The 55,262-nt window shown below is 69.1% G+C and carries 56 protein-coding genes and 5 pseudogenes (1 of these 61 running past the window's edge); 28 read left to right on the forward strand and 33 right to left on the reverse strand.

The annotated features are described in order from the left end of the window. On the reverse strand, window positions 1–516 hold a 516-nt coding region (locus tag O3W51_RS11595), incomplete at its 3' end, for an alpha/beta hydrolase family protein (RefSeq protein ID WP_443048272.1). 179 nt (window positions 517–695) lie between these two features. Between O3W51_RS11595 and O3W51_RS11600 the strand changes: the two genes are divergently transcribed. The 4 genes from O3W51_RS11600 (at window position 696) to O3W51_RS11615 (ending at window position 2,286) form a co-directional block, all read left to right on the forward strand. Next, on the forward strand, window positions 696–1,142 hold the full coding sequence (locus O3W51_RS11600; protein WP_138351713.1) for a MerR family transcriptional regulator: 447 nt from the start codon (window positions 696–698) through the stop codon (window positions 1,140–1,142). Beyond that, the gene (locus O3W51_RS11605; RefSeq protein WP_244808937.1) at window positions 1,139–1,351 is read left to right on the forward strand and encodes a hypothetical protein; all 213 of its coding nucleotides are present in this window, start codon (window positions 1,139–1,141) and stop codon (window positions 1,349–1,351) included. The genes O3W51_RS11600 and O3W51_RS11605 overlap by 4 nt, the downstream gene beginning before the upstream one ends. A gap of 110 nt (window positions 1,352–1,461) precedes the next feature. Further along, complete coding sequence (locus O3W51_RS11610) at window positions 1,462–1,794, forward strand: transposase (RefSeq protein ID WP_198358006.1); 333 nt, start codon at window positions 1,462–1,464, stop codon at window positions 1,792–1,794. A gap of 264 nt (window positions 1,795–2,058) precedes the next feature. Beyond that, window positions 2,059–2,286 carry a hypothetical protein gene (locus O3W51_RS11615; protein WP_138351715.1) on the forward strand — a complete coding sequence of 76 codons (228 nt, stop codon included), beginning with the start codon at window positions 2,059–2,061 and terminating at the stop codon, window positions 2,284–2,286. 185 nt (window positions 2,287–2,471) lie between these two features. Here O3W51_RS11615 and O3W51_RS11620 read toward each other — a convergent pair whose 3' ends face one another. From O3W51_RS11620 to O3W51_RS11640, 5 genes and pseudogenes are all read right to left on the reverse strand, one after another. Continuing rightward, window positions 2,472–3,350 carry an aldo/keto reductase gene (locus tag O3W51_RS11620; RefSeq protein WP_138351716.1) on the reverse strand — a complete coding sequence of 293 codons (879 nt, stop codon included), beginning with the start codon at window positions 3,348–3,350 and terminating at the stop codon, window positions 2,472–2,474. Between the two features lie 46 nt (window positions 3,351–3,396). Next, a complete protein-coding gene (locus O3W51_RS11625; RefSeq protein WP_187144686.1) occupies window positions 3,397–3,537 on the reverse strand; it encodes a hypothetical protein in 141 nt (46 codons plus the stop codon). Between the two features lie 48 nt (window positions 3,538–3,585). Further along, window positions 3,586–4,557, reverse strand: coding sequence for an aldo/keto reductase (locus tag O3W51_RS11630; RefSeq protein ID WP_269285593.1), 972 nt, complete (start codon window positions 4,555–4,557; stop codon window positions 3,586–3,588). Between the two features lie 241 nt (window positions 4,558–4,798). Further along, window positions 4,799–4,966, reverse strand: a pseudogene (locus tag O3W51_RS11635) (IMP dehydrogenase); the annotation flags it as partial. Window positions 4,967–4,969: 3 nt separating this feature from the next. Continuing rightward, window positions 4,970–5,203, reverse strand: a pseudogene (locus O3W51_RS11640) (DUF2255 family protein); the annotation flags it as partial. Window positions 5,204–5,472: 269 nt separating this feature from the next. On the opposite strand from O3W51_RS11640, the gene O3W51_RS11645 reads away from it, so the two are divergent. The 3 genes from O3W51_RS11645 (at window position 5,473) to O3W51_RS11655 (ending at window position 9,817) form a co-directional block, all read left to right on the forward strand. Next, the gene (locus O3W51_RS11645) at window positions 5,473–6,372 is read left to right on the forward strand and encodes a helix-turn-helix transcriptional regulator (protein WP_138351719.1); all 900 of its coding nucleotides are present in this window, start codon (window positions 5,473–5,475) and stop codon (window positions 6,370–6,372) included. Window positions 6,373–6,814: 442 nt separating this feature from the next. Then, complete coding sequence (locus O3W51_RS11650; protein WP_138351720.1) at window positions 6,815–7,861, forward strand: glucose 1-dehydrogenase; 1,047 nt, start codon at window positions 6,815–6,817, stop codon at window positions 7,859–7,861. A 72-nt stretch (window positions 7,862–7,933) separates the two neighbouring features. Beyond that, window positions 7,934–9,817: a glycoside hydrolase family 15 protein gene (locus O3W51_RS11655; protein ID WP_138351721.1), complete on the forward strand. Its 1,884-nt coding sequence runs from the start codon at window positions 7,934–7,936 to the stop codon at window positions 9,815–9,817. A 26-nt stretch (window positions 9,818–9,843) separates the two neighbouring features. Here O3W51_RS11655 and O3W51_RS11660 read toward each other — a convergent pair whose 3' ends face one another. Then, entirely contained in the window at window positions 9,844–10,515 is a 672-nt protein-coding gene (locus O3W51_RS11660) for a GAP family protein (RefSeq protein WP_138351722.1), read from the reverse strand. A 167-nt stretch (window positions 10,516–10,682) separates the two neighbouring features. Between O3W51_RS11660 and O3W51_RS11665 the strand changes: the two genes are divergently transcribed. Further along, window positions 10,683–11,729: a DUF2254 family protein gene (locus tag O3W51_RS11665; protein WP_269285636.1), complete on the forward strand. Its 1,047-nt coding sequence runs from the start codon at window positions 10,683–10,685 to the stop codon at window positions 11,727–11,729. Between the two features lie 30 nt (window positions 11,730–11,759). On the opposite strand, the gene O3W51_RS11670 is transcribed toward O3W51_RS11665, so the two are convergent. Beyond that, on the reverse strand, window positions 11,760–13,100 hold the full coding sequence (locus tag O3W51_RS11670) for a diacylglycerol/lipid kinase family protein (protein ID WP_138351869.1): 1,341 nt from the start codon (window positions 13,098–13,100) through the stop codon (window positions 11,760–11,762). Window positions 13,101–13,429: 329 nt separating this feature from the next. Between O3W51_RS11670 and O3W51_RS11675 the strand changes: the two genes are divergently transcribed. Then, a complete protein-coding gene (locus O3W51_RS11675; RefSeq protein ID WP_138351724.1) occupies window positions 13,430–14,098 on the forward strand; it encodes a carbonic anhydrase in 669 nt (222 codons plus the stop codon). 64 nt (window positions 14,099–14,162) lie between these two features. Here the strand turns inward: O3W51_RS11675 and O3W51_RS11680 are convergent, their stop codons facing one another. The 3 genes from O3W51_RS11680 to O3W51_RS11690 form a co-directional block, all read right to left on the reverse strand. Beyond that, window positions 14,163–15,035 (reverse strand): hypothetical protein, encoded by an 873-nt coding sequence (locus O3W51_RS11680; protein WP_232485484.1) that lies wholly within the window; start codon window positions 15,033–15,035, stop codon window positions 14,163–14,165. Between the two features lie 194 nt (window positions 15,036–15,229). Beyond that, window positions 15,230–15,796 (reverse strand): TetR/AcrR family transcriptional regulator, encoded by a 567-nt coding sequence (locus O3W51_RS11685; protein WP_138351725.1) that lies wholly within the window; start codon window positions 15,794–15,796, stop codon window positions 15,230–15,232. Next, window positions 15,793–16,155 (reverse strand): DUF1304 domain-containing protein, encoded by a 363-nt coding sequence (locus O3W51_RS11690; RefSeq protein ID WP_138351871.1) that lies wholly within the window; start codon window positions 16,153–16,155, stop codon window positions 15,793–15,795. The genes O3W51_RS11685 and O3W51_RS11690 overlap by 4 nt, the downstream gene beginning before the upstream one ends. Window positions 16,156–16,497: 342 nt before the next feature. Here O3W51_RS11690 and O3W51_RS11695 point away from each other — a divergent pair, with 342 nt between their 5' ends. Continuing rightward, complete coding sequence (locus O3W51_RS11695) at window positions 16,498–17,232, forward strand: dienelactone hydrolase family protein (RefSeq protein WP_138351726.1); 735 nt, start codon at window positions 16,498–16,500, stop codon at window positions 17,230–17,232. Between the two features lie 414 nt (window positions 17,233–17,646). Here the strand turns inward: O3W51_RS11695 and O3W51_RS11700 are convergent, their stop codons facing one another. After that, window positions 17,647–20,316 carry an NACHT domain-containing protein gene (locus O3W51_RS11700; RefSeq protein WP_138351727.1) on the reverse strand — a complete coding sequence of 890 codons (2,670 nt, stop codon included), beginning with the start codon at window positions 20,314–20,316 and terminating at the stop codon, window positions 17,647–17,649. A gap of 400 nt (window positions 20,317–20,716) precedes the next feature. On the opposite strand from O3W51_RS11700, the gene O3W51_RS11705 reads away from it, so the two are divergent. Then, window positions 20,717–21,682: a GNAT family N-acetyltransferase gene (locus tag O3W51_RS11705; protein ID WP_138351728.1), complete on the forward strand. Its 966-nt coding sequence runs from the start codon at window positions 20,717–20,719 to the stop codon at window positions 21,680–21,682. Window positions 21,683–21,737: 55 nt separating this feature from the next. Here the strand turns inward: O3W51_RS11705 and O3W51_RS11710 are convergent, their stop codons facing one another. The 3 genes from O3W51_RS11710 to O3W51_RS11720 all read right to left on the reverse strand — a co-directional run bounded on the left by O3W51_RS11710 (window position 21,738) and on the right by O3W51_RS11720 (window position 24,017). Next, on the reverse strand, window positions 21,738–22,091 hold the full coding sequence (locus tag O3W51_RS11710) for a UBP-type zinc finger domain-containing protein (RefSeq protein ID WP_138351729.1): 354 nt from the start codon (window positions 22,089–22,091) through the stop codon (window positions 21,738–21,740). 35 nt (window positions 22,092–22,126) lie between these two features. After that, window positions 22,127–22,600, reverse strand: a complete 474-nt coding sequence (locus O3W51_RS11715; protein WP_138351730.1) for a VOC family protein — start codon at window positions 22,598–22,600, stop codon at window positions 22,127–22,129. 226 nt (window positions 22,601–22,826) lie between these two features. Beyond that, window positions 22,827–24,017, reverse strand: coding sequence for an enoyl-[acyl-carrier-protein] reductase FabV (locus O3W51_RS11720; RefSeq protein WP_138351731.1), 1,191 nt, complete (start codon window positions 24,015–24,017; stop codon window positions 22,827–22,829). Between the two features lie 339 nt (window positions 24,018–24,356). On the opposite strand from O3W51_RS11720, the pseudogene O3W51_RS11725 reads away from it, so the two are divergent. Further along, window positions 24,357–24,641: pseudogene (locus O3W51_RS11725) on the forward strand (DUF2000 domain-containing protein); the annotation flags it as partial. A gap of 34 nt (window positions 24,642–24,675) precedes the next feature. On the opposite strand, the gene O3W51_RS11730 reads toward O3W51_RS11725, so the two are convergent. The 7 genes from O3W51_RS11730 to O3W51_RS11760 form a co-directional block, all read right to left on the reverse strand. After that, window positions 24,676–25,167, reverse strand: a complete 492-nt coding sequence (locus O3W51_RS11730) for a hypothetical protein (RefSeq protein WP_187144688.1) — start codon at window positions 25,165–25,167, stop codon at window positions 24,676–24,678. Further along, entirely contained in the window at window positions 25,164–25,523 is a 360-nt protein-coding gene (locus O3W51_RS11735; protein WP_138351733.1) for an Ada metal-binding domain-containing protein, read from the reverse strand. Before O3W51_RS11735 ends, O3W51_RS11730 begins: the two co-directional genes overlap by 4 nt. Before the next feature lies 1 nt (window position 25,524). Next, window positions 25,525–26,253, reverse strand: coding sequence for a 2OG-Fe(II) oxygenase (locus O3W51_RS11740; protein ID WP_138351734.1), 729 nt, complete (start codon window positions 26,251–26,253; stop codon window positions 25,525–25,527). Window positions 26,254–26,376: 123 nt separating this feature from the next. After that, window positions 26,377–26,889: a methylated-DNA--[protein]-cysteine S-methyltransferase gene (locus O3W51_RS11745; protein WP_138351735.1), complete on the reverse strand. Its 513-nt coding sequence runs from the start codon at window positions 26,887–26,889 to the stop codon at window positions 26,377–26,379. A 383-nt stretch (window positions 26,890–27,272) separates the two neighbouring features. Further along, window positions 27,273–28,001 (reverse strand): hypothetical protein, encoded by a 729-nt coding sequence (locus tag O3W51_RS11750; RefSeq protein WP_232485483.1) that lies wholly within the window; start codon window positions 27,999–28,001, stop codon window positions 27,273–27,275. 276 nt (window positions 28,002–28,277) lie between these two features. Next, the gene (locus tag O3W51_RS11755; RefSeq protein ID WP_244808938.1) at window positions 28,278–28,847 is read right to left on the reverse strand and encodes a hypothetical protein; all 570 of its coding nucleotides are present in this window, start codon (window positions 28,845–28,847) and stop codon (window positions 28,278–28,280) included. Between the two features lie 106 nt (window positions 28,848–28,953). Further along, the gene (locus tag O3W51_RS11760; RefSeq protein WP_138351737.1) at window positions 28,954–29,475 is read right to left on the reverse strand and encodes a hypothetical protein; all 522 of its coding nucleotides are present in this window, start codon (window positions 29,473–29,475) and stop codon (window positions 28,954–28,956) included. Between the two features lie 432 nt (window positions 29,476–29,907). Between O3W51_RS11760 and O3W51_RS11765 the strand changes: the two genes are divergently transcribed. After that, complete coding sequence (locus tag O3W51_RS11765; protein WP_138351738.1) at window positions 29,908–30,420, forward strand: nuclear transport factor 2 family protein; 513 nt, start codon at window positions 29,908–29,910, stop codon at window positions 30,418–30,420. 215 nt (window positions 30,421–30,635) lie between these two features. Here the strand turns inward: O3W51_RS11765 and O3W51_RS11770 are convergent, their stop codons facing one another. Continuing rightward, on the reverse strand, window positions 30,636–32,030 hold the full coding sequence (locus tag O3W51_RS11770; RefSeq protein WP_269285609.1) for a pyridoxal phosphate-dependent decarboxylase family protein: 1,395 nt from the start codon (window positions 32,028–32,030) through the stop codon (window positions 30,636–30,638). Between the two features lie 194 nt (window positions 32,031–32,224). After that, window positions 32,225–34,177 carry an SMI1/KNR4 family protein gene (locus O3W51_RS11775; RefSeq protein WP_138351739.1) on the reverse strand — a complete coding sequence of 651 codons (1,953 nt, stop codon included), beginning with the start codon at window positions 34,175–34,177 and terminating at the stop codon, window positions 32,225–32,227. Window positions 34,178–34,276: 99 nt separating this feature from the next. Between O3W51_RS11775 and O3W51_RS11780 the strand changes: the two genes are divergently transcribed. Then, window positions 34,277–35,245 (forward strand): MFS transporter, encoded by a 969-nt coding sequence (locus tag O3W51_RS11780; protein WP_269285611.1) that lies wholly within the window; start codon window positions 34,277–34,279, stop codon window positions 35,243–35,245. 103 nt (window positions 35,246–35,348) lie between these two features. Beyond that, a complete protein-coding gene (locus O3W51_RS11785; RefSeq protein ID WP_138351740.1) occupies window positions 35,349–35,885 on the forward strand; it encodes a GNAT family N-acetyltransferase in 537 nt (178 codons plus the stop codon). Between the two features lie 118 nt (window positions 35,886–36,003). Here the strand turns inward: O3W51_RS11785 and O3W51_RS11790 are convergent, their stop codons facing one another. Then, window positions 36,004–36,363, reverse strand: a complete 360-nt coding sequence (locus O3W51_RS11790) for an excisionase (protein WP_138351741.1) — start codon at window positions 36,361–36,363, stop codon at window positions 36,004–36,006. A gap of 68 nt (window positions 36,364–36,431) precedes the next feature. Here O3W51_RS11790 and O3W51_RS11795 point away from each other — a divergent pair, with 68 nt between their 5' ends. The 4 genes and pseudogenes from O3W51_RS11795 to O3W51_RS11810 all read left to right on the forward strand — a co-directional run bounded on the left by O3W51_RS11795 (window position 36,432) and on the right by O3W51_RS11810 (window position 39,302). Next, window positions 36,432–37,400, forward strand: coding sequence for a Clp protease N-terminal domain-containing protein (locus tag O3W51_RS11795; protein ID WP_138351742.1), 969 nt, complete (start codon window positions 36,432–36,434; stop codon window positions 37,398–37,400). A 77-nt stretch (window positions 37,401–37,477) separates the two neighbouring features. Then, window positions 37,478–37,771 (forward strand): annotated as a pseudogene (locus O3W51_RS11800) (FAD-dependent monooxygenase); the annotation flags it as partial. A gap of 193 nt (window positions 37,772–37,964) precedes the next feature. Continuing rightward, window positions 37,965–38,708 (forward strand): SDR family NAD(P)-dependent oxidoreductase, encoded by a 744-nt coding sequence (locus O3W51_RS11805; RefSeq protein WP_269285616.1) that lies wholly within the window; start codon window positions 37,965–37,967, stop codon window positions 38,706–38,708. 327 nt (window positions 38,709–39,035) lie between these two features. Further along, window positions 39,036–39,302 carry a hypothetical protein gene (locus O3W51_RS11810; protein ID WP_138351744.1) on the forward strand — a complete coding sequence of 89 codons (267 nt, stop codon included), beginning with the start codon at window positions 39,036–39,038 and terminating at the stop codon, window positions 39,300–39,302. 152 nt (window positions 39,303–39,454) lie between these two features. Here O3W51_RS11810 and O3W51_RS11815 read toward each other — a convergent pair whose 3' ends face one another. The 3 genes from O3W51_RS11815 to O3W51_RS11825 all read right to left on the reverse strand — a co-directional run bounded on the left by O3W51_RS11815 (window position 39,455) and on the right by O3W51_RS11825 (window position 42,632). Further along, the gene (locus O3W51_RS11815) at window positions 39,455–40,006 is read right to left on the reverse strand and encodes a GNAT family N-acetyltransferase (RefSeq protein WP_138351745.1); all 552 of its coding nucleotides are present in this window, start codon (window positions 40,004–40,006) and stop codon (window positions 39,455–39,457) included. 93 nt (window positions 40,007–40,099) lie between these two features. Further along, the gene (locus O3W51_RS11820) at window positions 40,100–41,902 is read right to left on the reverse strand and encodes a serine/threonine-protein kinase (protein ID WP_138351746.1); all 1,803 of its coding nucleotides are present in this window, start codon (window positions 41,900–41,902) and stop codon (window positions 40,100–40,102) included. 262 nt (window positions 41,903–42,164) lie between these two features. Beyond that, window positions 42,165–42,632, reverse strand: coding sequence for a GNAT family N-acetyltransferase (locus tag O3W51_RS11825; protein WP_269285619.1), 468 nt, complete (start codon window positions 42,630–42,632; stop codon window positions 42,165–42,167). A 226-nt stretch (window positions 42,633–42,858) separates the two neighbouring features. Between O3W51_RS11825 and O3W51_RS11830 the strand changes: the two genes are divergently transcribed. The 5 genes from O3W51_RS11830 (at window position 42,859) to O3W51_RS11850 (ending at window position 48,532) form a co-directional block, all read left to right on the forward strand. Continuing rightward, complete coding sequence (locus O3W51_RS11830; protein ID WP_187144689.1) at window positions 42,859–44,043, forward strand: low temperature requirement protein A; 1,185 nt, start codon at window positions 42,859–42,861, stop codon at window positions 44,041–44,043. A 172-nt stretch (window positions 44,044–44,215) separates the two neighbouring features. Further along, window positions 44,216–44,413, forward strand: coding sequence for a hypothetical protein (locus O3W51_RS11835; RefSeq protein WP_138351749.1), 198 nt, complete (start codon window positions 44,216–44,218; stop codon window positions 44,411–44,413). 129 nt (window positions 44,414–44,542) lie between these two features. After that, the gene (locus tag O3W51_RS11840; RefSeq protein WP_138351750.1) at window positions 44,543–44,728 is read left to right on the forward strand and encodes a hypothetical protein; all 186 of its coding nucleotides are present in this window, start codon (window positions 44,543–44,545) and stop codon (window positions 44,726–44,728) included. A gap of 492 nt (window positions 44,729–45,220) precedes the next feature. Beyond that, on the forward strand, window positions 45,221–46,447 hold the full coding sequence (locus O3W51_RS11845) for a hypothetical protein (protein WP_138351751.1): 1,227 nt from the start codon (window positions 45,221–45,223) through the stop codon (window positions 46,445–46,447). A gap of 6 nt (window positions 46,448–46,453) precedes the next feature. Further along, the gene (locus tag O3W51_RS11850; RefSeq protein WP_138351752.1) at window positions 46,454–48,532 is read left to right on the forward strand and encodes a tetratricopeptide repeat protein; all 2,079 of its coding nucleotides are present in this window, start codon (window positions 46,454–46,456) and stop codon (window positions 48,530–48,532) included. Window positions 48,533–48,619: 87 nt separating this feature from the next. On the opposite strand, the pseudogene O3W51_RS48795 reads toward O3W51_RS11850, so the two are convergent. Together O3W51_RS48795 and O3W51_RS11855 are read right to left on the reverse strand one after the other, a co-directional pair. Next, a pseudogene (locus O3W51_RS48795) lies at window positions 48,620–48,835 on the reverse strand (DUF4232 domain-containing protein); the annotation flags it as partial. A gap of 338 nt (window positions 48,836–49,173) precedes the next feature. Continuing rightward, a complete protein-coding gene (locus O3W51_RS11855; protein ID WP_138351753.1) occupies window positions 49,174–49,602 on the reverse strand; it encodes a VOC family protein in 429 nt (142 codons plus the stop codon). A 334-nt stretch (window positions 49,603–49,936) separates the two neighbouring features. Here O3W51_RS11855 and O3W51_RS11860 point away from each other — a divergent pair, with 334 nt between their 5' ends. Further along, window positions 49,937–51,061 carry an NADH:flavin oxidoreductase gene (locus tag O3W51_RS11860; RefSeq protein ID WP_244808940.1) on the forward strand — a complete coding sequence of 375 codons (1,125 nt, stop codon included), beginning with the start codon at window positions 49,937–49,939 and terminating at the stop codon, window positions 51,059–51,061. Between the two features lie 129 nt (window positions 51,062–51,190). Here the strand turns inward: O3W51_RS11860 and O3W51_RS11865 are convergent, their stop codons facing one another. Continuing rightward, window positions 51,191–51,925 (reverse strand): hypothetical protein, encoded by a 735-nt coding sequence (locus tag O3W51_RS11865; protein ID WP_269285627.1) that lies wholly within the window; start codon window positions 51,923–51,925, stop codon window positions 51,191–51,193. Between the two features lie 261 nt (window positions 51,926–52,186). Next, window positions 52,187–53,191 (reverse strand): GlxA family transcriptional regulator, encoded by a 1,005-nt coding sequence (locus O3W51_RS11870; protein ID WP_138351756.1) that lies wholly within the window; start codon window positions 53,189–53,191, stop codon window positions 52,187–52,189. Between the two features lie 97 nt (window positions 53,192–53,288). Between O3W51_RS11870 and O3W51_RS11875 the strand changes: the two genes are divergently transcribed. The 3 genes from O3W51_RS11875 (at window position 53,289) to O3W51_RS48425 (ending at window position 55,009) form a co-directional block, all read left to right on the forward strand. Continuing rightward, entirely contained in the window at window positions 53,289–54,113 is an 825-nt protein-coding gene (locus O3W51_RS11875) for a dienelactone hydrolase family protein (RefSeq protein ID WP_232485481.1), read from the forward strand. Window positions 54,114–54,264: 151 nt separating this feature from the next. After that, window positions 54,265–54,543, forward strand: coding sequence for an Atu4866 domain-containing protein (locus O3W51_RS11880; RefSeq protein ID WP_138351757.1), 279 nt, complete (start codon window positions 54,265–54,267; stop codon window positions 54,541–54,543). Between the two features lie 85 nt (window positions 54,544–54,628). Further along, a complete protein-coding gene (locus O3W51_RS48425; protein ID WP_306665001.1) occupies window positions 54,629–55,009 on the forward strand; it encodes a hypothetical protein in 381 nt (126 codons plus the stop codon). A gap of 72 nt (window positions 55,010–55,081) precedes the next feature. On the opposite strand, the gene O3W51_RS48430 is transcribed toward O3W51_RS48425, so the two are convergent. Next, window positions 55,082–55,262: the final stretch of a hypothetical protein gene (locus tag O3W51_RS48430; RefSeq protein WP_331284060.1), read on the reverse strand. Its footprint extends 182 nt past the window's final position; the window shows 181 of its 363 coding nt (coding positions 183–363); its start codon lies beyond the right edge, outside the window — the gene reads right to left on this strand; it ends in the stop codon at window positions 55,082–55,084.

The raw sequence follows: 55,262 nt of genomic DNA on the forward strand, positions 1-55,262 counted from the left end.
GGCCATGACCCGGTAGTCGGACAGGTCGTCGGCGGTGCCGGTCTGGGGGTCGGTGACGCGCAGACCTACCAGAATGCCCGCGGTCTGGCCTCCGAAGGAGTGACCCGCTGCGACGATGCGGCTGTGGTCGACCCGGCCGGGGAGGCCGGGCACGGATGCCTCCAGCAGCTTGAGCTCATCCAGGATGCGCTTCATGTCCTGCACGCGGTAGCGCCACAGGTGCGGCCTGCGGGAGTCGTCTGCGGCGATGGCGACCCGCTTGGAGTCGAGATGCGTGGCTTGGATCACCACGAAGCCATGAGAGGCCCAGTGGTCGACCAGCGGTGCGTAGCCGTCCAGGTCGGAGCCGAATCCGTGTGCGAAGAGCACGATCGGCAGGCGTGTGCCAGTGAGCGGTGCGGAAACGCGTACGTGCAGGTCCTGGCCGCGCTGGGGGGCGGGCAGCACGATCGGCTTGACCGTCACGGTCGGGGTCGGAGCGGGGCCGGTGAGGCCGGTCGTCTGGTGGGGGGTCATGTGCGTGCTTCTTTCCAGTGTGGTGCGGGTGGCGGGTCAGGTGGTCTTGACGTTGAGGATGCGTGCGGCGTTGATCCGTGACGTATCCAGCGAAAACCCCGGGGTCATGTCAGCTACGCTAAAACTTGACGTTGACGTCAAAGGCAAGTTGTTATGGCGTAGATCACATGGAGCTCGGAATGCGTATTGGGGAACTCGCACGCCGCACAGGCGTCAGCACCCGGGCCCTGCGGTACTACGAGGAGCAGAACCTGCTCACCGCCGAGCGAAGCAATTCCGGCCAGCGCCACTACCCGGAAACCGCGGTCGCCCGGATCCTCCTGGTCCGGGAGCTGTTCACCGCCGGTCTGTCGAGCAAGATCATCGCCGAGCTCACGCCCTGCGTCATCGACGGCAAGGCCACACCCGAACTCCTCGACCGCCTGGCTGTGGAGCGCGGTCACATCGACCAGCACATCGTCGATCTCACGCACACCCGAGGCAGGCTCGATTCGGTCATCGCCAGCGCCTCCGCATCCATGGACACCGGGACTTCCTGCCAACCCGGCCCGGCATCGACCGCTCCAGCGCAGGTCAGCAGCGTTACCCTTCGTGGCGATCAAGAAGCTCGGGAAGGTGAGGGATGACGTCGTCCAGTCCGTTCGCGGTGCTCTGGAACAGTGACCAGCTCGCGTTATTACGAGAACTGGCGAGCCCGCGAACGGCGCCGCTGCGGCGGGTGCAGCGAGCGCATGTCGACCTGGCCGGCGCACATGGCACCGCGAACGCCGTCATCGCCCGCACGCTCCGGCTGTACCTGGACACCGTGCGCCGCTGGCGGGCTCACCCGCCCTGAGGACTCGGCTTCTACGCGAAAGCCGCCGAGGTCTGCGCTCTCTACCTCCATCGCCCACCGGGCTCGGTAGTCCGGTCGAGGACATCACGCGCAACGACTCGGTCACCTTCATCGCCTTCCTGCGATGGCTGGAGCACGCTGTCCCAGCGGATTCGACGATCCACCTGATCCTGGACAACGGCTCCTCGCACACCTCGAACGCGACCCGGTCCTGGCTGGCCAAGCACCCGCGCCTCGTCGTCCACCACACCCCCAAGCGCGCCTCCTGGCTGAACCAGGTGGAGATGTTCTTCTCGATCCTGGCCCGCCGACTCCTGCGCCGAGGCGAGTTCAACTCCCGCCAGGACCTCGTCGAGCAGATCCGCGAATTCACCCTCGCCTACGACGACCAGGCGCGACCATTCCGCTGGTACTACGACAGCACCCCGCTCAAGGCAGCCTGACCCCCGCAGGATCAGCGCGGCGAAGCACGAGCACGTCGCCAGTGCCGCCCCGGGTGTACGCGCGATCAGCGGCCCCGGCCCGAGCAGGGCCAGGACCTCGGGCAGGGCCACGACCCCGGGCAGGCGGCCCGAGCGCTCTGACCTGCGGTGACAGTGAGGACGCCAGCACAGCCGCTGCCGAGCTGAGGCACGGCGCCACCCAGTGGATTCGGCCGACTGTGAACTGTGCCGTGACCGGCACACGTGGTTGCCGGTTGAGTAGGCATGAAGAAACGAATGATGCTTGCGGTTGCTTCCCTTGCCACGGGAGTGGTGGCTGCCCTGATCACCCCCAGTGCACATGCCGGTGTTGCCGATGGCACCCTGAACAACTTGCATCCGTTGACGGGCGTCGATCTGCTGAACGCATCGGTCAACAGCGAACCTCACAGCGTGGAGAACCACAACGCCAACACCCGGGCCGAGAGTCACCAGAACAGCCGCGAAGGGTAGCGGCGCTGACACCAGGAGCCACCCGACCATGAGGTGAGCGCGCACGGCTCGTTCACTCTCCGCAGACTTAAGTTCTCGCTGGTCAGCCGGCTCGATTGCGGACCCCGTCCGACAGTTGAGCCGGTGGAGCGATCGCATTCCAGAGGGGCGTGTTCCAGGGTGATGTCCGGAGATGCTGCTGCTGTTCAGGCTTCGGGGATGTTCCGGCCGAAGGTCTCCAGGGTGATGTCCTTGGGTTCGGGTCCGCCGCGTACGCCGGTGTCGAGCGCGTCGAGGGTCGCAAGCTCGTCGGCCGTGAGTTCGAAGTCGAAGACGCCGAAGTTCTCGGCGATTCGCTCGGGCCGTACGGACTTCGGAATGGCGGAGCGCCCTTCCTGGAGGTGCCAGCGGATCATGACCTGGGCAGGGGTCCTGCCGTGGGTGGTGGCGACGGCGGCGATGGTGGGGTCGTCGAAGGTGCTGGTGCTGGTTGCGCTGCCGCGGTAGCTGGTGATGCCACCGATCGGCGACCATGCCTGTGTCAGGATGCCGTGAGCAGCGTTCGCGGCCTGGACATCGGGCTGGGTGAAGTAGGGGTGGGCCTCGATCTGGTTCACCGCGGGGACCACGGTGGCGTGCTGCAGCAGGGCGTCGAGGTGGTCGGGCATGAAGTTGCTGACCCCGATCGCGCGGACCCGTCCATCGGCCAGGAGGGTCTCCAGTGCCCGATAGGCGTCCTTGGTGAGGTCGAACCGGCCAGGCAGGGCCTGGTGGAGGATGAGGAGGTCGATCCGGTCGACACCGAGCTTGCCGGCGCTCTTGTCAAAGGCGTGCAGTGTCTGGTCGTAGCCGAAGTCGCTGATCCACACCTTGGTCTCGATGAACACCTCGTCGCGGTCCAGGCCGGAGCGGCGGATGGCTTCGCCGACTTCGCGTTCGTTGCCGTAGGCGGCGGCGGTGTCGATGAGCCGGTACCCGGTCTTGAGCGCCGCGTCCACGGAGTCCGTGGTGACGTCCTGGGGCGTCTGGAACACCCCGAAGCCGAGGGCCGGCATCCGGATGCCATTGTTCAGGGTCAGGTCCATGGTGCTGTGCCTCCTGGCATCAGTGATGGTCGGGTGCGTTCGGCGGTCAGTGGCTGCGGGTGCGTTCGGCCTTGTACCGCTGGTCGGTGATGTGCTCCAGCCAGGTGGTCCCGGGGCCGTCGGCGTCGGGCGCGGTGCCGTCGCGGGTGCCGATCAGCGCGGTCGGCTGCGCCTTGACGAACGCCACGGGGTGCTCCTCGCTCTCAGACGGAGGGCACGTGTGACTGCGGCAGGCTCAGCGCTCCATCATGCGCATCTGGGCCGCGTTGTGGGTGTCGCCGGCCGCTGGGGGCAGGCTGGTCAGCCTGGCGAGCTGCTCCTCGGTCAGCCGGACTGCGTCGGCTGCGGCGTTCTCCTCCAGCCGGGCCACGCGCCGGGTTCCGGGGATGGGGGCGATGTTCTCGCCCTGGGCCAGCAGCCAGGCCAGGGCGACCTGGGCAGGGGTTGCCCCTGTCTGGGCGGCGACGGCGGCGACCTCGTCGGCCAGGCGCAGGTTGTGCTGGAAGTTCTCGCCGCTGAACCGCGGGTTGTCGGCGCGGAAGTCGGTGGGATCGAACTGCTCGGTGGAGCGGATCGTGCCGGTCAGGAACCCGCGTCCCAGGGGCGAGAACGGGACGAAGCCGATGCCCAGTTCGCGCAGCACCGGCAGCACCCGGGCCGCGGGATCACGGGTGAACAGCGAGTACTCGGATTGGACCGCGGTCACCGGATGCACCGCATGCGCGCGGCGGATGGTGTCGGGCCCGGCCTCGGACAGGCCGATGTGCCCGATCTTGCCCTCCGCGACCAGCTCGGCCAGCGCGCCGACGGTCTCCTTGATCGACGTGCCGGGGTCCACCCGGTGTTGGTAGTACAGGTCGATGTGGTCGGTGCCCAGGCGCTTGAGCGAGCCCTCCACCGCGGTGCGAATGCTGTCCGGGCTGCTGTCCGCGCCCTGCCGACCTGTGTAAGAGATCAGTCCGAACTTCGTGGCCAGCACCACCTGGTCCCGGCGCCCCTTGAGAGCGCGGCCGATCAGTTCCTCGTTGGTGTAGGGACCGTACACCTCGGCAGTGTCGATGAAGGTGACACCCAGCTCCAGGGCACGGTGGATGGTACGGATCGACTGCTCATCGTCGGTTCCGGCACCGGTGTAACCGTGGGACATCCCCATCGCACCGAGTCCGATCCGGGCGACGTCCAGGTCTCCGAGGCTGACGTGCTGCATCGTTGCTCTCCTGTTCAGGTGGCGGGCTGCTGTAGTGCGGATGGTCATTCCCCGACAGGGAAGTCGGTGGCAGCAGCAAGGTCGCGTCCACGGCCTGGCCGCCGACGATCTGCTTCTGCACCGCCAGGCCCTGCGCCATCCGGGTGACGGGAGTGGTGGTGGACCGGCCTTCCAGTGGATACGTGGCCGGGCAATAGCCGCTCGTGGGTGGCGGCGGCCTGGTCGTTGGATCCGGGGGCGGTCACGGGCGGATCGCCACCTTGAGGCTGGTGCGATCGTTCATCGCCTGGTAGCCCTCGGCGATGTCTTCCAGGGGCAGGGTGCGGTCGAAGACGCGTCCGGGGCGGATCGAGCCGTCCAGGATGTGCGGCATCAGTTCGTCGATGTAGGCGCGGGCGGGGGCGACGCCGAAGGCGACGTCTCGCTCCACCCCGCCGACCTGGATGCGGCCCTGGCGGCGGGACTGCACACCCCGGTACCAGGGCCCCGCGGTGCCCTTGACCGAGCGCACATACAGGTGATCGCCCGCGCGGACCACCCACATCGTCACCGGTGCCCGCAGCGAGCCGTCCGCCCGCCGCGACGACAGGTCCAGTTCCTCGGCCGCACCGACCCTCTTCAGGTCAGAACCGTCCCAGTCCGCCATGCTCGCTCCTCTCGGGTCCGTCAGCGAGACCGTGCCCAGAGGGGCGGCCCCGGTTCACCGTCACCTGAGCGCGGCTGGTCCGCCAGCCGTGCGCGATGCGCTGCCGGGAGCGGGCCGCCGTGTGGCGACGGTCATCGCTGCGCACCTTCGAGCCTGCCCCAGCGCCGCCCTGCCAGGCAGACCGGGATCTGCCAGGGAACGGCGAGCGGGGGCATGACAGGGCCCCCTGGACCCGCGTGTCGCGGTGGCGGCCGAGGGAAAATGGGGCCATGGCACCCGAGCAGCACAGCAGCGGCGAGGAACTGGGACGCTTCCTGCGCGCCCGCCGCACCCAGACCAGCCCCCAGTCCGCCGGCCTGACCCCCGGACCCGGCGTACGCCGCACCCCCGGGCTGCGACGCGAGGAACTGGCCACGCTCGCCGGAGTCAGCATCGACTACTACACCCGCCTGGAACGCGGCAAGGAAACCCGCCCCAGCCCCGCCGTCGTCGACGCCCTCGCCCGCGCACTCCAACTCGACGACGCCGAACACCAGCACCTACGCGACCTGGCCGTGCGCGCCGCACGCTACGGCGGACAGCCCGCCGCCGCACCCAGCCGCACCGTGCGCCCCCACCTGAGACTGCTGCTCGAAGCCGTCCGCCCGAATCCCGCCTACGTCGTCAGCCGCAGCATGGACCTCCTCGCCCACAACCCCGGCGGCCTTGCCCTGTACGCCGGGATGGAGGACTGGCCCGCCACCCAGCGCAACCTCGCCCGCTACCTGTTCCTGCACCCCGCCGCCCACCAGGTCTTCCCCAACTGGGACAACCAGATCCGCGGCTGCGTCGCCCGCCTACGCGCCCTCGCCGGCACCGACCCCGATGCCCCCGACCTCACCCACCTCGTCGGCGAACTACTCCTCAAGAGCCCCGACTTCGCCGGACTATGGGAACGCTACGAGGTCACCGGCCGCAAGAACACCACCAAGACGTTCCGACACCCCACCGTAGGCACCCTCACCCTCGCCTTCCAGGGCATGGCCCTCGAAGGCACCCCCGGCCACCGCCTCGGCGTTTACACCGCCGAACCCGGAACCCCCGACCACGACGCCGTCCTCCTGCTCGACATGACCGCCCCACAAGGCGCCGCCCAGCACCAAGCCCACACAGGAGACCAAACCAGCTGAGCATGTCGCCCGCAGACAACTCGGGGCGCGCGTGCGGGGCGCCGTTCCTCCTCGCGCACCACAAAGGTCGGTGACCGTGGGTGCCCGCCTGGCGACCAGGGGTACGGGCCCGATAGCGCGACGACGGACGTGTTGAGGCGTAGCGTGAATCGTGGAGGCGTGGGAACGGCGATCCAGGTGATGCCGCAGTCACACCTCGTTGTCTGTCGTGCCCGCCAGGCCGGGCCACGTCCAGAAATCCTCACTCCGGAGATTTCACGGACCCTGCGACTACGGCGCACCCGGCCAAGCGAACGCGAAGCTCCGTCGGAAGCGTGGGGCCAGCGGGCCGCTGTCATCTGCGGCCACCAGCTGCGGAGTCGGCCGGTTCCGCGAAGCGGTTGAGTCAGGTTCCTGAGGAATTCGGCGAGTCGGCGAATTGGTAGGCGAATCGAGGCGGCCCATGCACGCGGTGACGGTGATACCCGGAAAGAGCGGATCGGTGGAGCTGTCGGACATCGCGGAGCCGGGGGCCGAGCTGGGGTCGGTCGTGGTGGAGTCGCTCGCGGTCGGGGTGTGCGGCACGGACGCCGAGATCGCGCGGGGCGAGTACGGGTTCGCCCCGCCGGGCAAGGACCGGCTGATCCTGGGGCACGAGTCACTGGGCCGCGTGGCCCACGCCGCAGCGGGTGGCCCGACCGTGGGTGACCTCGTGGTGGGCATCGTGCGACGGCCGGATCCGCTGCCGTGCCCGAACTGCGCGGTCGGTGAGTGGGACATGTGCTCCAACGGCCTGTACACCGAGCATGGAATCAAGGAGCGTGACGGTTTCATGGCCGAACGCTGGCGCAGCGATCCCGACTACCTGGTCAAGGTGGACCCGGAGCTGGGCGTGCTGGGGGTTCTGCTGGAGCCGGCCTCGGTGGTGGCCAAGGCGTGGGAGCACATCTACGCCATCGGCCACCGGACGTTCTGGGACCCGCGCACCGTGCTGGTGGTGGGGGCCGGCCCGATCGGGCTGCTGGCTGCCCTGCTGGCTCGGCAGCGGGGGCTCGAGGTTCACGTGATGGACCGGGTCACGGGTGGCCCCAAACCCGTGCTCGTCGAGGCACTCGGGGCTCGCTATCACAACGGGGCGGTGGCGGACCTGGGGCTGAGTCCGGACATCGTCGTGGAGTGCACCGGGGTGCCCGCGCTGATCCGGCAGTCCGCCGAGGCGGCGGCGCCCGGCGGCATCGTGTGCCTGACCGGCGTCGGGTCGCTGACCGACCGCTCCGCCGGCGGCATCGAGAGCGGGCTCGCCACCACCGCCGTCCTGCGCAACCTCGCGCTCTTCGGCTCCGTCAACGCCAACCGCCGCCACTACTACCTGGCCGCCAGAGCACTCAGCCGGGCGGACCGGGGCTGGCTTGAGGGACTGGTGACACGGCGCTTCGCTCCCCACGACATCGTCCGAGCACTGCAACGGGACCCGGACGACATCAAGGTGATCCTCGACTTCACCGCTTGACCATCGCTCGCCCCGTGAATCCACTCCCCCGAGAAATGTCCTTCCGCCGGACCATCGCGCAAAGGAATCGACATGACCGAGACAGGCTTCCCCCCGATCTCCGACTACGCGTTCCTCAGCGACTGCCACTCGGTGGCTCTGGTCGGCCGCGACGCGTCCGTGGAGTGGGCGTGCTTCCACCGCTTCGACCAGCGCTCGGTCTTCGCCCGGATCCTGGACCGCGAACGAGGCGGTTACTTTCGCATCGCCCCGGTCGCGGAGTACACCACCACGCGGCGCTACCTGCCGGACACCAACGTCCTGGAAACCCGCTTCGAGACCGCCACCGGCGCTGTGACGGTCACCGACTGTCTGCCAGTACGCGAGGACCTCACCCGCCCGGGCCGCGTCGAGCGCCGACCGCCGGACGGGCTGCTCCTGCGCACCGTGCGCGGCGAGACAGGCACCGTGGAACTGCTGCTGGAGTTCGCCCCCAGATTCGAGTACGGGCTCACCACTCCCTTCATCGAACTCCCGGGCGAGGACCTGGCCGTGGTCACCGGTGGCCCCGACTCCCTGCTCCTGCAGAGCGAACTGGGGGCGCTGTCCACCGACGGGACCGGCATGTGCACGTCCCGTGCGAACGTGGCCCAGGGGCAGGTGGCCTACGTCGCCCTCACCTACGCGGCGGCCGGGGCGCTGACCGTTCGCAGGCTCTCCCCCACGGACCTGAGCGGCCGATTGGCGGAGACCGTCGCCTTCTGGACCAACTGGGCCGCCCGGTGCACCTACCAAGGCCCGCACCGCGACGCCTTGGTGCGCAGCGCCCTGGTCCTCAAGGGGCTCATCTACGACGAGACCGGTGCCCTCGCCGCGGCGCCCACCACCTCGCTGCCCGAGGAGATCGGCGGCGAGCGCAACTGGGACTACCGCTACACCTGGCTGCGTGACTCGGCAGCGATGCTCGCGGCTCTTGGCGCCATCGGTTACTTGGAAGAGGCCCAGCACTTCGCGGACTGGCTGCTGCGCACCACCGCCGGCCGGGCCGAGGACCTGCAGATCATGTACGGCATCGGCGGGGAGCGGCTGCTCCATGAGGTCGACCTCGGCCATCTGAACGGCTACCGCGGGTCGCGCCCGGTACGGGTGGGGAACGGCGCCTGGGACCAGTTCCAGCTCGACACCTACGGCGAACTGCTGGCTGCGGCCTTCCTCGTCCTGAAGCTGCGCGGTGCTCACACACTGACGCCGCGCAGTGCCGCCTTCCTGTGCGACGTGGTGGAACTGAACATCAAGCGTTGGCAGGAGGTCGACGACGGGATCTGGGAGATCCGCGGAGGACGGCGGCACTTCGTCTTCTCCAAGTTGATGGCCTGGCTCGCCGTGGACTGCGGTCTCCACATCCTGGACCTGAACCCTGCACTGACCCAGGACCCTGGGGTGCGCGAGCGCTGGGAGGACGCGCGCCAGGAGATGCGCACCGCCCTGGAGACCCGAGGGGTGGACCCGAAGACCGGTGCCTTCCTGCAGGCATTCGAACACGATGAGCTCGACGCCTCTGCCCTGCAGGTGGGCCTGCGGGGCTTCCTACCGCCCGACGACCCCCGGATCCTGGCGACGATCGACCGCATCGAAGCCGAACTGACGCGCAACGGCCACGTCTACCGCTACCTCGGCGAGGACGGCCTGGAGGGCGAGGAGGGCACCTTCGTCTTCTGCACACTGTGGATGGCCTCCGCCCTTGCCCGTGCCGGCCGCACCGACGCCGCCGAGACGTATCTGACCCGTGTCCTGGACTGCGCCAACGACCTGGGACTGCTGGCCGAGGAAATCGACCCCGGCACGGGAGAACAACTCGGCAACTTCCCCCAGGGCTTCAGCCATCTCGGCGTCATCGGAGCAGCGCTGAACCTGGCTTACGCCCAACCCGGCGCCGACGCCCCCTGGGTCGACCGGTGGAAAGACCTGCAGGAGTGATGACCCGCACTTCGTGTGGACTCGGGTCAGCGTGTCAGGTCGAAGATGGCCTTGCCTGCCAGCGAGACACCGAGGAACAAGCAGATCGCGACAATGGCCGGGTCCTGGTGTGCTGCCAGCCAGGAGCGCAGACCGGTCAGCGTTTGCTGGGCCCTCGTTGGTGTGAAGACCATCAGGAGTTCCATCGTCAGAAGACTGGCGGTGGCGAGGACGCAGAAGGCCAGCAGGACGAGGGAGGACGCGCCGTGGGTGAGGTCCGCCTCCACGACCGTGGAGGCCGCGGCGGCGACCATCCCCCAGGGCTGCAGCAGTACAGCGAGCCCGGCGGCCGACCACACGGACGTCTGGTGCGCTCGGGATGCCGGCGCGGCCTCGTCCGAGGCGGATCGAGCCGTCTCCTGGGAAGTGGCGGAGCGGCGGCTGCGGCGTCGGCGCTCGCCGTACAGGACCAGGGAGACGCCGATGGCCAGCTTGGCGGCCAGTGCGGCCGTGGAGGGCGGGCTCCTGGGCGCGGGCGGCTCCCCGCCGGTCAGGAGCAGCACCGCAGCGATCACGGCCACCAGGCACGCCAACCAGGCCAGGATGAACGCCAGCCCCTTCCAGACGCCGCCGGGTGAGGAGAGCACCAGCACGAAGGCCATGATCGGCAGGGGGTAGAGCGTGATGGCCAGACCGATCAGGATCAGGTCGAGCACCATCGGCACACCCTTCTCACTACCCTTGTGCCCATATTTACGCCTCGTCCGGCCGCGCACCACTCCTGCGGCGGTCCCGCCTGTCGCTCGACCGGCTGGGGGCCGAGAATGCAGATTGTGGCCAACCTCAGCGCAGTCCGCGGCAGTCTCCGGCCCGCCTGGTCAGCATCATCTTCTCGCTGCTGTTCCTGGTCGTTCAGTGGGCCGCGACGACCTTCACCCCGCGGCTGGGCCTGTTCCGCGACGACCCACTCGTGTGGCGCACGTTCGCCTTCTCCCTCGGGGTCTTCGTCTTCTGCATCGCCGCAGCGCTGACCATCGTCAGCCGAACGGAAGTCTCCATGGCGGTCCCGGTGATCGCGATGATCCTGGCACTGGTCACGCTGGCATTCATGTACACGCTGCAGAGCCGTGCCTTCTCGTCGATCCAGCTCGGCCCCTGCCTGCATGCGATCAGCAGCCGGACACGCCACGTCGTCGACACCGTCTACGACCGGCCTCTGGGTGACACGGACGCGGCCAGGTCCAGCCGGCCGGCCGAGGCCGACGGGGTTCCTGTCCCCTGGCCCGGCCATGGGGCAGTGCTGTGCGGCATCGACGTTCCCACGTTGGTGGAGGTGGCTCGCGCGCACGACTGTCTGATCGTGCTGTGCCAGGCTCCTGGGCAACTCCTGGTCAGGAATCGTCCCGTGGCGCGTGTCCACGCAGGCAATGCAGGCAACGCAGGCACGCTTCCATCCGATGTACTTCTGGCAGCCCTGGCACCAGGAGTGGAACGCACCTTCGACCAGGACCCCGAAATCGGCATTCGGCTGCTGGCGAACATCGCCCTGCGTGGTCTGTCCCCGGCGATCAACGACCCGGCAACCGCCGTGCAGGCCCTGGACCACATCGAAGACCTCTTGCTTCTGCTGGCCGACCGGGAGCTCGACGTCGGCCACATCCGCGACGCCGAGGGTACGTTGCGGCTCATCGTGCCGGTCCCGAACTGGGACCGATACGTCCGCACCGCTCTCGACGACGTGATCAACAGTGCGCAGACCGTCCCCCTGGCCCTCCACCGGATCCGGCTGCTGCCGCAGCACGTCCTGGACGCCGGCCCCGAAACACGCCGCCCGCAGCTCCGGGAACGACTCACCCTGGTGGAGCAACTGCTGGCGCGCAGCTCCCCTGCCACTTCGGCACCGGCCCCGGCAGTCGACACCGACAAGAAGTGACGAATCTTGAGCATCAGCCTGTTCCTGGGCTCACTTGCCGGCTGCCTCCCCGGTGCGATTGCCGCTGCCAGGAGTCGACCGCGACCGGGGGGCGGCCAGGGCGACGAGGTGCCGCCAGTTCAGACGCGGGTTGGCCGTCGGCGCCCCGGGACGGCCCCTGGGCACCCGCACCCGGAGTACGCCCGCGTTGATGCTGCAGGTGACCGGGGTCGACAGGTTCAGGGCTTCGCCGTCGACCGCAACGGGAATGGTCTCCGCAGCCGCGTGGACCGTGACCTGGTGTGCCGTCAGTACGTGCAGCCCGGTTGCCTGGCCTCCGCGCACAGCCAGCTCGGCCGCTTGGACCGGCCCGTCCACCCGGATGCCGAGCACGCCCAGGGTGCCCCTGTCGAGCCGTGGTCTGCGGCCGGCGGTGAGCGGGTCGACTGCGGCGTACGGGTTGTTGCTCACGAGCAGCGCCTGCTGGGATTCCAGCCGGGTGCCGTCCACGTCGACGTCGAGCCGTTCGCCCTGATCACCGAGCAGCAGATCGGGCAGGGCGTTCAGGGCGGTGCCGGCTTTGGCGGCGCGGTAATCCGGGCTCTGGACGATCTGCGCGTAGGCCCCGAACGAGACGGTGTTGACGAAGGTGCGGTCCGCCACGATGCCGAGGTCGACCCTCAGCTCCTCGCCGTCGGTGAGCGCGTCCAGACAGCGAGTGGGATCGGCACGGTCCAGACCCAGGTCCATGGCGAAGTGGTTGCGGGTCCCGGCGCTGATCACCAGGAAGGGGAGATCGTGTGCCGCCGCGACGGCCGCGACCAGGGATTGGGTGCCGTCACCACCCGCAACGCCGAGCAGATCAGCCCCTTCGGCCACCGCCCGGCGCGCCAAGGCGGCGACATCGGTGCTCACGGCGGTGTCCAGCAGGAGCACCCGCGCGCCCAACCGCTGAGCTTCCTCCACCAACCCGAAACGCCCCACCTTGCCGCCCCCGGACATCGGATTCATGATCAGCACCGGCCGCACCGGCGCCGGACGGGCGATCGCCGCCATGCCCCGCTCAGGCCGCGCCCGGCGCAGAGCCGCCCGCCCGCAGGTCAACGCGGCGCCACCGAGCAACAGCGACTCCAGCGCCACCACCCAGAGTCCCGTCCGGGCATAGAACACCAGCACCGCCGCCGGAGCCGCGACAGCGAGAAGTGCACCCGCCCAGCGCACCACCCCCCGATGCGCCAGCGCCCACCACACCCCCGCCGCCGCCACCACCAGGCCCGCCAACCCGATCACGAGGATCAGCGGACCGCCCTCCCCTGTGAACGCGAGCAGGATCGCCACCGCTGCCAGGGCACACAGGAGCGAAAGCCGAGCCAGCGGCCGGGCACCTGCCATCTCCATGAAGGTGCCCTTTCACCCGAACAGCCGAACTGCACTTCGCTGCCACCTTCCCGCATCCGAACACAACGACAACCGCTCCGCATCCGGAGGCCCCGTCCCGGCGCCGACGACCGTTCGGCTTGGTACCCGTCCCGGTCGGCTCCCCCAAGGGTGCCCGGAGGGGTCTGTCCGGGTCGCGGGCGTCGAACCGACGGATTTTACTGAACGTCGGCAGTTCGCGCGGGTCGCGATGCTGCCCTCGGCCCGCCGACCCAGCCATGCGGTTCGAGTCACTGCTGAGACGTCGCACGCCACGGCACCGCCTTCCTTGAGGAGACGCCCACATGACGGAGCCTGCCGTCCCTTCCCGGAACGGTGCACCGTCCACGGCGTCCGCCGCGGATCGCGGCCGGAAGCGCGGCCCACTCACGCCCGAGGGCGTCCTGCAGTGGCTGCTGGAGGGGAACAGGCGCTGGGTCAGCGGGCAGCTCGCCCATCCGCACGGGACCGTCGCGCGTCGTGAGGCCCTGGCGGCTGGGCAGGACCCCATGGCGACCGTCTTCTCGTGCATCGATTCGCGCGTGCCCCCGGAGATCGTCTTCGACTGCGGTATCGGAGATCTCTTCGTGGTGCGTACCGCGGCCCACACCAACGACGGCCTGGTGCAGGGAGCGGTGGAGTACGGAGTGGACGAGGCGTTGACGCCGCTGCTCGTCGTGATGGGACACCAACTCTGCGGCGCGGTCGGCTTCGCGGTGGAAACACTCAACGCCGGCCGGGAGGCACCCGCGCACCTCGAGGATGTCGTCGAGGCCCTGCGACCGGCCTACGAGGCGGCCAAGCCTCTTCCGGGCGACCAAGTGGACAACACCGTCCGGGCGCAGATCCGCCTGACCGTGGAGCAGTTGCACCATGACTCGATGCTCGAACCCCTCGAAGCCCAGGGACGGGCCCGCGTCATCGGCGCCTACTATTCCCTGGATTCGGGAGCTGTGGAATTCCGCCAAGGGTGAGCCCTGGGTGGACTTCCACCAAGGGTGAGCCCTGCAGGGTGTGCGTTGCCATGAACGACGTGACTCAGCGGTCCGCACCCTTGGTCCGACGATGAGAGACCTGTTCCCGTGCCGTGCGCCAACGCGACCGTGTCTGCTCGACCAGGCTGTCCCACTGCTGGCGGACCTCATGGTCCGAGGGGCGATGGCCCTGACGGATCCGGCCGAGTTCGTCCCGCACTTCTCGTCCCAGGGCAGCCGATGCGACGAGGACGAGCATCGCTGCGAAGAGAGCCGAGATCATCGCGAAGACGGCACCGACCGCCCCGTAGCGTGAGGCGGAGGAGTTGAAGAGACGCGGCAGGTAGAGGGTTGCGCCCACCGAGTAGGCCGCGGTCAGCGCGGCTGCAGTGACACCGAAAGGGATCAGCTCGGGCCAGGGGATCCGCTTGGCCGACAGGATCCACCCGCTCCAGACCAGGAACACGCCGGTGACCGCTGCCTCACAGGCCGCGGTCACCAAACCCAGCTGGCCCCCGCCAAGAGCTGCGGCGAGCCACCCGGTGACCACTGCGTAGACGCCAAGAGTGAGGATCCACCACAGGCCGTTTCGGGTGTTGCGCACGCTGAGCGGCTTGAGTTCCCATGTCTGTTCGAAGAGCCGCTGCGAGGCCCGCGCGAAGCTCAGCACCGAGATCGTCAGGAACACCACCCCGAAGACGCCCACACTCGCGGTTGTGCTCTCGGCAGGGGAAAGCAGGGAGTTGACTGCCTCGGCGCCCGCCCCGGAGAGGCTGTAGCGCTTGATGATCCGGTCCGCGGAGTCGTAGTGGACGACGTCGCTCAGGGCGGCGCTGCCGAGGATCGCGAGCGGAACCAGTGCGGTGAGAGCGCTGGACGCCAGGGCCATCGAGCGGTCGAACCCGACGATCCTCTGGAATCGGTTGATGACTCGCAACGCGAAGACGGGACGCAGCCAGAATGTCAGCGTTCTGACCAGCCGTTCGCGATTGATCCTTGACGTCCTGCCCTCCGTGAAGATCGAAACCGGTACGGCGGCCGAGCCTAACGGACCGTCATGAGGTCGACGACGGGCGACACGGATGCTTCCCCGAGCTGTGCCTGTTCGGCTCGGCCCTTGTTCTCATCGCCTCAGGGCAGTCGGGCGCGGTGCAGAGTGACGAGCAGGCGCCAGACCTGGTGGGTGATCTGGTCGGGAGTAGCTTCGATGAGCCCGTGCAGCCAGTCGGCGAGCACGCCGGCGAAGGTCGCGGCCACGGCCGAGGCGATCAGGTCGGGCTGTGGTGCTCCGGCCAGGGTGCGCTCGGTGTGGCTGCGGGCGCGCAGATCCTCGTGGAGTACGTGACCGAGGGGACCGCCGCCGCCGGGGCGCAGCAGGCTCCGGTAGAGGCCGGCGTGCGGGACGAGACCGGTGAAGAAGACGGCCAGCGCGGGTGGCGGGCTTGCGGGATCGGGGGCGCCGCGCCAGGCGTGGAGGGCGTCCACCGCGTCGCGGACCACGTCGGCGCAGGCGTCGACGGCCAGCGCCTCCAGGTCGCCGTAATGGAGGTAGAACGTGGCGCGGCCGACCCCGGCCCGGCGCACCAGCGCGGCGACGCTGACGTCCGCCAGCGGGCGCTGCGCGCACTCGTCGAGCAGGGCCTGGCGCAGCCTGGCCCGGGTACGCGCGGCCCGGGGGTCTGCCTGGGGAGCTGTCACCGGGCCGCCAGGACGGCGGCGAGGGCCAGCGCGCCGGGCAGCGCCTGGGCGATCAGGATGCGCCGGTTCGCGGTGATGCCGCCGTACACGCCGGCGACCAGCACGCAGACCAGGAAGAAGACCTGGACCCTGAATCCGGTCGGGTCACCGGCGATCAGGCCCCAGATCAGCCCGGCTGCCAGAAACCCGTTGTAGAGGCCCTGGTTCGCGGCCAGCGGCGCGGTGGCACGGGCCATGTCGGCATCGAAACCGGAGAGCTTGCGGCCCGGCCCCTTCTCCCACAGGAACATCTCCAGAACCAGGATGTACGCGTGCAAGACGGCTACCAGGCCGACCAGGACATTCGCCGTCGTTTCCATCGTCATTCCCGTCTACTGCAAGCTTCATGGACAGGTGTCCATGATACATGGACAGCCGTCCAGAAAATCCGCTCACTGTACCCGGGCCCAGAACGGCCTTCGAGCGCGGACCACTGAGACCGTGTCCCATGCGGTGAGGCGGCATCCGGCCACGGAACCTCCGCAAAAAAACCTGTTGGCGGACCACAGCGACCACTGCTACTTTTCCGGAGGCCGTGCGAGAGAACGAGGAGGTGGTACCCGTGAACGCAATATCGACATGGGTGCTCCCCTCCGGGGTCACGGTCGGGCGATAGGTCGTCCGGGAGCGCCGTTTTCTGAGCCCTCCCGAAAGGCACGACCATGCACTTCACTTCTGAACAGCGTCTCGACGACGGTGTCCTCGAGCGCGAATTCACTCTCGGCGAGATCCCCGGCATCCTCTGGACGCCCGCATCCACATCCGCACCGGCGCCGCTGATCCTGCTCGGCCACCCCACACTCGGACTGCGCAGGATGTACCCCCGACTGGTGGCGCGGGCCCAGCAGGCCGCGGCGGACGGCTTCGCCACGGCCACCATCGAGCTCCCCGGAAGCGGCGACCGGCCCCGTTGGCCCGCCGCCGAGCAGGCCCGCGCCGACCTGCGCCGGGCCATGGAGGCCGGCGAGCCGGTCAGCGACGAGATCATCGACGCCCTCGTCCTCCCGCTGGTCGACCAGGCGGTCCCGGAATGGCAGGCCGCCCTGGACGCCCTCCTGTCGCTGCCGGAGATCGGCGGCCCGGTCGGGTATTCGGGGGGAGTGATCTCCATCGGAGTCCGGCTGGCGGTGGTCGAGCCGCGCATCTCGGCCGCCGTTCTGTTCGCGGGGAGTTTCGTGCCTCGCGCCATTCTCGAGGAGGCCCGACAGGTCACCATTCCGCTGCACGTTCTGCTGCAGTGGGACGACGAAGGTAACGACCGGCAGGCGACCCTGGACCTGTTCGACGCCTTCGGTTCCAAGGAGAAGACGCTGCACGCCAATATGGGCGGGCACACCGGAGTCCCCCAGTTCGCGGGGGACGCCGCAGCCCAGTTCTTCACCCGGCACCTGCGCTAGCCGCCGACCACCCCCGCCGCCAGGCCAGCAGCAGACGTAGGGGGCGTCGGCCTGGCCACCGCTCATCGAGGACAGCCCCCGGCCCTCCTCGATGAGCGGTGGCCGGCAGATGCACAACCGCCCCGATCGCGGCGGTACCGGCCATCGGCGGTACCGGCCGGTCGGGGCGGCGCTCGGCACCCCGCGGAAATCGCCGCCGGTGGAGGCGCGGTTGACGGCGACGGTGTGCTCGAATCTGAGGTATGACGCAGGACCTCCACCACCACGGTCTTGCTGCCGCCCCTGATCCGCTCGTCGGACAACCCGTCACCCGGCTCCGGGATGGCTCCCCGCATTCCACGCGGCTCCTCGGTCGCATCCCCCGTCGGCAGGCGCCGTCATGCGCTGGACCCGTGGTGACTCGGCGCGGCTGGCTCAGCGCAACAGCCGGGCGCTCTTTCGGCGGTGGCGGCGTCTGACCGTGGGGTCATCGGCCAGGTCGGCGACGACAGCGGCGGCACGTTCGGCGTCGTGGCCGGCCAGTTCCCGGACCGCCGCCAGGCGCCAGGCGCTCTTGAGAGTTCTGTCGTGAGCGAGAAAAGCCAGCGTTTCCACGGCGCGTGATGGTTCGTGGCGTGCCAGGCACAGGGCCGACCACAGGCGTGTCCTGCTGGGCAGGTCGATGTCCCTGGCCAGGCACGCGAGCAGGTCGGGGCCGCGTTCGTCGTCGACCATGGCGAGCATCATGGCCGAGCGCACCCGGACGCTGGGCGACGTGCTCGCGCTTTCGGCCAGACTGCCGAGCATGTCCGCACTCCGTTCGTGGCCGATCCCGGCCAGCACGGAGACCGCCAGGGCACGATCCGGCGCCAGGAGCTTTTTGTCGCAGGCGAGGTTGTGGAGCAACTCCACGCCTTGCTCGTCTCCGTGCTCGACCAGGAAGCCGGCGGCCTCCACTCGCGCGTCGTCACGGACCCGGGCGTCGGTGGCCAGGCGGTGCAGCAGGAGCAGACCGCGTCGGTCTCCGGCGCCCGCCAGCCTCACCGCGGCCTGCACTCTCCAGGTGCCGGTGGCCAGGTAGGGAACCTCGGCCAGCTCGGCCAGGATGTCCGCCGCGTGCTCGGCACCGAGCCATGCAAGTGCCTCGGCGGCGATAACCCGGTGATTCCTCTGGGCCTTGGAGAGATAGGCCTCCGCCAAACCAGGGTCCGTTTCCGGGTGCATGCGGTCAGGATTCGCCCTGAGATCCGCACAGCGTCTGTCGTCGTCCGTGATGCGGGCGAGGAAGGTGAGTGACGTCATCGTGGCCCGGGTGACGGCCTTGGGCAGGCCTGTTCCCAGATGTTTCAGTTCGGCCAGGAAGCGGCAGCCGTCCAGGTTGCGCTTACCGGAGAGCCGCATCAGCTTCTGCTCCACCTGGGAGGTCAGGGCCGGGCCTCTCGCCTCGTCCAAGAGCCTGTCCAGCAGGAAGCCGGTGTACGACGCCTCTTGCTTGCGCGGAGGAGTCCAAAAGCGTTGCCCGTAGCCGAAGAAGGTGACGTCCGGCACCGGCTTCCAGGGCCAGTGCCGAGCCCACCGGTCGTCCAAGAGGCGGGCGGTCGTCACCGCACACGCCTCCGGCGTCCGGGTGGCGTGGCGGGCAGCGCAATATTCGAGGAAGGTCTGCTGGAGGAACTCGAGCTCTCCGGCGCGCTGGGTGAGCATGCCGCTGCGGAGCACCGTCTCCTTGCGCGTCATTCCTTCCGGCCATGGACCGGGCCAGGAGGACAGCAATTCGATCAGGGATGCGTCTGTGTCCTCTTCGTTCGTGTCCTCTTCGTTCGTGCCCTCTTCGTCCACGTCCTGATCGTCCTTGGGGGCCAGACGACGGGCCGCGATGTGTCCTGCGATGTCGAGGGCGAGTTTTCCAACGTCCGGGGAGCCGGAGGCGTCCTGCGCTCGTCGCTCCTGCTGCAGGACAAGAAGGCGTGCGTACTCGTCGTAGATCCGGCCCCGGGTGTCGGGCATGATGCGGTTGTGGGCGTAGAGCTGGCACAGCAGTCCGGCGATGAGCGGGGTACGGGCCAGCTCGGTCAACTGCTCCCTGGCGGAGAGTTCGGTGATGAAGCGCTGTGCGAGCTCGGCGGGATCGGCAACTCGCTCGGGCAGGGCCGTGAACCAGCGGTGGGCCACCTGCGGCAGCTCCTCGCGGCGGAACGGCAGCAGGTCGTACCGCAAGGCCTGGGGCCCGAGCCGCTCCAGTTCACCCGGTGGCAGCGGACGTGTGGCCACGATGAACCGGTAGACATCCGCGTCGGGCCCCTGGGCGTGAACGGCGAGGTGGCGCAGCAGCTTTTGGCGGGTTTCGGCACGGGGGATCTCGTCGAGGCCGTCGACCAGCACCAGCCAGGGAACACCGTCCTCGGGCGGCGAGGCGAAGAGTCCGCGAAGCTCCCGCCCGTACTCGCAGGACACCGCCCAGGTCAGGGCGTCCGGCAGACTGCCGCCGCGCAGGGCTTTCTCCCTGGTGATCAGCGCCTGTGCCGGGACGAGCACCGGCACAGATCCAGCAGGACCCTCCCCCCGCAGACAGCGTTCGACGCCCTCGGCAAGCCAGGTCCGCAGCAGGCTGGACTTGCCCGCGCCGGGTCCTGCCATGACGACACAGGTCCGTGCGCCGGCGAGGATCTCGTCCGCCGGCACGGCCGCAGCACTGGACACCAGTGGCGGGCGGTCAGCGTTGTTCCCGTCCGATTCCTCGTCCAGGCAGCGGATCTGCTGGCGCAGATACACCGCACTGAGGGCCGGTAAGCCGTCATCGATGACGCCGGCATAGGGCTGGGCGTCGAGGGTCGGCTCAACCGACCTGAGATACGCGTCCAGTTGCCCGCGACGCCGTTCCCCACTCTGGGGGTCCGGGCCCTCGACCTGCGCGTCCGTTCTCAGCCTGCCACCTGGGGCGTCTGCCTCCACGGCCGGCGAAGAACTCTGCGCTGTCTCGGCCTGCTTCCGTAGCTTCAACAACGGCTCCACAGCGGTCCCGAGCGCTACCGCGAGCGCCGCCACAGTGTCCTCCGTGGGCAACTTCGGCCCGTTCAGCGCCTCGTAGACGGTGGTGCGCGACAACTCCGCTGCGCGCGGTAACCCGGTGCTCTTCGACAACGGAGGTCGCTTTGCCCGTCGCAAGTTCCGCAGCTGTTCCTTCAACTCGGCCAGGGCATCTGCCGGGCCTTCCTGCTCTCCCACGTCGCGGTCCCCCTCCAGGACGGCGTCGTCCCGTTGGTTCAGATGCGTTCATCTTGGTTGAGCCGAACATCGCCGTTCAGCGCTTCAGCCAATTTCCTTCCGTCACCCGCCACCTCGGAAGAGAAGAACCCATGGCCGCTTCGTCAACGCATCCCATGCTTCTGACCCTCGGTCCACTGATCGGCGGACTGACATAAGCATCGGTCGAGCACGTGTACGCAGATCACAGCCCCGGAAAACGGTTCGACGGTTTCGCGGAGTCCTGGCACAGTGGCGCACCATGACGGACGTCGAGCTCTTGACCGCCGCGGACATTCCACTCATGCAGGGTCTGGCACAGCGCGTCACCGCCATCCGCCCGGACCTGATCAGTGCCGACGCTTCGTACGGGGAGCTGGCCTGGGTCTGGGGCAAGGGGTGCGCCCCCTACGGGGCGAACTGGCCGCGTCGGCTGTGGTTCTCCGGTACCGAACTGGTGGCGTGGGGCTGGGCCTTCCTTCCGCACCAGGTGAGGCGCAATGACGGGTCGGTCACGGATGTCACCGGCGCCTTTCTGAGTTATCAGGTCCATCCTGACCACATCGAACTGGTCGACGAAGTGATCGAGTGGTACGACGGTGTGGCGGCCGGCCTCGAACGTACGGTGTTGCCGACGGCCGCCGAGGAGTTCGCCCTGAAGCGATGGGCGGCGCACGGCTATGAGACCGACGTGGAGGCGCTCGGTGACACCGGCGACTGGACCCAGCTCAATGAGCGGGACCTCACCGGTGTGGAGCGGCCGGTGCTCCCGGCCGGATTCCGGTTCCGCACCGCCGACGAGGCGGGACCGGAGGCCGCGGTCCGGGCCCATGTGGACGCCTGGGCTCCCTCGGCGTACTCGGCCAGAAGCTACGAGGATGTCCGGCAGACGGCGGCCTATCGCGGTGACCTTCACGTTCTGGTGGAGGCGCCGGACGGAACCATGGTGTCTTCGACGATCATGTGGCTCGACACGGCGAACAAGACCGTCGAGTTCGAGCCGGTCGGAACACATCCGGACTACCGGCGGCTCGGGCTGGCAAGGGCGATGATGCTGCACGGGATGCATCTGGCGCGGGCGGCCGGGGCCACTCATGCGACGGTCGTCTGCCTGGGGGCGCCGGGACATCCCCGGGCGCGCGGGCTGTACTACGGCCTCGGGTTCCGGGAGCTCTCGCGGGACGCGCCGCTCATCAAGACCAAGACCAAGACCACGACCGCGGGCTGAGGACCGGCCGTTCGGGCAGTCGCGGGTCCAGCCGGCGCACTCGCCGTCTACGTGATCAGTGGAGATGCTGCTCCCAGTCCGCCGGGACCTTGTCCTGGGGGCCCGGAGTGGACTGCGAAGCCGGGTGCGCGGTGGGCGGGGCCAGCTCCGGCCCTTCGTAGTACTGATCGGTCTCGATGTTCCAGAACCAGTCCTCCCCCGGTTCGAAGCTGGTCAGCAGAGGGTGTCCGGCCTCACGCGCGTGTTTCGTGCCGTGCTGCCCGGGCGAGGAGTCGCAGCATCCGATGTGCCCGCAGGCGGCGCAGCGCCGCAGGTGGAACCACCACCCGTCCACCGCCAAGCACTCCACGCACCCGGTTCCGCTGGGCATTGCGGTCGGATCGAGGCCTGGGATCTGCTGGTCTGCCATGAGGGGTACCTCTCTCGTGAGGCGCCGTGCAGGGGTCAGGCGCCGGTGTCGATGCGTGCCAGGATGCCCTTCAGCAGACCCGTTGCCTGCCCGACCTCGATGAGGTAGCCGTCCGGGTCGCGCATGTAGCAGCGCAGCTCGGCGCGCCGGTCGATGGGCGGGGTGAGGAACTCGGCTCCCTTGGCGCGAGCCGTCGCGTAGAACCCGTGGATGTCCGCCACTCGTACGTTCAGGAAGCTGGAGACCGTGTGGGGGTCCTGCGGTGTACGCAGGACTACGTCGGGTTTGTCCTCGGTGGGTCCGCCGCCGGGGTTCATGATGATCCAGCTGTTGGCGACCTTGATGATGCAGGGGTTCTCATCCAGCACCACCCTTCCCCCCAGTACGCCGGCGTAGAACGCCCGCGAGCGAGGGACGTCGCCGACCGTGAGGAAGTGCGTGAGCAGCAGGCCCTCGGCCGGTGCGGGAAGGTCCTCGGCCGGTGCGCCTTCGGAGCTGAAATCGGACATGTGCCGAGCGTATGGCGCGGGCGGCCGCCCGGCATTCCCACCCGGCAGAACCGGTCAACCGTCGCGGCCCGCGGCCAGGCCCTTGCCGCCGCCGTGCACTGGGCGGCGTTCCGCGACGGTGTCCCCCACATGGCCGTTCCTTCACCTCGCGCGTGCCGCCCGTGGACCACGGTAAGCACACGGGTGGCTGCACGGCAGGCGGTATCTCGTGATCACTCTGCCGGCTCTACGGCGCCGGCCAAGCGACGGCGGTCTCGACGGGCTGGTCGTAGTCGATGCCTTCGAGACCCCATCCGTACAGCTCGCGCAGTTGGCTCATGAACCAGTCGGCGCCGGCCGTTGAGCGGTGGATCCCGGCTTGCGGGTCGGCCCACAGTTCCCGGATACGGTCCTGCACCTGCGGATCGAGCTCCCAGCCGTCGAGGCGGATGCGGCCCTGGTAGTCCGCGGTCAGTGGGGTGGTGCCGGTGAGCTGGTCCCAGAGGTCTTCTGCCTGCTGGGCGGTGGTACGGAAGCCGTCGCCGAGAACGGCGCGGAGGAAGGAGGTGTACAGGGCGATGGAGGGGATGGCGCTGGAGGCCTGGGTGACGGCGGCGCCCGCAACGACGGTGACCGCGTGCTGCGTGCCCGCAAGGACGGTGTCGTTCAGTTGCCCGGCGGTGCGCTCCAGGTGCTCCTTCGCGGCGCCGATGGTGCCCTGACGGTAGATCGGGGCGGTCAGTTCGGAGCCGATGTAGGTGAGCGCGGCAGTGGTGAAGTCGTCGGCGAGCAGGGAGCGGTCGGCGAGGGCTTCCACCCACAGCTGCCAGTCGGCCCCGCCCATGACCTGCTCGGTGGCCTGCTTCTCGTCGTCAGTGGCGGGCTCCAGACGGATGCTGGTGACCTGGGGGGTGTGCTCGGAGAAGTCCAACGCGGGGGCCTGGTAGGGCTCTCCGAGCGGTTTGATGACCGAGTGGTGGACGGTGCCCGTGACCGGGTCGGTGCGGCGGGGCGCGGCGAGGCTGTAGATCAGGTAGTCGACCTTCCCGAACCGCTTCGCCACCAGGTCCAGTACCTGATCCTTGCCCTCCTGGGAGAAAGCGTCCGCGTTGACGAAGACGAAGTCGCTGCCCGCCTCGTCGGCGAGGCGGGCCGCGGCCGCGGTGCGGTACCAGCCCGCGGTGGCGGTACGCCGCTCCGTCTCGGCTCCTTCGTAGGCGACTCCAACGCCCCGGATGCCGTGCTGCCGCAGCCCGGTGAGCAAGGTGGCCAGACCGTAGCCCGCGCTGTGGCCCAGGAGCAGCACCACCGGGCTGCCGGTGTTGCCGCGCGCCGGGATCTGCTCCCACATTCGGGTGACCGTCTCGGCGGAGCCGGCCGGGTGGGAATTGACGATCAGAAAGCCGCGCTGCTTCAGGTCGATGTGCCGGAGGCTCAAGGGTGGGTATCCGTTCCGCTGGTCGGGTGAGGCGATCATGGAAGTGGACGATCAGCTCAGCCAGGGCTGGGCTGAGCTGATCTGGGCTGTCGATTCCAGGATTCCGCTCCAAATGTCCGTCTTCGGGCAGGGTATCGGCGTCCTGCGTGGTGATCCCTGCGAGCGCGGTACGGAGAATCCGCTCGCGGGTTGTCGATTCCGGCCTTGACGGCGCTCCTCGTTCGGCAGCCGTAAGGCCGCCGTCTCCCTGCCGCATCCCCGGCAGACGTCCCGTGCGACCACGGCGGGGAACGGCAGGCGGGCTTCCAACTCGCGCCCCGCGCCTGGCGCGACGGCGAAGACGCCTCCGGCCTCCCACAGCCGGGTCTGCCCTGGGCAGGCTGCACCGTCCTGGCCACCGACGCCGACACCCTCCACGCCTTGCGGGCCGAAGCCGTCGCCAAGGGAGACGAGTTGCTGATCATCGACATGCCGGAACTCGCGCAGACCTCACGCGTCTACGACGAATACCTCGACCAGCTCGCCGACATCAAGACCGAGGACCTGACCTACTGCGCCATCAGCCTCGTCGGCCCTCGCAACAAGATCGACGGACTGGTCCGGACGCTTCGTCTGCTCCCCTGACCGACACCTCGCGCGGCGGGCCGGACGTCGAAGATCAGCGGGTTCGACGCACTTCCGGGTGCAGGTCCAGGTCCACGTCCGGTTCCACGTCCGGCTCCAGGGAGGCGAAGAGAAAGGTGCGGTGCGGATCCCAGTCCGTGCCGAGCCTGAGCCTGCTCCTCAGTTGGGCCCAGCCGAGCGGGGCGGCGGCGATGACCCACGCGTCCGGACTCGGCGCCGTCAGCCGTACGGCCGACCGCAACCAGGAGGCCGCCTGCTCCGGCCAGTCCACGACCGCGACGACCGTTCCCCCGCCGGCCTGCCACGCGGCGGTGAAGGCTTCGGCCGCCGCCCGTGAAGCCGCGTCGCGGCTGTGCCCGACCGCGACGGTCGAGGCGCCGACGGCAGGCGCCGTCAGCAGAGCCAGCAGCGAACGGAGTTCAGCCTCGGCGTGCGGAGCGGGCGGTGGCATCCCGGCGTACTGGGCGGCCTGCGCCGCCGGCATCAGCGGGGAGCGGGAGAGATCCCGCGACTGCCGTCCGGTCATGTCGTGCCCTCCTTATCCCATCGTGCTCGGCACGCTGGGCTCTCCTGCTGGGATTTCCAGCGCCGGTACTCCCTCGGCAGGCAGACGGCGCACGGACGGTAGCCCGCGGCCACCGCCGTAGCCTCGTCGCGGAAGAAGACCCGGTCACGTACGTAACCGCCCTGGGCAATGACCCGCAGAGCCGACCGGCAGTCGAGCCGCCCGTACAACCGGCCGCGCCGGTGTCCGCCGAGGGTGCCCGGCACCGTATCGCGGAACGTCCGTCCGCACGGGCCGACGAGGGTGTAGCGGGCGACACCGGCGCCCACCGCCGGTTCCGGGTCCGGGTCAGGCAACTCCGAGGCGGGCTGGTGCATGTCAGGCGGCATCGTGGAAGACCAGGCCCAGGGCGTGGCGGCGGCCGGACCGTACGGTGCTGACGCCGTGCCGCATACCGCCGGCCGACCACCCCCGGGTGGAACGGATGGGCCGGTCCCGGGTGGTGAAGATCAGGCCGTGCCCCTGCGGCAGGACGGTGGTGATGCCGCGCGACTGCGCCCGGGGCCGCTGTTCGACCAACAGGAACTCCCCACCGGTGTAATCCGTCCCGTAGGCGTCGAGACCGACGACCACCTGGAGCGGGAAGAGCATGTCGCCGAAGACATCGCGGTGCAGGGCGTTCCAGTCGTCCGGCCCGTAACGGAGCAGGATCTGCGCGGACCTGTCCTGGCCGGCCGCGTGACACATCTCGATCCACTCCTCCAGGTCGTCGGGCCACGGAGCCGGCCGCCCCAGCCGCTGCGCCCAGTCACGGGCGACGGTGAGCAGCCGCGGGTACAGCGCTCGCCGCAACTGCCGTACCGGCTCCGGAAGATCATGGGTGAAGTAGCGGTACTGACCCGAGCCGAAGCGGTGACGCGCCATGTCGACGGTGGAACGGAAGCGGTCGGCGTCGTCGTACAGCGCGGTCAGGGCACGGCACTCGTCAGGGGTGAGCAGCGGCGGGGTCACGGCACAACCCTGGGCGTCGAGCTCGGCGGCCACGGCGGTCCAGTCGGCGGCGGCCACCCTGCGGCGAGCCTCGGTGACGGTGAAAGCGGTAGGCATACGGTTCTCCGGAGTGGGTGAGGCCGGATCGATCCGCGATCCGGCCGGCGGCCGGCCGACTGGACCGCGGTCTGCGCGGCTCGGGGTCCTACGGCGGTGGCGGCGCGGTCGGCTGGACGCGCGTCAGATGAGAACGGGCTGCAGGGCCCCTTCGTGGATCAGGAGGTCCTGCTTGCGCTCGACACCGCCCGCGTAACCGCGCAGCGAGCCGTCCGCCCCGATGACCCGGTGGCAGGGGCGCACCAGGAGCAGTGGGTTGGCCCCGATCGCCGCACCCACGGCGCGGACCTCCGCGCGCTCGACACCGAGTTGATCCGCAAGGTGCCCGTAGGTGGTCGTCGTGCCGTACGGGATGTCGTCCAAAGCCCGCCAGACACGCTGCTGGAACTCCGTGCCCGTGGGCGCGAACTTCAAAGCGAAGGTCCTCGCGCTCCCGTCGAAGTAGGCGCGGAGCTGACGTGCCACGTCGGCGAAAACCTCGTCGTCGCGCCGCCAGTCCTCCTGAACCACCCCCGCCCCCTTCTGCCCCGGCATCGACAGCGACGCGAGCGCAACGCCGCTCCTTGCCGTGGCGGACGCCTCGCCCACCAGGAGAAGGTCACCGAGCGGACTTCCGGCAATGCTGTAGAGCGTCATGATCGTGGTCCCTTCGTAGCTGTTCTCACCTCCTACTATCCGTGGGACGGAACGCCGGAGCTGGCGGAAATCGGACACGGCGTTCATCGCCCGCTGCCGAGGTCGTGGATCTAATGCAGGCGCTGGAGGCCAGCGGAGGACGTCATGACCAGAGCCGGTTCATGACATCCCTGATCGGAGATCCTGGCGTCAGAGCGACCCGTGTAGCTGTCGACGAACCTCGGAGGCGCGCACATGCCGTCGACATCACCATCACCATCACGGCCGGGTAAGGACGAACCTCCCCAGAGGCGCTCGCGCTCCCCACTTGGTTTCCTACTCAACCGAGGGCTGGAGGAGGTGGCGGACCCGGGCCGCGGAGAGCCGTGCTTCAACCCCGGCGGTTAGGTTGCGGCGAGGATGTGTCGCGTTGCCGCGAGGTTGGCCAGTGTTCGAAGCCGCCCGAAGTAGGAGGCGCAGTACTTCTCGTTGATCACGGGCACGATCTTGACGAGGTCGTCCATGCACCTCCAAAGGTCGGCAACGCCATTGTCGTCGAGTCCTCCGTTCAGCTCTCCCTGGACGAGGCCGGCGACGTCGGCATCCAGGAGGATCAGCTCCACTCCCCCAATGTCCGCGCCCCGGAAGCCGGCGGGGAACACTGCGTGCCGGTGTTCCTCCCACAGCCGGGCAAGACGGTCTTCAGGCTGCGTTCCGTTCAGGTCAGCGGCTTTCGCCTCTGCCGCAGATGGTGGGCGAAGGAGCAGGGAAACAGCGTCGAAGACGGCACGCACCATGTCCATGGCGCCGGCTGGACCGAGGGCGGCACTTGTCGCGGCACCCTGCGTGAGCTTGTCGCGCAGAAGCCGGCTGCGGTCGAGTTCCGCGGCGAGTTCGGCCGGGTTGAGCCCTGCGTCGGTGGCCCGCTCGATCAGATCCTGAAGCGGGCGATTGACGGCCAGCCGCTCGGCAAGGACATGCTCCAGAGCGAACAGGGAATGCGTGACGGCGACGGTGGCGAACTCATACCGGTAGTAGGAGTGCCGGATGAGCTCCCGGGAGGTTTCCATCACGCTCATGACGTACATCGACGCATCGCCGGGCAGGACCAGATCGGCGACCAGGGCGTGCATGTCCGCATAGTCGAGAACGACGTCGCGGGCGCGCGGGTCCGGTACTGGTACGGGGAGTGGGCCAGGCAACGGCGGCAGGGTACTCACCCGCGCAGTCTTGTCGTCCGGGAGCCACCGGAGCCACCGGATTTGCTCGAGGCGGTCGGCGACGACCCCTTACCGCCTGTCGCCCCTGGCCTGTCCTCCGACCTCAAGGACGTCGAGCATGTGACGTTCAGTGTCTCTGAGTCCGCGTTCGAGATCTGCCCGGGTGGCTGAACAGGGTTGCAGGTCTCCTCAGGAGAATGCCGTCTCCGCCAAGGAGAGCCCCTCGCGGGCCTCGTGCGAGAGCACCAGCCGGGGCGAATGCCGCGGCGCCTGACGAAGGTACTGGTGGTATCCGGTGGCATGGAACTTGAGGTCGAAGCCGTCACCTTCGATATGCCAATGCGGGTGGGCAAGGCTGCCGTCCGAGACCGATCTGCGGAGGTGGTCAATGTCCAGACTCATGCCCATCCCCTTGAAATCGAGATCACCTTCCATATCCCAGATGTCCTCGAACACGAGCGTGGAGGGTGCGATCCAGAAGCTGAAGTGTGTCTCCGGCGGGACCGGATGCACCCACCGGACGATGTAATCGATGTCGAGCAGCAGACGTGGCAGCGAGTTCTCGGAAGGTCCTGGCTGCACGCACAGGGCGTGGATGGTGACATCGTGCCATCCCATCTCATCGAAGTCAGCGTCGCTCCAGATGCTCTTCGTCAGACCCGACTCCGCGTGTGTCCCTGTGCTCATAGCGGCATCCAAGCAGAACAGGGGGGTGACGTCACCGTCGCGGTCCTGAACGTTCGCGGCGACCGCGTGCACGGCGAGCAGCGGGCCGAGCGTATCGGCGGCGGGGACGGTGTCGGCGGTGCGGGCGGACTGGGAGTCGATCAGCCCCGAGCCCGGCCCATGACGTGCTGAACCGCGATCAGGGCTCGGGCGGTGACTGCGGAAGGCGCGTCAGGAGATCGTGTGCGGCTGTGAGAATGTTGCTCCTGATCTCGTCGATGGTGATGTCCCATTCCTCGTTCCAGTCGCCCAAGATGATGGCCCATTCGACGATGGGCTGCAGCACTTCGGGGTAGCCGAGTTCCATCGCTGCTTCGACCCAAATCATGTCGGCACCGGTGGCCGGATCGACATCCCCGTCGGCGATGAGCAGGGCCCACCAGCGGGCGAGTGCCCACCGGGCGTCGTCCAGATCGACAGGCAGCCGGTAAGTGAGTCCGAGTTCATCCACCACGCGGTCGAACAGCTCGGGTGCTTCGGGCTCCTCTTTCTTTCCCAGGCCGGCGAGGAGTGGAATCGAGGGAGAGTCGACGTTGGCAAGGAGAGCATCGAGCCCGGTCTGGATGAGCCGGTCGGATCCCACCTGACGTCCCATCTGGCAGCCGAACGCGCGCTCCTTGGCGAGCATCCGCAGCCTTCGGATCGCCTCGGTCCTGGTCATGTTCGCCTCTTCTGCCGACTGCGGGAAAAGGCATATCCTGTCATCCCGGCGATGCCACTCGGTAAGGGATAAACGCCTTCGACGCGCGGCGAGGCCCGGTCGGTGATGTTCCTGTAGTGGCGGCTACCGGGTGGACGAGTGCGGACAGCGATGGACACTCCTCGCTCCGGTCGGGCCTGGAAAGTGGACACCGCCTGACACGAGTCTGTGTGCATGAGCGTTGCAAGCGCGCAGACGAACAGGGAGCAGCCCACCGATCCACTCGGCAGGGAGCGGCTCCACCGCTCGTCCCGGCCGCCGTAGCTCTGCGCCCATCACCGCCAGCACCCTCCCACCTCCCAGACACACCCCTCCCCCGGGATGCCGACCGTCGGCGGCCCACCGCGGGCCACCACCGGTCGCGCCCGTACCCACACCCCAAGGAGCATCACCATGATCTCGACCTCCCGCCCGTCCCGTGCCATCACCGTGCTGATCGCCGCCGCGGCCCTGTGCGCAACCACCGCCACCACCGCCCACGCCGCAAACTCCGAACACCGGCAGCCGAGGATCGTCGCGGACTGGGCCCGCGCATGGAACGGCACCGACCCGCAGGCGCTCGGCGCCCTGTTCACCACCGGCGGCACCTACGCCGACCTGGGCGTGGGCATCACTTTCCACGGCCCCCAGGAGATCGCCGGGTGGAAGGCCCGCGCCGACAGTCTCATCGACAACGTCCACGTCACCGTGCGCACGGCCCACCGCGACGGCAACCGCATCACCGTCAAGGCCGTCTACTCCGGCCACCTCAAGGGCGCGCCCAAGCCTTTCGCCGTGCCGATGACCACGCTCCTCGACCTCGACCGGAACCACTGCCGGATCACCTCCGATGAGGACCACTACAGCCTCACCACGGTCCTGGCCCAGTCCGGCCTTCCCACCGACTGGACCCCGCCCACCAATTGACGTTCGACCAGACCACGGCCCGGATCACAGGCCCGTATCGGTGCGTCGAGCCCCGGGCAACCGCCCGCGCGCCGGCTGGAGCTCCGGATGCTGTCCGACGTCGAACACAAGGACTGCCGGGGGCTGACGAGCATGCCGGCCTGGCCCGCCCGCCATGAGGCAACACATCCTGCGCGGCACGCACCGGGAAGTGGATGCGGCCCGCAAGGCGGATTTCAGGGGGTGGCCAGGCGGTCGAGGGTTTGGATGATGTCGTCCTCGGTCGTGGTCGGGTTGATGGTGCACAGGCGCAGGACGCTGCGGCCGTGCACCGTGGTGGAGGTGACGGCCGCGTAGCCGCTCGCGGCGAGGGAGGCCGCGCGCGTGGCGTGCGCGCCGTCCCCGCCGTGGGTGAGTGCGAAGGTGACCACTCCCAGCTGGGCCGGGGTGACGACCTCCCACCGCGGGTCGGCGCGCAGCCGGCTCTCGGTGAACTCGGCGAGCGCGATGCCCTGCGAGATCGCTGCCCTGATGCCCGCCGCGCCGTACACCCTGAAGGTCAGCCACAGCTTGAGGGCACGGGAGCGGCGGCTGAGTTCCAGCGACCGGTCACGGAGGTTGACCTCGCCGCCGGCCGCGGAGGTGTTGAGGTATTCGGCGTTGATGGTGAACGCTCGCTCCAGCGCCCCCGGGCGCCTGACGAGAACGCAGCCCACGTCGTACGGCTGGAACAGCCACTTGTGGGGGTCGATGACGAGGGAGTCGGCGCGTTCCATGCCCGCCAGGGCGGCTGCGCCGGTGGCACTCAGGGCGGCGGGAGCACCGTAGGCGCCGTCGATGTGGAACCACAGGCCCTCGGCCCGGCAGAGGTCGGCGATCTCCGGCAGCGGGTCGACGGTCCCGGTGTTGGTCGTGCCGGCGGTCGCGACCACCATCAGGGGCCGGCGGCCGGCGGCACGGTCGGCGGCCACCGCCGCCGCCAGTTCCCCGACCGGCATCCGCAGCTGCTCGTCGCTGCGCAGAACCCGTACGTGGTCGGGCGGGAACCCGAGGGCCCGCAGGTCCCGCGCGATGGAGGAGTGGGTCTGGTCGGTGAGATAGGCGACTCCGTCGCCGAGTTCCGCCCGGGCCGTCGCGAAGGCGGTGAGGTTGGCGAGCGATCCGCCGCTGACGAGGATGCCGTCGGTACCCTCGGGCATGCCCAGCAGCTCCCGGAGCCAGTCGACGACGACCAGTTCCACGGTCGTGGGGCCCGACCCGCCGCCCCAGGACGTCGCGATCGCGTTGTGGCCGGTGCCCAGCCACTCCCCGAGCACGGCCGCGAAGGACGAGGGCCCGGGCACCCGGGCGAAGTACCGCGGATGGTCACCGTGCTGCATGTTGGCGAGCGCCGTGTCCACGAGGGTCCTGATCGCCCGGTCGGCGTCGCCCGGCACCTCAGGCACCGGACCGCCCAACACCGCCCGCAGTTCCTCCGGCGTGCCCTGCTGGATCGCCGGCCCGTCCGCCCGGGACTCGCAGTGGTCGACGACCAGGTCCACGACGAGATGACCGAGCCGTCGCATCTCCTTCGGCGTCATCCCCAGCGCGTCGGCCGGCCGACCCGGGCCCGATCCATGATCCTTCTCCACGCGAACCTCCGGGCAGCCGGGCGACGGGGCACCCGCACGGTACCGCGTGGCTCTACCCTGCCCATCCGCTCCACGGGCATCCCCCAGCAGAGTCAGGCAGTGGAGCGGCACGTCCGGGGCCAGCACCGGTCCACGCCCAGACCGGTCTGTGGAACCAGGCCGGCACTTCGCTGGGATCGGAATCAGCGGGTTCTCTACCTGCTCCCCGGCGCGTCCTCTCCCGCCCGCCGACCGTCCGCCAGGCCCTCGGCTGCGCGGCCTATGCGGATCACCGCGTACCGCTCGCCCTCCCCCGGCGGCCGCGTCCATGAACGGGTGGTCAAGGTGTGCAGCCGTCCATTCACGATGGCATGACGTGGCAGAGACGCACGGAACTCACCGGCCACCGCTTCCAGTAGCGACCGTTCCACCTCGGCCCCGTCCTCCAGGGTGCCGAAGAACCGGCTCGGATCCAGTGCCCTCGGTATTTCCCCGCTCTGTTGGATCTCTCCGTCCGCGTACGTGAATGCGTACTCCTCCGCACCGTCTCGCGCCACCGAAAGGTGGAAGAACGGGTCACCATGCCAGGGCCTCAGGCCGCTCCACACCACCACCGCACGGGTGCCCGCGCCGGCGGCCGCGGCCGGGGAGACGAACCGTCGCTGGTCGAACGGGGCAGGATCGCCGTCGAAGGCGAAGCTCCAATCGGTGCCGGCCCGACCGACCGCCATCAGAGCCCTGTCGTCGTAGGACGAGAACTCAGTCCGGCCGTGCAATGACCTTTGGCGCGCCTCCCCGAGGGTCATGGGTTCGTTCAGCTCCATGCCGTCCCCGTCCGTGAGGCATCCGGGCAACTCCTCCGGCTCCACGCCCTCCACCAGGACGAACCGGTAGGACGTACGGTTGTTGCCCGGGTCCGGTTCCGCGAGCCACGCCAGGTCGGTGGGGTCGAGTGCGGCCGTCGGCGTCGGTGCCTGGCCCGCCTGCCCGCCCCGAGGCGTGGACAGCAGCTCCCGGCCCCGCTCCGGAGTCAGTAGCGGCCCGAGCACGGGGTCGGCCACCCACCCCAGCGGCGCCAGATGATACGGTCCCAGCGGTTCCCACAGGGGCAGAGCGTTCATCAGTGTCCGCCAAGCCTCGTCGGTGTCTCCCCACCGTGCCAGCTCCCACGCCCGCTCGACCGCTTCCCCGAACGGTCCGGCCGCCGTGTACCGGTAGGTGTGGTTCCTCACCTGGTTCAGCGTCGCGTAGGCCGAGGACACCAGGTCGTCGTCGGCGCCCCGCAGAGGGAACGTCAGTGTCGAGTCGGCCCGGTACGAGTGCGCCGCGTGCTCGGCGACCAGCGGGGGCAGCAGCTCGGGAGCGTACTGCGGGTCCGTCACCAGGCCGTCGTAGTCCACCATGTACCTCTCTCCGAGCAGGCGGCGTATCTGGTCGCCGAGCCCGGCGGCCCGCGGTCTGCTGTACGCCTTGGCCTCGTCCAGCATCTTCACGGCCGCTTCCCAGCCACCGCGCAGCGCCTCCAGCCGGGCCTCCTCCACCAAGGCGTCCAACGTGCGCGTCGTGTCGCTGGCGAACAGCGGCTCCCCGTCCCGGCGGTGCACCAGCAGGCTGTGGAACTCCCGGTACATGTCCCGCAGGAACTCGAGGAAGTTCGCGTGCCGCGCGGGCGGCTCGGCCCGCCAGCTCGCCCACGTGTACACGGCCCACTCACCGTTCTCGTCCACGTCCTCGGGATCCATGAGGACGTAGGCGATGTCGGACTCGACATCGAGCTGCAGTCCGCGCCGCCAGATGTCCGCCTCCTGCCGTTCCTCGGGGCCGGCGTCCTCGTCCAGATACTCCTCGAACAGGACCGCGAGTCCCGACTCATCGTTGTGCCAGCGCGCGGCCTCGGTGCCCGCCAGCAACGACACGGACCCGCCCGCATGCCGCAACCCGTCGCTGACCTTGAGGAACTCCCGGTACGACGGGGGCATCCGCCGGCCAAGGCACTCCTCCATGGCTGCGATCCGCTCCTCGGACGCGGCCGGGAACCCCAGCCAGCGCGCTTGCCGCGCGCTTTCGTCGCCTTCGTCCTGCGTCTCGCCGTCGGGCAGGGAATCCGCCCACTCCCCGCTCCACCTGAGCAGGAAGGCCCGCCAGTCGAATGCCGTGGTGTCCGTCATGCGCCCGATGCTGCCACCCGCCACTGACAGTGCTCCGCTGCTTGTTGTGGACAACCGGCCGGGACGTCAGCAGGCGGCGGCCAACGCTGATCGCACGCCGTGGCGCTACTGACCGGCGCAGCAGGGGTGCTGTTCAACACCGCCTATCCGCCGTTCTTCGCCCACCTGGTGCCCCGCTCGTCCTACCTCGACGCGAACAGCAAGCTCAGTGCGAGCCGTTCCGCGTCATACGTCGCCGGCCCGGCGATCGGTGGCGCTCTGGTCCAGGCGCTCACCGCTCCCGTCGCCGTCGTCGTCGACGCCCTGACGTTCCTGGCGTCCGCGATTCTGGTCGGTCGGGGTTCCACCGACGAACCGGCGGCCGCCCCTGACCGAGCGACACCCCCGCTGCTACGGCGTGCCAGGGAGGGGCTGGTATTCGTTGTCCGTCACCCAGTACTCCGGGCAAGCCTCGGGTGCGCGGCGACCGTCAACTTCTTCACCTTTGTCGCGGGCAGCGGACTGATCGTGCTGTTCGCCAACCGGAACCTCGGACTGACCGCGGGAGTCATCGGCATGGCGTTCGGGATCGGCGCCACCGGCTCGCTCCTGGGCGCGGTGATCGCCCCGAAGGTCGCGCGAAGGCTCGGCGTGGGGCGCAGCATCGTCGTGGGCGCTGTGTTGTTCCCGGCGCCGATCGCCATCGCCGCTGCCGCGGGCGGCCCCCTCTGGTCCCGCGCCGGAGCCTTGGCCCTGACCGAGTTCCTCTCCGGCGTCGGCGTCATGCTCTTCGACGTCAACCTCAACTCGCTTCAGGCGACCGTGATCCCCGATGGCATGCGCAGTCGCGTGGCCGGCGCGTACAGCACGATCAATTACGGGTTGCGTCCTGTGGGCGCCGTCCTCGGTGGCCTCCTCGCTACGCTCATCGGCCTCCGGGCGACCCTCCTCATCGGTGCCGTCGGCGGAGCGCTGTCGCTGTTGTGGCTGCTGCCCTCGCCGATACCCTGCATCCGCTCCCTGGCTGCCGACAATCCGGTACCTCCGGACAGCGACACGGATGCGGACGCGCGACCCTTGCCTGCCTGACCCGCCGCGGATCGCCTGTGCTACCGGGAATCCATGGCCCCTTCTCGATGATCGGCTGAGCAATCGCTTGGCCAGTCCCCGGAGGAGAGATCATCATGTGGGGATGTCTGAGAACCAATTCTCTGGAGAACCGGCTGTAGTGCGGCTCCCTCGGTACACGAGGACCGAGCAGGACGAGATCCTCGGCGCCGGCGATGATCCCTTCGGTGTTGCCGCGACCGGTTTGACCTGGCTGCCCAAGGAAGAACACTTCGGCATCAGACACCGCGACCGGCTGGTGGCACACGCCGGCTTGCTACGGCTGCCGGTTGCGATCGGCGACACGAAGACAGAGGTGGTGGGCGTCGGCGGGGTGGCCGTAGCACCCCACATGCAAGGCCAGGGGCTCGCCCGGCTCGTGCTCGCAGCGGCACTCGACCACGCACGCACGATGGGTCCACAGCACGCTCTCCTGTTCTGCCGGCCCCCTCTCATGCCGCTGTACCAGCGCCTGGGATGGCACCCGCTCGACAGGGACGTCCTTGTCGAACAACCCGACACCCGCTTGGTGACCATGCCACTGCGGACCATGGTGATCGCCCTGCGCGACAACGCGTACTGGCCTCCGGAGCCAGTGCGGCTGTTCTCCCTCCCGATGTGACGGGCCCCGGCCGCACCGGTTGTCGGCTACGCGGCGGCACCCAGCGAAGGGAACAGGGTCTGCGCCCTTGACCTGGGTCGACCGCTCCGCGCCGATGGCACGGTACTGCTCGCGTCGGTCACTTCCGCTCCAGCGCGGCCAGCCGCAGCTCAAGTTGGTCAACCCGGTGTCGTAGCAGGGCGACCTGTGCTTCCAGGCTGACCTCCCGTTCCGCCCTGCGCTGAATGCGCGGTGACGCGGCGGCGCGCTCGATCACCGCGTCCAACTGGACCAGGCGCTGTGGCCCGTTCGGGCCGTCCGCCAACCGGGACTGGATCTCGCCGTTGCGGTACCAGGACCGCAGGGCCGAGCGGGAAACGCCGGTCTCAGCCTCCGCCTTGCCCAGCGTGACCCAGGGTGTCTCATCCAGATGCTCGAACAGCTCGAGCTCGTTTTGCCAGCGCGCGAGCCGGTCCTCCCAGTCCGACGGTGACTCCATCACACCCTCCCTTCAACACAGTTACCCTGTCAATAGCAGTGTATTGACAGGGTTGAGACCATGGAACCATGCCATTTGAAAGGTTCACTCCGGAAGCCCGCAAGGTGGTCGTCACGGCTCAGGAGGAGGCGAGGCTGCTCAGGCACAACCACATCGGCACGGAGCACATCCTGTTGGGGCTGCTCGACGCGCCCGACAGCACGGCGGCGAAAGTCCTGCACCGGCTCGGATACAACAAGCAGACGGCGCAGGCCGATATCGCCGCGGTGGTCAAGCCCGGCACGCAGGAGCTGAGCGGCCATATCCCCTTCGCTCCGCAAGCGAAGAAGACACTCGAACTCGCCCTCCGCGAGGCGCAGCAGCTGCACCACACCAACATCGGGACGGAACACATCCTCCTTGCCCTGGTCAGCGAAGGTGAGGGCGTCGGCGCGAAAATCCTTGCCGAGCGGATCAATCCGATCAGCAAGATCCGTGCCGCCGTGCTGGCGTCGTCGGAGGGATCGCAGGACGTCACGGCCGGCCCCTGGCCTGCCGGCACATCTGCCACCGAGGACACCCTGTCCGCCGCCGGCGCGCTGGCCGGTGGCGCACCGGTCGGCAGCCATCACCTGTTGGAGGCGATGCTGCGCGCGGAGAACAGCATGGCGGCCAAGGTGCTGCGCGAACTCGGAGTCGACCCGAAGGCGGTCGCCGCCAAGATCGACGCACTGGATCCGGAGACGACCACGGACGCGAACCCGGAGGAAGCCGCCGCGCGCACGATGGAGATCCGGCTGGTCGACGATGAGGTGCACGTGATCCTGCGGGACCCGACAACCGTCACGCTCGCCAAGAAGGTCACCGAGCTGGCCAACGGCCCGATCCAGGGCGTCGGGCCGGTGGCCGGCATGTTCGTCCCGCTCTGGCGGTCGGCCAACCAACTGCTGCTGCAGGTCCAACGTGTGCTGGAACCGGAACCCGAAGAGGACGGATCCGCCGCGGGCAACGTGGCCAAGGTCGTACGCGCGGTCCTCGCACCCCGGCTCCGCCGGTGAGCCGGCCGATCAGCGGGCGAGAACCTGTCGTCGGGACGAGCAAGGACAGCCCGGGGTGCGGTGATTCGGAGGCCCCCATGACCATCAGCAGCGTTGGCGCCGGCTTGGGCGGCCTGGCCCTTGCTCGTGTGCTGCACATGAACGGCATCGACGCCGTGGTGTACGAACGGGAATCGTCGCGTGGCGCGCGCGGTCAGGGTGGCATGCTTGATCTGCACTCCGGGACCGGGCAGCGGGCGTTGCGCGAGGCCGGCCTGCTCGACCGGTTCCACGCGATTGCCCGTCGTGAAGGCCAGGACCTGCAACTTCTCGAGCCGGACGGCACCCTGCTGCTGCAGGAGCACACGCCCGACGACGCCCCGCTCGAACGCACCAGCGCCGCCGGCCGGCAGTCCGCGCACATCCAGGAAGTCCTGGAGTCGCCGGACGCCGGCCAGAAAATGCTCGCATTCTTCCAACCTGGCTGAAGACAGCCGATCCGACCAGGCAACCGGCCGCCCAGCAAGCCAGCGCAATCACCTGGGGCCACACGGCCGGCGACCACCGACGCAGAAAGCGCACGACATGACCACAGTTCTGATCACCGGCGGCACCTACGGCATCGGGGCGGGATTCGCCCGGCGATTTGCCGCTGACGGGCACGACCTCGTACTGGTCGCCCGCGGCAACGAGCGCCTGGACGCCGTCGCCGCCGACCTCCACACCCGCTACGGCGTGTGCGTCGACACCATCGAGGCCGACCTGACCACCGTGGAAGGTTGCGCCCGGGTCGAGGACCGACTGCGGAACAGCACCATCGACATCCTGGTGAACAACGCCGGCCACGCACTCCCGGCACCGTACCCGCGCAGCCCGCTCGCGGACGAAGAGCGGATGATCGACCTCCTGATCCGAGTCCCGCTTCGGCTCACCCAGGCTGCGATCCCCGGGATGGCCGAACGCCGCCACGGCGTGATCCTCAACATCGCATCCGTTGCTGGTCTCCTGCCCACCGGCACTTACGGAGCGGCCAAAGCCTGGTTGATCCGTTTCAGTGAATCCCTCCGCTTCGACTTCAAGGACCAAGGCATACGCGTCCTCGCAGTCGTTCCCGGGTTCACCCGGACCCCGGGCGCGGCGGGCATTCCGGTCGCCGACTGGCTCTGGCTCGAGGTGGACCAAGTAGTGGAAGAAGCGATGAAGGACCTGCGGCGGGGCGCGCCCGTCAGCATCGCCGGTTGGCACTTCAAGTTGTACGACCAGGCAGTCCGGCATCTGCCGCGCCGGATTGTCGCGGCCATGGCCCGCTCGCGTAAACCGCGTACATAGCCGCCGGCTCTGCATGGCAGGAGGAGATTCTCTGACGGATCAGCAGGACGAGGAGGAGGCGCTGTGACCGTCGATGCCTGGCGCGGAGGGGTCTACCGCTGGAAGACTCCGGAGGCCGCCTGACGGCAGAGCTCAACATGTCCACCGACGAGCTCGCCGGGATCGGAAAGGAGACCGACCAGCACCCCGTCGCCCCCGAATGCCGCAAAGGCCACCGTCAGCTGAATCACCTCAGGGCCCTGCCTGCGGGACCCTGAGACAAACCCGGAAGCTTCCTGGACGTGCGCAGCAGTAGTCGATGGAGCACCGTTGAGGTGGAGGTACGCCATGAAGCACTACGAGACGCGGATCTTGCTGTACTGGACCGAGGGCCAGTTGGCCCGAGGCTGGACCGACAGCGATCACGACTCGGACGATCCGATGGGGCTCGCCGAAGAGGCCAAGGCACGCATGCTGAGGATGCGGGCGGCCGGCCAGATGCCCACGCAGGCCGAGGGCTTGACGTGGACAGAGGTGGAGCACGGCGCCGTGCAGGTGTACGGATACGGAATGGGACATCACGAGACCCCCGTGGCCGAGGTGGGCCTGTTCTGAACTACATGGCCTCTCCTTAGGCGGTAGCGCGCGCTCTGCGAGGTTCTGTCCGCTCTTCCGTAGTGGCTACGGCAGTCTGCGCGACGAAGCACGGCTGTTGGCGCCGGTCGACACCCAGGTGGCCACGTGGATCCGCGCTGTCGCGCCCGGACTCAACCGGACGGTGTGACCGGTGACCACACGCCGAACAACTGCTCGGCACCCCATTCCTCGAACCGTTCCACCGCGGTGAACCCCAGCTTCGCCGCGAGGCGCATCGAGCGCGCGTTGGCGGTCTGGGTGGTGAGCACCACCGGCTCGCCGGGAAGCGCGTCGGCGAACCAGCCGAGTGCCGCTGCGCATGCCTCGGCGGCATACCCATACCCCCACGCCTCGGGCAGGAACATGTAGCCCAGCTCGGCCTCGCCGCCCTCCGGACGGACGTGACCCGGACGCTCCGCGTCACGCCGATCGAGCAGCTGGATGTAGCCGATCATCGCCCCGCCGAGCTCGACCACGAAGAAGCCGGGGCGCCGCCCGGGCACTTCGGGCACGGTGCGCTCGAGCTCATCACGCGGCCGAGCGCCGCCGACATACGTGCCGACCTCCGGCGAGGCGGACAGCTCGATGCACGCCGCACGGTCCCGCGCCTCGGACGCACGGAGCACGAGGCGCTCGGTCTCGATCGGGGCAGGTGGCCAAGCGACGTGTCCGGGCTCAGTCATGGCGGCAATCTATCGCGCGCCCGCATGCGGGAGCCCCAGTACCGGCCCACGAGGCGGCCGACCTACCGTCTTCGACAAGCAGACCCGCACGCTTTAGTAGGGCACCGTGCCGCACCAGGTCTGCGCCCAGGCGGAGGCGCCGTACTGGTTGGCCGCGCGTACCGCGACGCAGATCTCGTCACCGGAGAACGGGCCGTTGATCACATACTTGGTGCCGCTGGTGGACAAGACGCTGTCGACGTTCTTCGTGGTGAAGTTGCTGCCCTTGTTGGTGTAGTGGATGTCGTACCGGGTCGCTCGGGAGATCGCCGACCAGGACACCGTGAGCGGCATGTTGCACGCGCCGACGCAGGAATTGTTGTACGCGACGTTGTAGCCCGTCATGGCGGGCGGCCGGGAACCGGCGGGCGTGGTGGCGGGCTTGGTGGCCGGCGAGGTCGCGGGCGGCCTGGGGGGCGAGCCGACGGTACTGGACGGACCTCCGCCGCCCGGGCCCGAAGGGCCGGACCCACCTCCGGACCCGCTGCCGCCGGCGGTTGGACTGCTGTTGCCGCCACCCCCCGGCGGCGCCGAACTCCCAGCGCCCCCCTGGGCGTTCTGCCCACCCGTGACGCCCTGTGCTGTGGCGGGCGAACCGCCTCCTGTGCCGGGTGCGTTACTGCCCGCAGGAGCAGCACTCACGCTGCCGGACGGCGGCTTGGCCTCCGCTCCGGCCCCGCGGCCGCTGTCGTAGGTATGGAGCAGCGCGGCCGTGCCGCCACCGACGGTGATAACGGCGACGATGGGCAGCACGATGAGCGTGCTCCGCCGACGGGGCCGCCGTTCGCGCTCCCCCGTTGTGGCGCCCCCTGGGGCCGGCATGACGTCGGGGGTCCCGCTCTGCGGCCGCAGCCCGACGGTCGCCCGGTCCACCGGCTCCTCCCGAAGCGGCGCCGCCTCGGCGTCGAGCAGCCGTGCCGACTGCTGCGCGAGATGCGCGACCACCGCGGCAGGCAACCACGTGCCGAGCGTGATGAGGGGACGCGTCCGCTCGGGAGCGTCCAGCAGCTCGTCGACGCTGGGCCGTTGGGCGGGGTCCTTGATCAGACACAGGGCGATGAACGCCCGCAGCGAGGCGTCCTCGACGCCCGTCAGATCGGGCTCGCCCTCGACTATCTGGAACATCACGGCGTGCTGGTTGCTGGCCCCCTGACCGAACGGCAGCTTCCCCGTGGCCGCATACATCAGCACACACCCGAGGGTGAACACATCGCTCTTCACCCCGGCGCGCTGCCCGCGCACCTGCTCCGGCGACATGAACCCGGGAGAGCCGACGACCATCCCCGTACTGGTCAGCAAGGAGTCGACGGACGTTTCGAGCGCCCGGGCGATTCCGAAGTCGATCACCTTCGCGCCGTCCACGGTGAGCATCACGTTGGACGGCTTCAGGTCGCGGTGCACGATCCCGGCTTCGTGAATGTCCTTGAGTGCCTTCAGCAGCCCGAAGGTGAGGGCGTGCAGGGACGCGGCCGGCAACGGCCCGTGCCGCCGTACGACTTGTTCGAGCGAGAGCCCGGGAACGTACCCGGTGGCGACCCACGGCGGATTGTCGTCCGGATCCGCGTCGAGCACCGGCGCCGTGTACTGCTCCCCGACCCGCCGCGCCGCGTCGATCTCCCGCCGGAACCGCGCCCTGAACTGCTCGTCGGACACGTGCTCTTCGTGCACGACCTTCACCGCGACGGTCCGCCCGCTGTCCGACCGTGCGAGGAACACCCGCCCCATGCCACCGGCACCGAGCCGCCCGAGCAGCAGATACGGACCGATCCGCGCGGGGTCGCTCACCGCGAGCGGTTTGATGCCCCCGTCGAGGTAATCGTCCCGCTCGTCGTGTCCGTCCCCGTTCGCACTGCTCATGATGGCGTGACTCCCCCGGATCTTCTCGCCTGGTCATCGGCGTAACTCACCTGAGAATAGACACTGTTGATGTACCCGGTGAAGAAGGGGACGCGCGGGACGGCCGGGACGGTTCTCCGCACGGCTCCCGGACGGTCGGCCGGAGGGCCAAGAACATCAGCAGCAGGCGCAGCGGTGGGGCATTAGCTCTCCTCAGCGGTGTTCCCCGCGAGCGCGGTGACCGGAAGAGTTCATCGGGATGCTGCTCGCAGTTGAGTGAGTCCTATGCGTGGTCAGCACGCTCGAGAAGTCGCTCGAAGCACAGAGAACTCTCCGTTCCTGCATAGGCACCGAAGTTCGGGATCCGTTCGTAGCCGGCGCGCGTGTAGAAGCGGACCGCATCGGGCTGGGCATCGCCGGTCTCCAGCCGAAGGCTCGTCCAGCCTCGCTCACGCGCCCAGTCCTCCAGCGCGCGGAGGATCCGCAACGCGATACCTGAGCCGCGCCAGGCCGGGGCAACATACATGCGCTTCACCTCACCTACCCCGTCCCCGAGATGGCGAAGTCCCCCGCACCCGACAGCGGTGCCGTCGTCGTCGCGAGCCACGAAGAACGACGCGATGTCCGCTTCCGACGGCGCCGCACCAGGTTCGCTGTCCGGGGTTCCGTAGCGCACGGCGATCTCCGCTCGCTGCCGGACGCGAAGGGAGGTGGCGTCCGGGTCCGCCCACGGGACCTGTTCGATCTTCATGTCACGGATTCTGACAAACATCGATTTCCGGCAGGTAAACCCATCCGCTCTTGTCGCAGGCCATGAACGGCACCCACCGCGCACTCGCCCAATCCAGCGATAGCACCGCACCTGTTGCGCACGCTACGGTCATTCCGCAGCCGCCGAGCTGAACCGTCCCGTTCACAACACGCGGCTGTGATCTGGCCTGCCGGTGCTGCGGCGCCGTGCTGGGACAATCGCGAACGTGACCGATGAGAGAGCCGTCCCGGACGCCGCGGACGCCGTTCGACCGCTGGAACTCTTCTTCGACCTGGTCTTCGTCTTCACCATCACCCAGGTCGCCTCCATCCTCGCCGCCGAACCCACGCTCCTCAGTCTGAGACGCGTGGCCGTGCTCCTGGTGATCATCTGGTGGATGTACTCCGGCTACGCCTGGCTGACCAACGCGCTCGATCTGGACCGCACCGGCCCCCGCCTGCTCCTCCTGACCGGGACGGCGGGGTTCTTCCTGATGTCGATGGTCGTACCGAAAGCCGCCGGAACGGGGCCCTGGGCGCTGATCTTCGGCGCAAGCTACCTCGTGGTCGTCACCGTCCACCTGGTCGGATTCATCGGCACCTCAGGGCACCGCGGCATCCTCCGCGTCGGACCACTGAACCTGGCCAGCGCCCTGGTGGTGCTGGCCGCCGGGTTCGTGCCGCCGCACGCACGGTTGTGGCTCTGGACGCTGGCAGCCGCGATGGAGGTGATGACACCCCTGGTCACCGGGGTCGGCAAGTTCGCAGTCGGTGCCGGGCACTTCGTGGAGCGCCATGGACTCGCGGTGATCATCGTCCTCGGCGAGTCGATCGCCGAGGTCGGCGCGGCGACATCGCGAGAGACCAACGTGACCACCTCCATCGTCGGTGCCCTCCTGGCGCTGGTACTGAGCGCGGAGATGTGGTGGCTCTACTTCGACCGCGAGGAACGAGAGAGCGAAGCACGGCTGGAACGCGTCCCGGCGGATCGCCGGCCGCGCGTCGCCGTCTACTCCTTCGGGTACGCCTACTACCTGATCATCCTCGGCATCGCGGTCGCGGCGGTCGGAATGGAGAAGGCCATCGACGAGTTCCGCCACTCCTCCCACCACCTCGCGGCCTTGCTCCTACCGCTCGGGATCTGCCTCTACCTGGTCGGACTCGCCTGCTTCCACCGCACGCTGGCGGCCAACTGGTCCCGACCCCGACTCACAGCAGCGCTCGCCGTCGCGGCACTCGTCGCCCCCGCCGCACGCTGGAACAGCGGCGCCGTCGCGCTCGCGACAGCCGCCCTGGTGCTGCTCGCACTCATCGTCTGGGAGAGCGGGCAGTTCCGGCAGAACTGGGGTGGAAGGGGAGCCGGCATGGGGGCGCTGAGCGTCAAACCACGGACGCCCAAACGGCAGGATTGACGAGCGAAGCGTAGAGATCTTGTCGGGTGGGAAGGGAACCGCCGGGAGTGGAGTATCCCTTGCACTGCATCGTCGTCAACACGGCAGCGTTCAGAGGCTGCCCGGCGGTGCAGGTCGGCCCTCCGTCGGCGGGAGAGAGCCCCATGGCTCTGTCATGGCCTCGGAGGCTCTCATGCTTCGCTTCCTGCTCGCCGCCGCCTTGGGCGGCTGGCTCCTGATCGTCCTTCTGCTGTTCGGGGTCGTCATCGCTCCGGCGGTGTGGTCGAAGTTTCCCGCCCGTCGCCGGCAAGCGCTGCGGGTCATGCAGGAACTGCGGCACTGGCTTCCCTGCCTGCTCCCCAACCTGCCCGGCTGGCTTCGGCGCCGATGAATACCCAGCTCGTCACGCTTGGCAACCATCCGAACCGCGCGGGCAGCGCCCGAGCGCGCGCCCTGCCGCAGTCGGGACGGACCTCGCGACCGGCGCTCCCAGCCTCGGCGCCGTGTGGACGGGGCCGTGATGTCTGACGCGACCGAGGCGCCGCTGCGGGCGTACCGGCTGCCCGTGTTCCCGACCGCCGTCTACTGGAACGGCTGGGCGGTGGACCGCCTCAAGGAGCTCCTCGGCGACGACCTCGAAGCCCGGCTGATCTGGTCCGAGGACCCCACCCTCACTTCGCACCCCAACCCCTGGGGAGTTCTCTGAGGGCGTTTCCGGCCCGGGGCGTTGCGGTCGCCGCGCATGCAGAGCCAGCGAATTACCGGCTCCCGGCCCAACGCTGGAGCACCCGTAGGGTCTGAGCCATATTCTCGGCCACCGCGTGCTCCCGCCATGGAATCCGGAAGCAGAATGCGGCAGCTCAGATGGATGGACGGGGGATATTGGGCACTTGCTGATCTATCTGAGCTGACGGCGGATGTCTTGACGCACCTGAACCGACCGGGGATGTTGAGTCCCGCCCGGCCGCCGGCCGGGGCAGCCATCAAGCCGGGAGGTTCACCATGAAGTCGACCACCGCTCTCAAGGCCACCAAGAAGATCACCGTCCGCCGCACCGGCGACATCCGCCTGACGTCGGCCGCTTGTCAGTGCCCGTACAGCGCCAACGCGTAACGGTAGCGCGGTACATCCAGCCCGGGCGCGCCGGATCACCGGTGCGCCCGGGTACGCCGGGTGCCGGCCGATACTGGGGAGCGATGTGAGCGGATCCACCCTTGCGGTCTACGAGTTGAGCTATGTCCCGGAGGGTGACGGGGTCGTCGTCGGTCGGCTGGACACCGGCACCTACGCGGTCTTCCCCGCCGACGGCGCCGAGTTGCTCCGGCAGCTCTCCGAGGGCCTGCCACTGGACGAGGCCGCCGAGTGGTACGAGCGGACGTTCGACGAGCCGGTCGACGTCGAGGACTTCGTGGCCACGCTCAACGACCTGGGCTTCGTCCGCGACGACGCCGCAGAACCGGAAGAGCCCGCCACCGAAGTCCGCTTCCGCCGGCTGGGCCGCGCCGCCTTCTCGCCGGTGGCCTGGCTCTGCTACCTGGCCGTCGTGGCCGGCTGGCTGGTGGCCGTCGCTCAGCACGGCGAACTGCGGCCCGCCCCCTCGCAGATCTTCTTCGTCAAATCGCTGCTGACCGTCCAACTCGTCATCACCTTCGGGCAGATCCCGCTGCTGCTCGCCCACGAGGGCTTCCACATTCTCGCCGGACGGCGCCTGGGCCTGCCGACCAAACTGCGACTGAGCAACCGGCTCACCTACATCGTGGCCGAGACGCAGACCAACGGTCTGATGAGCGTGCAACGCCGCAAGCGCTACCTGCCGTTCCTGGCCGGGATGGTCTGCGACGCCGTGGTGCTGGGAGTGCTCGGGCTGATCGCGGCGGCGGGCCGGCACGCCGACGGCAGCTTCCCGCTGACCGGCCGGGTCTGCCTGGCGCTGGCGTTCACCGTGGTGATGCGGATCGGCTGGCAGTTCCAGCTCTATCTGCGCACCGACCTCTACTATGTCTTCGCCACCGCGCTGCGCTGCTACGACCTGCACGATGCGGCCAAGGCGCTGCTGAAGAACCGGATCTGGCGCCTGCTGCGCCGCCCGGAGCGGCAGGCCGACGAGGAGCAGTGGACCGAACAGGACCGCCGGGTCGGCACCTTCTACGGACCGTTCATCCTGCTCGGCTTCTGCGTGCTGGCCACCATCACCGTCTTCGCCAGTATCCCGGTCACCGTCAGCTACTTCCGCATCGCCGCCCAAGGCATCGGCTCCGGGCACGTCGATCCGCACTTCTGGGACTCCCTGCTGTCGCTGGGCATGAACGTGGCCCAGGTCGTCGCGCTGATCGTGCTCTCCCGGCGCAAGCGCCGCGCCTCGTACGGGGCCGCCTCGGCGCCGTCGTCCCGCTCCTTGTCCACGACCTCCCCGAGCGAAGGGTGAACTGACATGGCCGGTCATCGCAGGATCATGGGCGGCAGCCCGGCGGCGCGGCCCGGGTACCCCGGCACCGGGGAGCACGCCGTCGTGGCCCGCTGCCACCGGCGGCTGCGCGGCCCCTACACCGGAGTGGACACCGTACTGCAGGCTGTGCTGCCCGAGGCGGTCCGCCGGTGGCCCGAACTGGTCGAGCACCACCGGGTGGAACTGCTCTACGGCATACCCGAATTGGCAGAGCTGATCGGGCCGGCCCCGCGCACTCTGGCGAACGAGTCCTCCATCAAGGAGCGCACCCGGTTCTTCGGCGCCGGGATGATCCGCTGCATGAGCCAGGGCATCGTCACCTTCCTGCTCGAGTACGCCCGCCGGATGCAGTCCTGCGGCGAGCCGGCCCCCTGCCTGGTCTTCGACGAGGTGGCGGAGGCGGAGCCGACCACGCAGGAGTTCATCGCCCTGCTGGTACGCCGCGCCGACCCGCAGCATCTACAGGTGGTGGTCCGCGGAGCCGAGGGCGAGCTGCCGGACGAGCTGGCGCGGGTGCTGGACCGCTGCACCGAGCGGACCGACGCCGGGGCGCCGCCGCCCGAAACCGCAACCCCGCGTGGCGAAGCCGGGTCGGCCGCATGGGCCGAGGCTTACGTGTCCGGCGACGGCACGAGCGGCGACCCCGACGAGCTGCTCGCTTACCAGCAGACGGAGCCTGACCTGCGCGCGCGGCTGCACGACCGGCGCGCGCAGGAGCTGGAGGACGCGTCCCCGGGTTGGGGCGTCCGGGTCGGCGCCCTCGCCTACCACCGCGAGCACGGCAGCGATCCGTCGGGCGCCGGTCGGCTCGCCCTGCTGGCGGCCCAGCGCTACTGCGTCGAGGTCGGCTTCTCGGCGATGGTGGTGGACCTCGGCCTGCGCGGCCGGGCCGTCACGGACCCGGACGCCGAGCAGCACGACTTCTGGGACTTCACCCAGCAGGCGGCGCACGCCTGCGTCCCGCTCGACCGGCTGGACCAGTCGATGGAGCTCTACCTGGACCTGCTCCAGCGCTACCCGGACCCCAAGGTCCACATGATGACCAGCTACTCGATCGCGATGCTGCACACCCGCTTCCTCCGGCCGCGTGACCACGACCAGGCGCTGCGCTGGCAGAACAACGCCGCCGCCATCGCCGGCATCCTGCCCGACCCGGCCGAGCGGCTCACCTTCAGCGTCTTCCACGACAACGGCCTGGCGCTGGTGGAGATGCACCGGGGCAACCTGGGGCGCGCACTGGAACTCGTCGAGTCCTGCCTGGCCAGACTGGACGCGCAATTGACCGACGACGAGTGGCAGTTGCACCGCTCGCAGTTGCTGTACAACCGGGCCCGACTGCTGACGGCCACCGGCCGGCTGGACGAGGCGTTCGCCGACTACTCGACGCTGGTCGACCTCGACCCCTATTACACCGACTACCTCTCCGAGCGGGCCCGGATCCACCGCTCGCGCGGCGACTTCGCCGCCGCCCTGGCCGATTACGACCGCGCGGTACAGCTGGCTCCGCCGTTCCCCGAGCTCTTCTACAACCGCGGAACGGCGCGCGTCGAGAACGGCGACACCGACGGTGCGCTGGCGGACTTCGGCTACGTCCTGGAAATGGAGCCGGATGACGTCGACACCCGGCTCGCCCGGGCCGAACTGCTCCTGGACCTGGAGGAGTTCGACGCGGCGGAGACCGACATGGCAGCCGGCCTCCAACTGCGGCCCGCAGAACCGCGACTGCTGTGCATGCGCGGCACGATACTGCTGCAACGCGGTGCGCTCACCGAGGCGTTCGAAGCGCTCAACTCGGCCGTCGACCTCGACCCGGACTATCCCGCGGCCCTGCTCAACCGCGCCGTCGTCCACTACCAGCAGGACCGCTACCAAGCTGCCGTCCAGGACCTCACCGCCACGCTGGACCTGGTCGGCGACGACCCGGACGTGCTGCTCAACCGCGGCATCGCCTACCAGGCCGAGGGCCAACGGGACCTCGCACTGGCCGACTTCGACCGCGCGCTGACCCTGCCGGGCGCGGACGTCACGGAATTGAAGGAGCAGCGCGAGCACTGCCTGGCGTGAGGGTCGGTGGGCCTGAGCCGCGGAGGGACAGCGGGCGAACGGATGGTCGACGGCGACCGCATCCCAGACCCTGGGGCGCGAGGGCCAGCCGCCCTGACCGGCGCTGCCGACCGCGCCGACCTTTACCGGGGAGCCGCTGCCGTCCGTGACAGGCAGCGTGGCGGCTCCCGGCCACTGGAGCGTGACCGTCTTCGTCTCGTCCGGCGGGGTCACCAGCAGCCGCGTGATGCGGACGCCGGAGCCGCCCGACTTGTTGATCGGGTAGTCGATGCCGAAGTACGTCGACTGCCCGTCCTTGAGGATGGTCGAGTTGGACTGCTGCCCCGTGGACTGCGGATGCGGTGCCACCCACCTTGTGGTGATCTCGCTGGAGGGCGCCGAAGTCGTCGCTTCGGGAGGCAGCTACCTGCGTGCCAGATTCGAGCTGGTCAACTGGGCGGCCACGACCGTGTTCGACGGTGTCGGCGCCTTCCGCTTCCACCTGGTGCCGGACGCCGACCGTTCACTGCTGGATGGCTTCCTCGAACTACCGGCCCCCGCACCTTCGGCGCCTGAGCCGTCATGCCCCGTGGGCCCGGCGCAGCCTGCGTCGGCAGATCTGGCGATCGCTGGCCCGCCGTCGGCCTCCACCCTGCGGCCGGTTAGTCGATACAGAACTCGTTGCCCTCGATGTCCTGCATCGGAATGCACGAATCATTGCCGTCATACAGCGTTTGCACGTGTACCGCGCCGAGCGGGACCAGCCGTGCGCACTCGGCCTCAAGTGCGGCGAGGCGCTCGTCACCCACGAGACCGGTGCCGACCCGCACATCAAGATGCACCCGATTCTTGGCAGCCTTCCCTTCGGGGACACGCTGGAAGTAGAGTCGCGGGCCCACACCTGAGGGATCACTGCAGGCGAACCATGAATCCCGCTGCTCAGGCGGCTGCGAGCGCTTGAAGTCATCCCAAGTGGCAAACCCCTCCGGGGGCGACGGTACGACGTACCCCAACACCTCACACCAGAAGCGAGCGAGGCGCTCAGGTTCTGCGCAGTCAAAGGTGACTTGGAACTTCTTGATCGCTGACATCGGCGCACCATATCAAGAGGACTCTGCGGCTCATTTCCCAGGTGAGTCCCCGTGCCGGCGAACAGTTGCGGGGCAATCCTCAGGTCGCCGATCAGCATGAAGCAACCGCTCGCCCGCGCCGGGGACAGCAGGGCTGAGGGCAGTCCGGGGACTCCGCCGCCTGCATCTCCTCACCTGGCTGTATCGAGGATCACAACGACGTATGGGCGGCTGGCGGAATCCCGAGACGAGCGGATCGGTTGCCATGGGGGGAGCTCGATGCATATGCACATACCGACCGTTATGCACCTTCTTCTCATTGTTCTTACCGTTCCTCCTCCCACAAGGAGCCCTCGTGTCCCCCACCGCCCCTGCCGACCGCGCGGCCCGGATCCTGTCCCGGCCGGTCTCGCTCAACGGCCTGACCGTCCGGAACCGGATCGCGATGGCACCCATGACCAGGATGTTCTCCCCCGGCGGTGTTCCCGGTGAGGACGTGGCCTCGTACTACGCCCGTCGCGCCGCCGCGGGTGTCGGCCTCATCATCACTGAGGGCACGTATGTCGGTCATGAGTCGGCCGGGCAGAGCGACCGCGTTCCGCGCTTCCACGGTGAGGCGGAACTGGCGGGCTGGGCCAAGGTCGCCGACGCCGTGCACGCTGCGGGCGGCGCGATCGTGCCGCAGTTGTGGCACATCGGCATGGTGCGCAACGCGGGGGATCCTCCCTACGCGGACGCCCCGGTGGTGGGCCCCTCCGGGATCGGCACGGAGGGCGCCGAGGTCACCGGCAAGGCGATGACGCAGCAGGACCTGGACGACGTCGTCGAGGCGTTCGCGACGGCGGCTGCCGACGCCGAGCGTCTCGGTTTCGACGGGGTCGAGCTGCACGGCGCGCACGGTTATCTGATCGACCAGTTCCTGTGGGCAGGCACCAACCGCCGCACCGACGCGTACGGCGGCGACCCGGTGGCCCGTACGAAGTTCGCGGCGGAGATCGCGGCCGCGGTCCGCGCCGCCGTCTCCCCCTCCTTCCCCATCCTCTTCCGTTACTCGCAGTGGAAGCAGCAGGACTACCGCGCGCGCCTCGCCGCGACCCCGCAGGAGCTGGAGGCGATTCTGACCCCGCTGGCGGAAGCCGGGGTGGACGCCTTCCACGCCTCCACACGGCGCTACTGGGTTCCGGAGTTCGACGGCGCCGACCTGAACCTGGCCGGCTGGACGAAGAAGCTCACCGGCAAGCCCACCATCTCCGTCGGGTCGGTCGGCCTGGACGGCGACTTCCACAAGGCTTTCCAGGGCGAGGGCGCCGCCGTCAAGGGCATCGACGACCTCCTCGACCGTATGGAGTCCGAGGAGTTCGACATGGTCGCCATCGGCCGCGCGCTCCTCAACGACCCGCAATGGGCCACGAAGGTGCTGGACGGTCGGTTCGGAGAGCTGGCGGCCTACGACCCGGCGTCGATGAAGTCCCTCACCTGACGTCGGTCAGGTGAAGCCGCACAGCTGAGCCGACGTCCCGCTCGCTCACGACAACGTCTCCTGACCGGCATGAGCCGGCCCCGTTCATCGCCCCCGTGGCCTTGGACGGGGCCGCGCCGCAGTATGCGCTCACGCCTGACCGGTCAGGTCCGCGTGTGTGCGGAAGCTGTAGTAGCCGACCAGCGAGAACTGATTGCGGCCGGCCGGCGACGGCAGCGCGAACCCGCGGTCCAACAGCCGGTCGACGATCGGGCCGCAGCCATTCACACCAGGTACCGCGAACGTGCTGTCGTACATCTCCCCCTTGATGATCGGCGGTTGCTGGGACACCCACTGCGTGGGCCCGTAAGCGGTGGAGTTGATGGTCAGCGGTGCACGGTCGGAGCCGATGGCGCAGGTCCGCCGTGAGCCCGGGTACTGGAGGCGGAGCGTGATATCGATGGAGCCACGGATGGTGCCGTTTCCGATGAAGTCGGCGTGACCGGCGTACTCGGGCTGGATCCTCAGGCCGGGGATGCCGGGAACGGCGACCGACCGGGCGTGCATCGCGCCGAAGACCTGGCCGGTGGTGCCGTCGGGCAGCGGGCCCTCCGAGTGGGTGACGGTCAACGGCACGTCGACGGCGGGGATCCTGCCGGTTGCCAGGCGGATGTTGGCGACCATCACCTCGCAGCGCCAGGCGGCGGGATCGGCGCCCGACGGGAGCTGGGGACAGTCGCGGTAGTCGAAAGATGTGGGTATACCGGGGCCGGACGGTTTGGGCGGCAGTGCGGCGGCGTTCGACGCGGTGGCCGTGGCCAGTGTCAGTACGCCGGCGGCCACAGTGGCGGCAAGAGCGATGGTGAGACTCTTCGTTCGGGTCATGAGGCACAGCTTGGCTTCGGGCGCCGTCACACGACGTCCGGGGCGCCCCCCGCACAACCCTGACCGCACCCTGACACACGGTCAGGGGTGACGATTTCAGCGCCGTGTGCACGGGGCCGCCGGACCCAGCTCGATCCAGGCACCAACCCGCAGACAATGGGAGGCGTGAAGGCCACTGCGAGGGTACGAGCGCGGACGACCCACCGATGGGGCGAACGCCCGGTCCGCCGCCCAGGAACGCACGCCTGTCTGCGCGGCCTCTCAGTTCGTCGGGGTCGGCTCGTGCTGGTCGCCGCGGCGGTGGAACATCACGCGGTACTCCCTCGGCCGCCGGCCCGTGTGCCGGGCGAAGATGTCGCCGAACGCACCGGGATCGCGGTACCCGACGTCGGCGGCGATGCTCGCGACTGCCCTGTCGGTCGTCTCCAGCAGCTGTCTGGCTCGACGCACCCGGACCGTGTGCAGGTACGCGAGTGGAGTCTGGCCGGTTTCGTCGCCGAAGCGACGGAGCATGGTTCTCGTGCTGACGTGGAACTCCCGGGCGAGGACGGGCAGGTCGTAGCGGGTACTCAGGTTCTGGTCGAGCCACCGCTTGACGCTGAGCGAGAACTCCCTGCCCACCGTGGGTATGAGCCCTGGATCGACGTAGGGGGCCTGCGTGGAACGTGCATCGTCGACCAGGGCGATCCGCGCGGTGCTGCGGGCGATGCGGGGACCGTCGTGCTCGCGGATGAAGTGCAGCGCGAAGTCGTACATGGCGCTGAAAGCGGCTGTGGTCGTCACGCCCCGGTCCGTCACGACCAGACGCTCCGGGCGCAGGCGCACGTCGGCGTATCTGCGGGCGAACCGGTCCGCGAACAACCAGGACGTGGTCGCTTCGCGCCCGCCGAGCAGGCCGGCTTCAGCGACCAGGAAGGCACCCACGCAGATCGATACGACAGCGGTCCCCGAGGCCGCCTGTGATCGGATCGCAGCTACTTCCGGTCCCAGGCCGGCGAGTGTGGCGTCGAGATCGAGGGTGGGCGACAGCTCGAAACCCGGCACGATCAGGACGTCGACGGGGCGAACCGCCGAGACGTCGATGGCCGAGCCGCCGGACGCGATCACCCGTCGCCGGGGCGAGACGACCGACGTCTCATAGGCCGGCTCGAGCGATCCTTGCGCCGCGGCGACATGGGTGGCCATCGTCAGGAGGTCCGGGACTCCGAAGACTTCCGACGCGAAGCACCCGGGGTAGGCCAGCACCCCGACTCGCAGCGGACTCATGCAGTGCCTCCGACCATGTGACGGGTGGCGATATTACCGGGATACATGGCGATGCCGCCACTACTCCGGACGGCGGTCACGCCTCACCATCTGGGTCATGACCATCATGCGAGGACAGAGCGACCCCTTGGACGACTTCGCACGCAGGGCCGTCAGCGTCGATGGCGTCGATGGCGTCGACAAGACCGTGTACGTCGCCGGGTCAGGACCGGCCGTCATCCTCATGCCCGAGATGCCGGGTATCAGCCCCGACGTCGCACGGTTCGCGCGCTGGGTGCGCGATGCCGGATTCTCCGTGTACATGCCCTCACTCTTCGGCGTCGACGGCGCTTATCCACTCGCGGAGGCACGCGAGACCGTCGTCCGACGCGCGTGCGTCAGCGCCGAGTTCCGAGCCTTCGCCGGTGGCGGCACCAGCCCCGTCGTCACCTGGCTGCGCGGCCTCGCCCGCCTGGCGCACGCCGAGTGCGGCGGACCCGGCGTCGGCGCCGTCGGTCTCTGCTTCACCGGCAACTTCGCCTTGACCATGGCACTCGAACCCGCGGTCATCGCACCCGTGGTCAACCATCCGTCGCTTCCGCTCGACGACCCCGGCGCTCTGGAGATCAGCGACGAGGACGCGGCCGCCGTGGCTGAACGCATAACGAGAGACGGACTGAAGGTTCTCGCCTACCGCTTCGACAACGACACGTGGTGCACCGGCCGGCGGTTCGCGGCCTACCAGGCGCTGCTCGGCGACGCATTCGACGGCCGCGTACTCCAGGCGGAGACGGCGAACACCGACCCTCCGCCCTTCTTCCGTGACGTCGTCGGATGCGCCCACAGCGTCGTCACAGCACACCTTGTCGACCAGGACGGTCACCCCACCATGCAGGCCAGGAACGAGATCATCGAGTTCCTCGTCGAGCGACTCGGCACCTGAAGGTTGCGCTTACCGCTGTCCGTGCTTCGACACCGAAGTCGCCGCGCGATCCTCCCACTTCCCGAGGCAGGGTGCGCCGCACCTAGGAACCGCGCTCCCAGGATTGCCTCAGCCCTGGTTGTCACAGCTCACGACGGCGACAGTCGAGGCCATGACCTCCTCATACGCACCGGATTCGGGCCCACATCCCTACCTCGGGATGTGGGTGACCGCCGACGGGCACATCCGCCAGGAGTTGCTGCCCAACGGCCGCTACGACGAGGCTCGTGGCACCCGCACCAGCGCCTACACGGGCAGCTACCAGGTCACGGGCGCACGCATCGAGTACGCCGACGACTCAGGTTTCACCGCCTCCGGTGACTTCCGTGGCGACGTCCTGCACCACGCCGGCTATGTGTTCCACCGCGAAGGCGGGAAGCCGACTCCGTGATCACCACCCGGTCCACCCGGACGACCACCCCACGAGGGCGACTGCTGTCCCCCCGCCCCACCGCACGACAGGCAAGGACCAACCCATGAACCTCCGACGCGATGCGAGCGCACTGATCGACGCGTTGAACAACCAGTCCGGAGACCCCGACCGCCGGGTTCTGATCACCGGAGCCACCGTCGTCACCATGGATCCCGCCCACGGTGTCCTGACGTGTGCGGACGTCCTGATCGAAGGGGACATCATCCGTGCGGTGGCAACCGATCTGATCTCCCAGGGGGCGGCAGAGAACGCCGTGGTCATCGACGCGAAGGGCTTCATCCTCTCCCCCGGTTTCGTCGACACGCACCGGCACGCCTGGGAGGCGCAGTTGCGCCGGCTCATGCCGGACGTGAACGACCTCGGTGACTACGTGATGACCACCCTCGCCGGACTGGCCCCGGTCTACCGTCCCCAGGACATGTAGGTCGGCACCCGGCTCGCCGCCCTCACCGCGATCGACAACGGCATCACCTGCATGCTCGACTTCTCGCACAACTCACGCACCCCCGCCCACTCCGACCAGGCCGTCCAGGCCCTGATCGACACGGGCATCCGAGGTGTGCACGCCTCCATGGGCCCGCACTTCGGCGACTGGGACCGGCAGTGGCCCGGCGATCTCACCCGCCTGCACGACCGGTACTTCACCGGCGATCACCCGCTGCTCACCCTGCGCCTGG

The sequence above is a fragment of the Streptomyces sp. H39-C1 genome, from assembly GCF_027158125.1.
In the GTDB taxonomy this organism is placed as follows: domain Bacteria; phylum Actinomycetota; class Actinomycetes; order Streptomycetales; family Streptomycetaceae; genus Actinacidiphila; species Actinacidiphila fildesensis.

Bases quoted from the DNA above. Each gene is read 5' to 3' on its own strand.
- O3W51_RS11600 (WP_138351713.1), top strand. From the start codon at position 696: ATGCGTATTGGGGAACTCGCACGCCGCACAGGCGTCAGCACCCGGGCC.
- O3W51_RS11605 (WP_244808937.1), top strand. From the start codon at position 1,139: ATGACGTCGTCCAGTCCGTTCGCGGTGCTCTGGAACAGTGACCAGCTC.
- O3W51_RS11615 (WP_138351715.1), top strand. From the start codon at position 2,059: ATGAAGAAACGAATGATGCTTGCGGTTGCTTCCCTTGCCACGGGAGTG.
- O3W51_RS11620 (WP_138351716.1), bottom strand. From the start codon at position 3,350: ATGGACCTGACCCTGAACAATGGCATCCGGATGCCGGCCCTCGGCTTC.
- O3W51_RS11630 (WP_269285593.1), bottom strand. From the start codon at position 4,557: ATGCAGCACGTCAGCCTCGGAGACCTGGACGTCGCCCGGATCGGACTC.
- O3W51_RS11645 (WP_138351719.1), top strand. From the start codon at position 5,473: ATGGCACCCGAGCAGCACAGCAGCGGCGAGGAACTGGGACGCTTCCTG.
- O3W51_RS11650 (WP_138351720.1), top strand. From the start codon at position 6,815: ATGCACGCGGTGACGGTGATACCCGGAAAGAGCGGATCGGTGGAGCTG.
- O3W51_RS11655 (WP_138351721.1), top strand. From the start codon at position 7,934: ATGACCGAGACAGGCTTCCCCCCGATCTCCGACTACGCGTTCCTCAGC.
- O3W51_RS11660 (WP_138351722.1), bottom strand. From the start codon at position 10,515: ATGGTGCTCGACCTGATCCTGATCGGTCTGGCCATCACGCTCTACCCC.
- O3W51_RS11670 (WP_138351869.1), bottom strand. From the start codon at position 13,100: ATGGCAGGTGCCCGGCCGCTGGCTCGGCTTTCGCTCCTGTGTGCCCTG.
- O3W51_RS11675 (WP_138351724.1), top strand. From the start codon at position 13,430: ATGACGGAGCCTGCCGTCCCTTCCCGGAACGGTGCACCGTCCACGGCG.
- O3W51_RS11690 (WP_138351871.1), bottom strand. From the start codon at position 16,155: ATGGAAACGACGGCGAATGTCCTGGTCGGCCTGGTAGCCGTCTTGCAC.
- O3W51_RS11695 (WP_138351726.1), top strand. From the start codon at position 16,498: ATGCACTTCACTTCTGAACAGCGTCTCGACGACGGTGTCCTCGAGCGC.
- O3W51_RS11705 (WP_138351728.1), top strand. From the start codon at position 20,717: ATGACGGACGTCGAGCTCTTGACCGCCGCGGACATTCCACTCATGCAG.
- O3W51_RS11710 (WP_138351729.1), bottom strand. From the start codon at position 22,091: ATGGCAGACCAGCAGATCCCAGGCCTCGATCCGACCGCAATGCCCAGC.
- O3W51_RS11715 (WP_138351730.1), bottom strand. From the start codon at position 22,600: ATGTCCGATTTCAGCTCCGAAGGCGCACCGGCCGAGGACCTTCCCGCA.
- O3W51_RS11730 (WP_187144688.1), bottom strand. From the start codon at position 25,167: ATGACCGGACGGCAGTCGCGGGATCTCTCCCGCTCCCCGCTGATGCCG.
- O3W51_RS11735 (WP_138351733.1), bottom strand. From the start codon at position 25,523: ATGCACCAGCCCGCCTCGGAGTTGCCTGACCCGGACCCGGAACCGGCG.
- O3W51_RS11740 (WP_138351734.1), bottom strand. From the start codon at position 26,253: ATGCCTACCGCTTTCACCGTCACCGAGGCTCGCCGCAGGGTGGCCGCC.
- O3W51_RS11745 (WP_138351735.1), bottom strand. From the start codon at position 26,889: ATGACGCTCTACAGCATTGCCGGAAGTCCGCTCGGTGACCTTCTCCTG.
- O3W51_RS11750 (WP_232485483.1), bottom strand. From the start codon at position 28,001: ATGCACGCCCTGGTCGCCGATCTGGTCCTGCCCGGCGATGCGTCGATG.
- O3W51_RS11760 (WP_138351737.1), bottom strand. From the start codon at position 29,475: ATGACCAGGACCGAGGCGATCCGAAGGCTGCGGATGCTCGCCAAGGAG.
- O3W51_RS11765 (WP_138351738.1), top strand. From the start codon at position 29,908: ATGATCTCGACCTCCCGCCCGTCCCGTGCCATCACCGTGCTGATCGCC.
- O3W51_RS11775 (WP_138351739.1), bottom strand. From the start codon at position 34,177: ATGACGGACACCACGGCATTCGACTGGCGGGCCTTCCTGCTCAGGTGG.
- O3W51_RS11785 (WP_138351740.1), top strand. From the start codon at position 35,349: ATGTCTGAGAACCAATTCTCTGGAGAACCGGCTGTAGTGCGGCTCCCT.
- O3W51_RS11790 (WP_138351741.1), bottom strand. From the start codon at position 36,363: ATGGAGTCACCGTCGGACTGGGAGGACCGGCTCGCGCGCTGGCAAAAC.
- O3W51_RS11795 (WP_138351742.1), top strand. From the start codon at position 36,432: ATGCCATTTGAAAGGTTCACTCCGGAAGCCCGCAAGGTGGTCGTCACG.
- O3W51_RS11805 (WP_269285616.1), top strand. From the start codon at position 37,965: ATGACCACAGTTCTGATCACCGGCGGCACCTACGGCATCGGGGCGGGA.
- O3W51_RS11810 (WP_138351744.1), top strand. From the start codon at position 39,036: ATGAAGCACTACGAGACGCGGATCTTGCTGTACTGGACCGAGGGCCAG.
- O3W51_RS11815 (WP_138351745.1), bottom strand. From the start codon at position 40,006: ATGACTGAGCCCGGACACGTCGCTTGGCCACCTGCCCCGATCGAGACC.
- O3W51_RS11820 (WP_138351746.1), bottom strand. From the start codon at position 41,902: ATGAGCAGTGCGAACGGGGACGGACACGACGAGCGGGACGATTACCTC.
- O3W51_RS11825 (WP_269285619.1), bottom strand. From the start codon at position 42,632: ATGAAGATCGAACAGGTCCCGTGGGCGGACCCGGACGCCACCTCCCTT.
- O3W51_RS11835 (WP_138351749.1), top strand. From the start codon at position 44,216: ATGCTTCGCTTCCTGCTCGCCGCCGCCTTGGGCGGCTGGCTCCTGATC.
- O3W51_RS11840 (WP_138351750.1), top strand. From the start codon at position 44,543: ATGTCTGACGCGACCGAGGCGCCGCTGCGGGCGTACCGGCTGCCCGTG.
- O3W51_RS11850 (WP_138351752.1), top strand. From the start codon at position 46,454: ATGGCCGGTCATCGCAGGATCATGGGCGGCAGCCCGGCGGCGCGGCCC.
- O3W51_RS11855 (WP_138351753.1), bottom strand. From the start codon at position 49,602: ATGTCAGCGATCAAGAAGTTCCAAGTCACCTTTGACTGCGCAGAACCT.
- O3W51_RS11865 (WP_269285627.1), bottom strand. From the start codon at position 51,925: ATGACCCGAACGAAGAGTCTCACCATCGCTCTTGCCGCCACTGTGGCC.
- O3W51_RS11870 (WP_138351756.1), bottom strand. From the start codon at position 53,191: ATGAGTCCGCTGCGAGTCGGGGTGCTGGCCTACCCCGGGTGCTTCGCG.
- O3W51_RS11875 (WP_232485481.1), top strand. From the start codon at position 53,289: ATGACCATCATGCGAGGACAGAGCGACCCCTTGGACGACTTCGCACGC.
- O3W51_RS11880 (WP_138351757.1), top strand. From the start codon at position 54,265: ATGACCTCCTCATACGCACCGGATTCGGGCCCACATCCCTACCTCGGG.
- O3W51_RS48425 (WP_306665001.1), top strand. From the start codon at position 54,629: ATGAACCTCCGACGCGATGCGAGCGCACTGATCGACGCGTTGAACAAC.